Here is a 56,076-nt window from a genome sequence, read left to right as displayed (position 1 = left end):
GTTGATCTCGGGGATCACCAGCGGCACGTTCGGATCCATGCGGAAGGCGGAGGAGTTGTCGACGACGACGGCACCGGCCTTGACGGCGATCGGCGCGTACTTCTTGGAGATGCTGCCGCCGGCGGAGAACAGGGCGATGTCGACGCCTTCGAAGGCGCATTCGGTCAGTTCCTCGATGACGACGTCTTGCCCACGGAACGACACCGTCTTGCCGGCCGAGCGGGCGCTGGCCAGCGCCTTGAGCTTACCGACGCGAAAGCCGCGCTTGTCCATGGTGGCGATGAATTCCGCGCCCACCGCACCGGTGACGCCGACAATCGCGACGACGGGATCGTTACTCACTTTGTCCTCCATTGATTTGAGAATTCAGACAACAAAAAAGCCCCGGACCAACGAGGGCGGGGCTTCGGTAGAGTGGATTGCGTTCTAGTCGACGACTACACGCGCACGCCTCTCCGGGCCCCGAAGGCCGCGGTGGTTTTAGTGGTGCGTTTGGTGATCGTGAACATGACGGCGACTTATGCGGTATCGTTGTCGCAAAAAATTGATGCTAAAGAGCCACGGATCAATGGTTTGAAGCATTCGAGAACGGACATTCTCAAGTCGCCTTCAGTACTATCTGAACCCCACCTCCATTTCAGGAACAAGAAGTTCTGTTTCGGTCTATCGTAGCCCAATAGTGCACTGGATCAGCATGTGCAGTTGCGCAACCAGAAGACGGGCAGATCGAACACCACGCCTGCTTGCATTGAAGAAGGGGACCGTTAGTACTGCAAGGCGAACATAACTGCGTGAGTAATGCGCGATGTGAATAACCGATTGAAGTCTCGAGCTACAACATCGAGCATGTAAAACGGCCAGCGGCATCCCTTGAATACAAGCAGTAACGCGACACACCCAGCAAAGACGGGCCGCAGAGCGTCGCATCGCTTGTTGTGGGCTAGGCGTTCCTTGTGACTTGCGTTCGCAATCGCCTAAATGATCCTAGACGTTCTGCTGGTCGCGAGCGCTTCGAATGCGCTTACTTACGCTCGATCGTGCATCTTCGATTAACATCTCTCTTCATGTCTCCTCCTGCGGCTGTACTTTGGGTCCAGGAGACGCTTCCTGCGAAATCGAACAAGACCCGCTGCAAACCTTCTCACCCCTGTAGTTGGCCAAGCTTTGCAACAACTGCGGCATATGATACTTTTTCGCACCTTCCCTCATTTCGTTCGGCATTGCTTTCGGATCGTCTAGCAATGTCATTGCCCGCTCGATCAGCTCGATCGCGCGTTGCTCGTCACCACTCTCGTAATAGTACTGAGCGACCATCCTATAAGAAGAAACGGTGAGGCCGTCGCTGGCGTGCACAGAATTGAGGATATGTTCCGACACATCCCCGCCGAGCGCAAAGCGTTCCGCACGCGGAAGGTGGGCCCTATCGTTCTCCGGATCAAAGATTTGCGTCATCACGGCAATCAGCCAACGCACAGCCTCTGACTGTTTATCAATCGCATCTCGAACCAGTTGGCGTAAGACCTGGAACCCGGTCGCCGTGTCGTGCATTTTGTGAAGCAACAGATCCGCATGGATCTCCCGCAAGTGGAGATTGTCCGGCATCGCGGCAATGCCTTCTTCGACCGCTGAGAGCGCTGTCTGCCAATCCTTTGCTTCCATCGCCGGTCGAACTGTCCGAAGGATTGAGAGTTCGCGAGCTATGCGTTCGTTTTTTGCAATTCGTTTCGCATCAGCGGCTTTAGCTTGATAGCTGCCGCGCCAAGTGCCATTGATAATTTTCGGCAAGACGTCGTCGAGTTGGATCGGATGACCGATAAAGGCAATGTGGCCGTCACGGTCGACGACGAACGATGTCGGAACCCCAAGAGAAGAGCTGGCATCCATCCAAAGCTTGTTCATTTCGCCTGTACTGTCGAACCCGATTCGATAGTTCAGATTTGAGAACTTTTCAGTCAACCATACGTCCAACTTGGTGCGAGCCTCATCCGCCGTTGGTGCTTGTTCCGTAGCTGCGACTCCGACGATCTCAAGACCTTCGTCTTTGTATTTTGCTTGCAGCTCTATGAGATGGGGCATCGCCCCCACACATGGGCCGCACCAACTTGCCCAAAATTCGACGATGTACACTTTCCCTGGCCGGAAGTTCGTGAGGGGCTCGCCACGCAGCCAGTTCTCGACTTTGAGCGAAGGAGCCGGGGACGCCATGCACAGCACCATGATTGTCTCCAAAGTTAGTTGTTGCGCGACCTTGTCGCTGCATTGAGTTAGCAATCATCGTGCCAGGCTCTCCGCGCACTAAGCACATGAAAAATTGTTGAAAACATCATACGCCCAATAGGGTCCCCGGTATGTAACCTGACATGCCTTGCGTCAGCGTCACGGGCGCGCATCGCGTTCTTCGTCCCACCAAAACATTGTCATGCGAATGTGCATCCGTGAGCCGCGCCGTCGGCTCGCTTGCGGCTGCATTGGAGGAATACGCGCCACACAGCAGTATTCGCCTTGATGCTGTCGCCGCACTGCATGGCATCGCTACAGTAGAAGACGCACAAAAGAGCCTGTTCGTAACGGCATTGGGTATGCACCGCTTGCGAAGCGGTTTGCGGCCGGTATCATTCGCAATGAAATTTGGCGACATCCCGGGACGTGGCTCAATGGTGCGAGGCCGCGTCGGCCGCCATCCCCTGCGGAGAAATTGCGTCTGGTATCAGGGGCTCGCGTCAATCGTGTAATCGCTGCGGCGCGGCAATCAGGATGGAACTGCGTATTGCCTCTTGGAGGAATGTTCCCGAATTCGCGGATGGCGCCGGCTTTCTGCGGCACGGAGATCGGCCAGCCGCGGAGCGTCCGGATCGCCGGGCGGTCGTTCCTTGAACATCAGCATAGTGATCGCTCCTCGCGCGACATCTGAGCGCCGCCAGGCCGGCAAAGGCCTGGAGCGCAACGCCAAAGACGATCCACCACCGTGGATCAGCCCTCTGAAATGACCGCTAGAGCGTTAGCCGATCAGGTTGCAAGTACCCTGCGGCCACGAAGTAGTTTGTGGATTCTGCGGGCCTGTAGGTGTCGACGATGCGACCAATAGCTTCCCAGAGACCATTGACCGTACGTTCGGCGGCCTTTCGCAAATTTGCTTTGAGCTTGGCGAATGCGTTCTCGATCGGATTGAGGTCGGGGCTGTAGGGCGGAAGATAGAGGAGCGTTGCGCCGGCGGCTTCGGTCCTGGCGTATGCGCGGCCCTTTATGGCTGGAGAGGTTGTCCATGATGACAATCGCGTCTTGCGGAAGTTCGGGGATGAGCACCTTTTCTACACGTAAGTCTCGAAGGCATCACGGTTGATAGGCCATCGAGCACCCAGGGCGCGATGATACCGCGCGTCGTTAAAGCGGCCACGCAGGTTGTTGTTTTCCAGTGGCCGTGCGGAACGGCAGCTCGCAGACGTTCGCCGCGCTGGCAGCGGCCATGTGTTCGCGCCATGTTGGTCGACGCCCAGGTCTCATCAATGAAGACGAGCCGCTCCCGATCGAGCTTGCCTTGGCTCGCACGCCAGGATTCCCGCCGCGTCAAGACATCCGGGCGATCCTGCTCTGTGGCATGGGCGGTCGTTTTTTGCGCGTGATGTTGTGGCGCTCGAAGAAGCGCCGGATCGTCCCATAGCCAAAGGAAAGACCTTCCTTGCTCAGGCTGTCACGCAATTCCTCGATGGTGATGTCAGGGGTTGCCTTGAGCAAGGCCATAATCCTCGTCTGATGGGCATCGATCCGATGGGACTTGCGATCGCCGCCCTGAGCCGTTGGCTGGGCATCCCCTTGCTCCCGCTGGCGTATCCGCCACCGGCTGACGCTCGCCGCGCTTACTCCAAACCGCTCGGCAGCATGCCGGCCGGAGACGCCGCCCGCAAGGGTGCCAAGCACTCGTTCGCGAAGGTCCATCGACAGCGGCTTCGCCATGCCCGCCGGCGTCCCGTCCCGGCGGGTAGCTTGAATCACCAAAACGCTGATTTGTGAATCCCCAACGATTCAGTCAGGTGGGCTAACGCTCTAGCAGAGCGGCCGCGTGATCCCCAAAACGTAGACCGAGAAGTGCATCACGAGGGTTTGTCAAAGCCAGTCCCACGGGATGCGGCTGCAGTGACTCTCTTTGCGGCAGACTCGTCGAGCTGGCGAGAGAGGGTCTTGAGGCGCTTTCTCAGACGGGGCGGTTTTCGCTTCTGTTCTTTACCGGTTCCATTTTAGTCAGCCCGTCCTCGTATGAGATCTCCTTGTATGATCCGCCGATGTCCTTGGCCGCGTCGAGCAAGTAATCGAGCCTACCGGCCGTACCGAGCTTCTTGATGTCATTCTTATCGACGCCGGCGAGGTCCATCATTTCTTTCCACACAGTGGATTCGTCGCAAGGCAGAATGCGGAAGGTGATGTCACCTATCTTGGTGCGGTACTTCGCGAGCAGATCAATGTTGTTGCAGAACATGAAATAGCTGCCGTTGGGGCTCAGCCCGCCATCCAGCACCTTCGCGGCCTCGGGTAGATACGCGAAGGAATGCAGATATCCGGCAAGCACTGGGATGGTCGGTTCACCTTCCTGCGCGATTGCAAGAACTTGTTCGATGGAATAGTCCGGCGGTCGCTTTTCGTCGGCAAGCTGGGCTTGGAACTTCAGCGCGATGTCGCCTCGAAATCCAAATCGCCCCGACTTCGTTGTTTCGCTCTTAAGCACCGCATTCAGCAACCGCCCCTCCTTGTCCAGCGGGCCAAGAGCGGTGTTGTCGATCGAGGTCATGGAAGGCTCCTCATCAAGTGTGGTGTGCACGCGTCGCCCAATGCGACGTGTCCGCGACCTTCATGCAAGTTGTTTGCCGTCCCCCTGTGTCTGCCGCGACGTAGAGCGTAAGCGGCGTTTTGGCGCGATGTGCATGGTTACGTGCTGGCAGCATCACGAGGTCTCGGCTGGATCACGTCGCGATGCTGGAAACCCGCCTGTCGCGAATCCGACAAGTCGCAAATCGAATGCTGGGTCCCGCAGAACAAGCTGATCCCAGCTGCATTTCGACTGGCATGGGATTTGCGATTTGTGCCTTGCGACAGAAGCGAGAGCGAGCCAGAGATGATCCACCTGACAGATAGCGCCATCAAGGCACTGAAGGCCGCAATCTCCTCGACTGCGCAGCCGACTAGCGGTTTGCGGATCATGATCGAAGGCGGTGGCTGCCAGGGATTCACATATAAAATGGGTCTTGCTCATGAGCCGAGCTCCGATGAGACAGTGTTCGAGCAAGGCGGGATAAAAGTGTTCGTCGACAACGCAAGCCGGGAGCATCTCAACGGCACCACAATCGATTTCGTGGTGTCCCTCGAAGGATCAGGGTTCCGCTTCGATAACCCAAATGCCAAATCGAGCTGTTCCTGCGGCAAATCATTCAGCTGAGTCGCCTTGGGGCCATTGGCAATGGAAGGAGCATCGAACATGGGCCTGAAGGCTGAACGGACGAAGCAGTGTTCGACTATCGAGCCTGCCGATCGCGAGCGGATTGTCCGCGCCGTGCTCGATGAGAGTCGGCCAAGCCTCAGGGTGATGGGGGAGATTGTGAGCTCGTCGCAATAGACGGCAATAAGATCATGGTCAGGCTCGCTGGCGCTTGCATGGTATGCAAGCTTGCGGGCACGACGCTCGCGACCATTCAGGCGCGCCTGATCGAGCGGCTCGGCGAGTTTGTCCGCCTGATCCCGCTCGCCGGAGCTGCGAAAGTGAGGCATTAAGTGCAGAGCGAACTCTCCGTGCGGCCGATTTACCTCGACAATAACGCCACGACCCCTGCACATCCCTTGGTGGTTGCCGCGATGCTGCCGTTCTTCTCTGGGCAATTCGGCAATGCGTCCTCCGGGCATGCATTTGGCATTGAGGTTGCGCCCGCATTGACGCAGGCGCGCCGAAATGTGCAGGCTCTCATTGGCGCGGCATTCGATCACGAGATCGTTTTCACCTCCGGCGCGACGGAATCTGACAACACTGCGATCCTGTCCGCGCTCGCCGTGCAGGAAGGACGCGACGAGATCGTCACAACGGCCGTTGAGCATTCGGCCGTGCTGTCTGTTGCCCAGGAGCTGGGCCGACGAGGAATCAAGATCCACGTCATTCCGGTCGATGCAAGCGGTCGATTGGACATCGAGAGTTATGGCAACGCCTTGTCGGAGCGTACGTCAATCGCCTCGATCATGTGGGCCAATAATGAGACCGGTACGATCTTTCCGGTGAAGTCCCTCGCCAAGATGGCGCGCTCAGTCGGCGCGCTCTTTCACACCGATGCAGTCCAGGCCGTCGGGCGCATTCCAATTGACCTGAAGACGACGGATATCGATATGCTGTCGCTCTCCGGCCACAAGCTGCATGGTCCGAAGGGCATTGGCGCGCTGTACGTGCGCAATGACATTAAGTTCCGGCCGCTGATCTTCGGCGGCGCGCAGGAGCGGCGTCGCCGCGCTGGCACCGAAAACGTCCCAGGCATTGTTGGGCTCGGCAAGGCGGCGGAACTCGCGGCGGCACACGTCATACAAGATCAGATCCAGATTTGCGCGCTTCGCGACCGGCTGGAGCGTGGCATTCTCGCGCTCGGCGGTTGCATCGTGCTTGGTGATATCAAAAACCGCCTGCCAAATACCTCTAACATGGCCTTCGAGCGTCTCGAAGCGGAGGCTATCGTCCACCACCTGAATCGTGACGGAATTGCCACCTCACTCGGTTCAGCCTGCGCGTGCGGCTCGATGGAGCCGTCTCATGTCCTGCGCGCGATGAGAGTACCACCGACCTTTTTGCGCGGTGCGGTGCGCTTCTCGCTCTCGCGAGAGACGGCGCCGGATGAGATCGGTCGTGTGCTGCAAGTCCTGGCGCACATTATTTCCAAACAGAGAGCCTTGTGGCGCGCGTGTCAGGAGCGTGCGGGCGAGAGTTCGCAACCTGCAGAGCCCCTATGAAGGTTATGATTCGTCGTTCGCCCGAGACAGGCCTTTCGATTTATGTACCCAAGAAAGATCTTGAGGAACCGATCGTCGATTGGGAGCACGAGACGCTGTGGGGTGGTTGGATTAAAATCGCAAACGGCTGGGTGCTCGACCTACCGGAGATGGCGAGCGACACCACCCTACCAATCACCATAAACGCCAAGAAGCGCGGCGGCGAAGCAACCGAAAAATGAACGCTCCGTGTCTACGGACGTCGTCAAACTGGGATGTCCAGGGAAGTCTTGGCGGGCGCGGTGCGCGCGTACCGGTCAACGCGACAGCCCATGCAGCCTTGTTCGGAACCAAGATCGTGCTGCCGCGCGGGCCAAAGGCAGTATCTTGGCCGGGGCGCAGCATCGAGGCATCCGGCCAGCGCAATGGCGTTAATGGGGAGGCCTTCGCGACCTCCCCCTTTTCGGCGACCGCCAGGCCGCTCGTTGCATTCCGCGCGTCTTAACAGCGTCGGGCCAATGGCTGGACTCGATAAGGTTCAGCTTTGAATGCTTGAGTCGCGCGCCGGCCCAGATCGCAGGCTCAGAAGTATCAACCTTCGTGATGATCGCTGACCCTGGCAAGCGGGCGTTTCTCTTCACCTGGTTGACAATGCCCTTCCGGAACATCACGCCGGGGGTCCGCGTGATCTTCCATGGCATAGGTCAGTCACAGGACTGCTTTCTCTGCTTCTAGGCTCGCCTTATCAACCTGTCCTTCAAAGCGCCCGGAACGTCTTTTGCGGATTGTGCTTTGCCTAGGCGTCACATTCTGACGGAAGATCAACTTTCAAACGACGCCACCCGCTTGCCGCTTGCCGAAGCCATAGCTGAGCAGCCTGCCGGGCCTCAAAACAATGGTGTCAGCGCTGTTGTGATCGCAATCGCTGTCAGCTTTCCAACATGAATTGGTAAAGCTAACAATCGACCAGCGCTTAGCTAAGTGCTTGAAAGCGAACTGTTAAATTCATTCTGCAGGAATGGCACGCCACTTGCTCTTGGCTTTCCAGAAACACTCTGGGGATGCTTGCCGAAAGGGTTCGGCTTGCGAAGAAAATTGGAACGATGAGTACTTCAGCGCAACACCAGGTATCCTGCGGCGGCGAGATCAGCGAGACCTTGCAAGTCATGGCGACGCACAAGGGCTGCGGTACGATCGGTGGCAGCGGTAAGGCAAACTGCGGATCTCAGGCTGGCATCGCCAATCTGCCAATTGAGATCTGGGAAAAGGTGAAGAACCATCCGTGTTACAGCGAGGAGGCGCACCACCATTATGCCCGCATGCATGTCGCCGTCGCACCCGCCTGCAATATCCAATGCAATTACTGCAATCGTAAGTACGATTGCGCCAACGAATCGCGTCCTGGCATTGTCAGTGAAAAGTTGACGCCGATGCAGGCCGCCAAGAAGGTGCTGGCGGTCGCTTCCGCGATCCCTCAGATGAGCGTGGTCGGCGTTGCCGGTCCTGGCGATCCGCTCGCGAACCCGGACAAGACATTCAGGACATTCGAGCTCGTCAATAGACTCGCGCCAGATCTCAAGCTGTGCCTCTCGACGAACGGCCTTGCGCTACCCGATCATGTCGACACAATCGCGAGACTCAATGTCGACCACGTGACGATCACGATCAACATGATCGATCCCGAAATTGGTGCAAAGATCCATCCGTGGATCTTTTACGGCCACAAGCGCTGCACCGGCATTGAAGCTGCAAGAATACTCAGCAATCGACAGCTCCAAGGGCTGGAGATGCTCACCGCGCGCGGCGTCCTGTGCAAGGTCAACTCGGTGATGATCCCCGGGATTAACGATCAGCATCTGGTCGAGGTTAACAAAGCCGTGAAGTCGCGCGGCGCCTTCCTGCATAACGTGATGCCGCTGATATCGTCGCCGGAGCATGGGACCGTCTTCGGCCTCAGGGGGCAACGCGGCCCGACTGCACAGGAAGTGACAGCATTGCAGGATAGCTGCGAAAGCGAGATGAACATGATGCGTCACTGTCGCCAGTGCCGGGCCGACGCCGTCGGACTGCTCGGGGAGGACCGCGGCGCGGAGTTCACCATGGAAAAAATCATGGCGATGGACATCAAATACGACGAGCAGGCCCGGAAGGAGTATCAGGCTAAGGTTGAGAAGGCGCGCACCGCGAACCTTGTGGCCAAGCAGGAGGCGCTTGCGCGGCTCGCCAGCGCGTCCAGCAAAATCAAGGTGCTGGTGGCGGTTGCAACCAAGGGCTCGGGCTTGATCAACCAGCACTTCGGTCATGCCAAGGAGTTCCAGGTCTACGAGCTCTCGACTTCAGGCGCGAAATACGTTGGCCATCGAGCAATCCATTCCTATTGCCAAGGTGGTCATGGCGAGGACAGCAAGCTCGAGATCGCCATCGGCGCCATCAAGGATTGCCACGCCATATTCGTGTCAAAGATCGGCGGCTGCCCGAAGGCCGAATTGATCAAGGCCGGCATAGAACCGGTCGGTCGGTACGCCTACGAGTTCATCGATGGCTCGCTCACCGCCTGGTTCAAACTCTATCTCGATAAAGTCAATGAGGGGAAGATCAATCACGTTGAAAGGGTCGATGCGGCGGCCTGCTCCAACGCGCTGACTTCCGTCGCCTGAGGATGGGTTCAAATAATGCCGTTCAAGATCATCGCGTCGCAATGCACGGGCTGTTCGGCGTGCGAAACGCAATGCCCGAACCTCGCTATTTCCGAGCGAGCCGGCGTTTTCCTGATTGATCCTGAGAAATGCACCGAGTGCGCCGGCTACTTTGACGAGCCACAATGCGTGGCGGTTTGCCCCGTTGACAATACATGCGTGCTCGACGCGGCGCTGCCGCGTCACCAGGAGCCTGCTTAAGGGCCACGATGGATGTCATGACGACACTAGGGGTTCAGAAACTCGGGCGGTTGATGCTCCGCATTGACGGCCGGCGGCCGCGGCCGTTGCCTTCTCGAACCGGATGGAAGGCTCGCCCTGGTCGCCAAGCTATTCGCCAGCTACCAAGTCATACGCGGGCGTCGGCGGGACAGCGTCCTGTCCGCCCGGAGCCCGCTCTCCTGAGCGTCGCGGTTCGAATTCGCTGGAGGCGTCTTCCGCGACACCGATCCAGTCCCCTGCAGCCATCGTTGAACCGGCGACATTCATGCTCAAGTCGTTCTTCAGTCCGCCATTCGAGAGAAACGAGGGCGTCCTCACCGACTCCTGCGTTGGTCGTGCGGTGTCGAGCTGGCCTAGCATCATCTCAGGGGCGGCAGGGTGATCCTATCGACGTGCCGAAAATCTACCTGCGCCAAGCCAACGCGTTCGCACCCGATCACGTGATGCGGAGAAGCTTTTTCCTGCCGAGTGGCGCTCTCGGCGCCAGCAAGCCCGAGTTTGGCCGCTATGGCCCTGGCGTGCGCCGTCCTGTTCTCGTTCAACGCTCTTGCGGCTGCTTGCGTCTCGCGCAACTCGAGAACCGATGCAGCTGTCCAGAGACTGGTGGGGCTCGCCTCGCACAAGATCGGCGCCGAGGTGTTTTTATGGGATGCTTGTGCCCAGGACGGGACCGTGAATGGTGACGTCCACAATGCCCTCACTTGCGGGGTAATCAGGCCGACTCCGCCGGCTGTGCGCATGGCGCTGAAACACGCGGCTCGCGGCCGGCTCAACCATGCCTCCGTCGATGACGGACCCGCGTGCCGCATCGAGCGCTTGTTCAACATCAACCATGGGCTCACGGATAATTATCTCGAGCATCTTGATTTCAAGTTGCGTGCGTCGATGCTGCTGCAGCGGAGTCTCGAAAGGTTCATGCAATCCGTGATCGCAAGTCGCGCCGCCGTGCGGGGATCGACGCGGTTGATCGGGGATAATGATAAGGGGGTCCGTGAGGCAGGGCGTTGGCGAGACGTTGTATCGAACTGTGGAACGGGGACGACAGCATGAGCAACATCGCCCGCGATAGTGAGATCGTCGAGCTGACGGACACCCCCTTTTTTGATTATGGCGACAAGGTGCGGGCCAACCGCACCATCCGCAACGACGGCACCTACGTGGGCAAGGAGATCGGTGAGGTTCTGGTCAAGAAAGGTGAGCTTGGCTATGTCGTCTCGATCGGCACGTTCCTACAACAATTTTATATCTATGGGGTCGAATTCCTCGGCTCCGGCTATCGCGTCGGCATGAAAGGCAAGGAGCTCGATCTAGTCAGGCGAAGCCACGAAGGCGAGGGGCCTTCCTTGCCAGGAGCGGCATCCCGATGATCGAACCAAGACTGCCAAGATACCACTCAGGCCAACGTGTCAAGGCGGCGATAGATCTGCTCAACGACGGTTCCTTTCCGGACGCGTCGCCGGAAGAGTGTCTGGTCAGCGTCGGGCACGTTGGTGAGATCGTCCAGATCGGTCGCCATACGGAAGCGAACCTATTCATTTATATGGTCGACTTCGGCAAGCAGCTGGTGGTTGGCTGCATCGAGGCAGAAATCTCTGCATTCTAGGAGGTTGCGGAATGAACGCGGCAATCATCAGAAGACATCATTCCGGCTTGCCTGCGCATCCCAACGAGCTCGATCGATGGCGAATCGTGCGCGCACTCACGAAGCGCGAGCGCTACCGATATGTCTCGCCAGAGGTGACTGCGGTTCCTGGCGGCTATCTGGTCGAGAGCCCGTGTTGCTCAGGCAATATCAATGCGGAGGGCGGCCTCGTCGAGGTCGCCCTGCTGCGCCACGACAGGACTGGGGCGGCATGGCAGCTGTTCCGCAAAGATCACCGTAAGGGCGTCTGGGAGTGGCATTCGACCCATCAACGGCTTGGCTTGGCGACAACGGTTCTGAATACCGATCCTGAACGTTTATTCTGGCGATGAGGATTTGTGGATGGTGCGCCAAGGCGAATTGACGATGATCGAGCAGACGCTCGCCGCTATTGACATAGGCTCTGAGCCCTGCCTGACGCTCCGGCAGAAATTTCCACATCTTGCCTGGATTTGTTGCGACGCCTCCGACATGACGCACACCCCGTTCCGCCGGTTTGGCCAATTCGACCTGCATTTACTCGACTGCGGAGATCAATGTGCACAGATCACGGTTGATCCGCGGCGCGCCAGCGGCATTGTGCTGGCCAAGCGCTCTGCCATGTCATGATCAAGCAATCGCCTGCCGGTGCCAGCTCACAGGGCGCTAAGCCCGCGGGTTGTTTGCCATGCCGTCGTGCTAGGCCTGGCGAAATATCACGATCAGATCGCTCGCCCGCTCGCTCGTTCATCGGGTCCATGGCACGGGGCAGGCGATGGTCTCGCATCTTGTTCGCTGAGGATGGAATTGCCTGGCGATCTCTACGTGGCCTCTTCGATCAAGGATACTGCGGCGGTCAAATGAGGAAGAGCAAGCCGTGCTCGATGCTGACGAAGCAAACCTCAGCCGTCGCAGGATTCGCATTTGTGAGTACTCGGCCTAGGTCCGCAGAAGCCCAGAACGTATGAGAGGACGTTTATTCTTCGCGCGGTAACGCCGTACACGCGCGGTGAAGGGCGGTTCATGATGCGCGGGAGCACCACGATTGTCCTGGCCGATCCAGCGCTACTCCATCAATACTGGCGCCTGAATATTGCTCTACGAAACTTCTTGGTGAGTGAAGTTGATGTATTTAAGCAAGAAGCGCTTTCGAGTTGTTTTTTGAAGGACCGAATCGAGCATCCCTGTCTCGATAGCTTGCTTCCATGTTGAAGCGCCTGACGTGCGTCGGGAATCGGGTTTGTCACGCGGATAAAGATACAGAAGGACAGAGAACAAATTCGCGTGTAGTTCATGTTCTTATCTGGAAGATAAAAAGCCCGCTTGAATAGTTGCCGATGGTCATTGATATGGTAATGGGAAGCAGTTGCGTCGTTTTTCAAAAACAAGGCGCTGCAGATAAATGCGCAAAGCGAAATCGGAGAACGTCACGTGGCGAAAAGCACCAAGCGCAAAGAATATAGTAAGGATGAGGTCAAGCTGCTCAAGGCGCACTCAAGGGCGCGCACCCCTGTAGCTAGGGTTTCAAAGCTTATGAAGCGATCCGAAGGCTCCCTAAGGCAGAAAGCGTCTACCTTGGGGATTGGCTTGGGTCACCAGCGCTGAGATGGGATTCAGCTTCGGAAATCGACCGGCGTGATGATCGAAACCGTCAGGCGGCGTGCGATTGCTGGCCAGTTGGTCGTCTCAGGCTCGGCGCCGACGGTTAGGTCGCGCGGCGAACGAGCTGACCGGCTTCTCCGTCGATCCGGTTACTTGACCTAAACCCAACCGATTGTCGTGTTCAATCAGCGACTCAAGCGAATCGCTCGTCGCAACGTGCTGCTTAGGCGCTGAATATAGATTTGCCGGGCCCGGAAAATACGGTGTGCGAGCGCGTCGACCGACGGCAGGCACACGTCGTTCGCGCTAAGCCATCTGCCGCTGCGTCCACCCTTCTCAAGGCGCGGCGACTGAAACCTAGAATGCCCCAAGAGGGAGAGATTGGTACCCTGTTTCTGACCTCGTGGGCGCTGGATCGCGCCCTTGAAGTTGCATGCCGGTAAGCCGCAGACAAAAGAGAACCGCGGTCCCGGCCTACGACGAAGTATAAGGAACTCCGGCGGGAGATGTGCGTCCGGCAGGCGCAGAAGCGTACAAGCGTTTGTATGTTCATGGGCAGCCGCGCCGGCATCCGCTTGTGTTCGGGATGATGTGAGGTCAGCAAAGCGGCCGTGAACGCTGTTTATCGTCGTGATCGAGACCGTGGATATCGCCGCCGCGACTGCCGCGCGGATATTCGCGGCGGCGGCGTCAGAGTTCATGACCGGTAAAGAGAACTGAATTGCGGGTCGCACTCGCTAGCAGTGTTTGCGGCAGCATCGTCTCACCTGAAATCATCAAGAACGATGGCGCGTGACCTCCCGCGGCCGCAAACGCTCGTCCAACTGCACGATCGATATGTTGCCTCAGGCAATTTTAAGCGTGTCGCCGCCGATTTCGCGGTTGCAAGGGCAGAGCTCATCAGTCTGTATCGCATCCAGAACGCGTAACGTGTCGGTGGGGCTGCGGCCGACATTGAGGCTAGTCGCATAGACATGCTGGATCGTGTTCTCAGGATCGACGATGAAGGTATAGCGATGTGCGATGCCATCACGCGAGCGCACTCCAAGGCCATCGACCAGTGTGCCCTTGGTGTCGGCAAACTGCCAGATGGATAGACGGTGCAGGTCCTTATGGTCACGCCGCCAAGCGAGCTTGCAAAACTCGTTATCGGTCGACCCACCAAGCACGATTGCGTCGCGATCGGCGAAATCCTTCGTCAGGCGGGCAAACTCGGCGATTTCGGTCGGGCAGACGAATGTGAAATCCTTCGGGTAAAAGAAGATGACTTTCCATTTGCCGGGGAAACTTCTCTCAGTCAGCGTCTCGAAAGCGCTTTGCCCGTCCTCCTCCTGCAGGTGAAAGCCGGGCTTCACGCCTATGATGTCGAACGGCGGCAACTTACTTCCAATTCCAAGCATATTGTCCTCACAACATCGGGTTACACGGAACAGCGTTCCGCGACTGACTGAGCAAGCAATATGCCACCCGATCTGGCGGCAAGTGCCCGCCATGCCCATCGTGGAACATTCGCCTTTGATGGTGGCGATGTCCTCGAGCCCGATCTGCAACATGTCGTCTCCTCAATCGTCTCGGGCGGAAGGCGCGGGATTTCCCGTTTGTGCTCCTTGGCCGGCGCTCGTAGTGGAATCGGAGCGCAGAGGCTTTGTCGGGTTTCTGTCATAGCCCTTGCGGCTGTCCGGTCCGCCACAGCACGCCGGCGTCCGAGGCCACGCTGTTAGTTGAGGGTAATCAAAGGCTTAACGCAGGTGCGAATGAAATGGCACGCCAGTTGCTAACTGGATGGAGCAACAACGAGCGAGGGCTGAGGGCACGCCGACGCTGATGGCGAGCGATGGCCTCCTTCCCGAAACTCGTGTGCCCATGGTTTCTACGAGAGAAACAGGCTCGCGCATTCGGCGCGAAAAATTGGTAATCGGTTGATGGAGAGCAACATGTCTTCGCTGAGACAAATCGCGTTTTATGGCAAGGGTGGCATCGGCAAATCGACGACGTCGCAAAATACGTTGGCGGCCCTTGCTGAGCTGGGCCAAAGGATTCTGATCGTCGGCTGCGATCCCAAAGCGGACTCGACTCGCCTCATCCTGCACGCCAAAGCGCAAGACACCATTCTGAGCCTGGCGGCGAATGCCGGCAGCGTCGAGGACCTCGAAATCGAGGACGTCATCAAGCTCGGCTACAGGGACATTCGATGCGTCGAGTCCGGTGGTCCGGAGCCGGGGGTCGGCTGCGCTGGACGCGGCGTGATCACGTCCATCAACTTTCTGGAAGAGAATGGCGCTTATGAGGACATCGACTACGTCTCTTACGACGTGCTCGGCGACGTCGTCTGCGGCGGCTTCGCGATGCCTATCCGTGAGAATAAGGCACAGGAAATCTACATCGTCATGTCCGGCGAGATGATGGCGATGTATGCCGCCAACAATATCTCCAAGGGTATTCTGAAGTATGCGAATTCCGGCGGCGTGCGTCTCGGCGGCCTCATCTGCAACGAGCGGCAGACCGACAAGGAGCTGGAGCTTGCCGATGCTCTTGCCAAGAAGCTCGGCAGCCGGCTGATCTATTTCGTGCCGCGCGACAATGTCGTGCAGCACGCGGAGCTGCGCCGAATGACGGTGCTGGAATACGCGCCGGACTCCAAGCAGGCGGATCACTATCGCAATCTCGCGACCAAGATCCACAATAATGCCGGACAAGGCGCTATCCCCACCCCAATCAGCATGGACGAGCTCGAAGATATGCTCATGGAACACGGCATCATCAAGCCCGTCGACGAGAGCCAGGTCGGCAAGACCGCTGCCGAGCTTGCCGCTATTTCGGCATAGTTCATGTTGTCGGCCTTCGCGATCCGGGAAGGCCGACATCGTCCACTCAGAAGCTGTGCGAAAGTTATGATCGGCACACAAGGAAAAACGGCCGGCACGATCTCATCTCGCGTATCGGTAGCTCACGTCGCCGAGCAGCGCGATGCGAGTGAGCTCTACAAGCTTCTGACCGGGCGCCATCCGGCAGAAGTCGACATCAGCGACAATGATGATTTCGATCGCCATGTGCTCGCTTGCATTCTGGCCACATCAGCTATGGATCGCGGCCAACTTCCCGGACGTGCTGGCTTGACCAACCAGGAGCTCAATGCGCTCTTGGTGCAATACTTCCCATCCGCCCCGGTCAGGAGCTGTACCTGGCGCGAACAGTCCGCCTTACCGGCTCTTGACGAGACAGTCATGGTACGCGACCTCCTGCTTGCGCAACGTTCCACTCATGGCGAGGTTGGCGGCTGGCTCGCGACGATGATCGCGCGGCGCGCCATGGAGCCTAATCACTTGTGGGAAGATCTCGGCCTGCGGAAGCGGGATGAATTGTCCCGTGTCCTCATGCGCCATTTCGGGCCGCTGGCGGCTCGCAACACGAAGAATATGCGCTGGAAGCGCTTCTTCTATCGCATGCTATGCGAAGATGACGGCCTGGTGATGTGTACCACGCCGGTCTGCACGGAATGCAATGATTTTGATCTTTGCTTCGGCGAAGAGAGCGGGGAGAGCCGGATGGCCGGACGTCGGCGGGATCATCTGCGCCGCCTTGATGACACCGTCCAAGCCGTCCCAAGCTTGAAAGGCTGAGTTCATTTTTGATACCCTCTTTGGCGCCATTGCGGGAGTGTTCTACGAGCTTTCGGCCACCTGTCGCATGGGGGGTGAAAACAGGCCGGGGCAAACGATTGCGCGCACCCGACCTAAGGCCGAGGCGGCGTCTGATGATCGCGGGTTGATATCTGGCGGAGCCGACAATGCGCCGCTGAAGGAAGTTGCCGTCGCAGCCAGACAGCTCTGTTGCGGTGATACCGGCATACTGCTATCCGAACTGGAAAAAGCCGCGGTCGTCGTTGCAGCCGCTGCGCCCCGTACCATCCCGCTCAACAAGGCGATTGTCGACGAGCATGTCTTTAGCAATGCACCCGGCATCCACGACCACGGGCTGTTAAAGGACCTGGCGCAGCTACGAAGGGCTAGACCCGGGGCTGCTCGCCGCTCCTCCCGGATTGTGATCGGAAAGCATTCAGGGTTTGCCGCGATCACCTTGCTGCTGTCGTGCAGCTTTCTTTCGGCGCCGAGCAAAGCGGAACCATCCCGGCGCCCGTCCGCAAGCATGCCATCGAGCACCAAGGTCTGGTTGCGCAGGAAACGGTGTTGGCGATCTGGCGCGACATTCACGAGAGCTCGCTCGTCAACAGCGAATCAGCCACGCGGGTCGCGCGATCGGGTTGAAACATTCCAGCCTGGTCGTTTCTGGGCGCGGATCGAGACGGAGGTTGAGAATGACGACGGATGGGATCCTTGCGCGATTGAACAAGGCCTCGGCCGCAGAGGATTTTTTTTCACTCCTCGGCGTCGAGTACGATGCGAAAATCGTCGATGTGGCGCGGCTTCACATCCTGCGTCGCATGGGCCAATATCTCGCAGGCGAGGAGTTGACCGGTGCATCTGATCCTGAGATCGCCGCGCGTTGCAAGGCCACGCTTGAGCGCGCCTATGCCGACTTCGTCACGTCCTCCCCGATCGAACAGCGCGTATTCAAGGTGCTGAAGGATGCGGCCGCACCACAAGCGAACAAGCATCCAGCATTGGTCCAGCTCGATTTGTTGGACTGAATTGAGCTCATATGTCGTGCTCTGGACCGTGAAGGTCCCGAGAGCCTGACAGCAAGCCATGGTTTCGAATTCAAGCGGAAAGTTACAGTCGCGGCCTCGCGGATCCGCAGCTTGAGCACCTCGGCTCGTTAGAGGCCAATCACGACTCACCGCTGATATTTCCATCCTTTTAAGCTGGTACGCATGCTGTACCTATCTCCTGCAATCATGCGCCGGCAGCGGGACCGCACACGTCGCCAGGAAAGCTCAGCAAGGTTCAGATGAGTGTCTTCTGTCGCATTCCGGACACGGGTCAGTACGGCCTCGAATGTTTCGACCTCGTGAGAGGCCGCCAATCCGACTCGTTCTTCAGTAAGATTGTGAAATAACGGTCAATTTTCATCGCCTGCGCAATTGGTACGACAATTGCTGACATATGCTCAGCTAGTCTGGAGTAGCGCATGCTCGTTTTGGTCCGCATCGATTTTATTTTTGACGCCGCGCAGGTTCGCGCGCGCTGCCTGCCGGCACCATAATGCGTCGCGACGCCAAAGCGATCGTCGCATACCTGGCTGAGCTGAAAGGTGCCTTTGATTCGTGCGCCCCCGTTGGCCGATCCCTGGCCGAGGTTTCGCGGGGGGAGCCGTTGCTCAACAGCGCCGGCCGTGCGGCGCTGTTGACCGGGCGCCTTGAGCGCCGCCCCTCCTGTCCTCGCCAGGAGTTGCGGGCCTGTCGCTATGATCGGCAAGAAACAAGCGCACTCGGAGCAATGGGATCGCGCTTCCACCGGCAACGACGCGGCCGACAATCGTACCAGCCGAGCCCCTCGCAGGTCTTCGATCTGTTGCACCTCGGTTGCATCTCTAAGATGAGGAGGACCAATCGATCGGCACGCCTGACCGGCCCGGTCGGTGCCTTAGCAGTGCCCGGAACCAAACCGTCTTCCCAGAATGCCGCATCCGGAACGAACCCGAGGCGCACGCTTCCGGGCTCGTCGTCAAGGTCCAGCAACGGCTGTATCGGTCCGGCGCTGCTGCCAGCCGGTGCTGACGGGATGCCGGCCGGCTTGCGGCCCGACGCTTAACTGAAGAAATCTTCAAGCGCAAATTCCAACCTGGAGGCGGAGCATGCTGCCCTGGCGAGCCGCTACTGAATGCGAATGGGAGTACAGATGATGAGCACCGCACCGAAAAGTGCAGCTCCGGCCGCGGGTGGTGGTCGCGCGGCGACCAAGAGGGAGCTGCCCGCGCGATTTAAGCCGTATAAGCACGTCTGGGTTTTCATCGAGCAGGAACGCGGGGTTGTGCACCCCGTCTCATGGGAGCTGATGGGGGCCGGCCGCCGGCTCGCCGACAAGCTCAATGTTGACCTCGCCGCGGTTGTCATCGGCCCGGTCGGGGAGACAACGCAGCAGGCGGTCGCCGAATCCTTCTGCTACGGCGCCGACCTCGCCTATATCGTCGCAGACAATCTCTTGGCCGATTATCGCAACCAGTCCTATACCAAGGCCCTATCAGAGCTGGTCAACACTTATAAGCCGGAAATCCTACTCCTAGGGGCAACAACACTCGGCCGCGACCTCGCCGGCTCAGTGGCCACCACACTGCTCACCGGCCTAACTGCGGACTGCACCGAGCTCGATGTCGATGCCGACGGCTCGCTTGCAGCGACCCGGCCGACGTTTGGCGGCTCGCTGTTGTGCACGATCTACACACTCAACTATCGTCCACAGATGGCAACCGTCCGTCCGCGCGTGATGCCGATGCCCGAGCGCGTGACAGGCGCCGTCTCGCGCGTCATCTCGCATCCGCTCGGGCTTGTAGAAGAAGATATCGTCACAAAGGTCCTGTCCTTCCTGCCAGACCGCGAGTCTACAAAGTCCAACCTTGCCTATGCCGACGTGGTCGTCGCAGGAGGGCTCGGTCTGGGATCGCCTGAAAATTTCCAACTTGTACACCAGCTCGCGGACGTGCTTGGCGGCGAATATGGCTGCTCGCGGCCGCTGGTCCAGAAGGGCTGGGCCACCTCCGACCGACAAATCGGCCAGACCGGGAAAACCATCCGGCCAAAGCTCTATATCGCGGCCGGCATTTCCGGCGCTATCCAGCATCGCGTCGGCGTGGAGGGCGGCGACCTCATCGTTGCCATCAACACTGACAAGAACGCTCCGATCTTCGACTTTGCCCATATCGGCATCGTCACCGACGCCATTCGACTGTTGCCGGCGTTGACCTCTGCATTCCGCGCGCAGCTATCGCCGCACTCGCACGACCGCATCGCTGGCTAGGGGAGCTTGTTATGATTCAGGAAAGATTCGACGCCATCGTCGTCGGTGCTGGCATGGGCGGGAACGCGGCGGCGCTTACAATGGCCGAGCGGGGTCTGAAAGTGCTGCAGCTGGAACGCGGCGAGTATTCCGGGTCGAAGAACGTGCAAGGGGCCATCCTTTATGCCGACATGCTGGAGAAGCTGATTCCGAATTTCCGAGAAGATGCGCCGCTTGAGCGGCATCTAGTCGAGCAACGCTTCTGGATCCTGGACGAGCGTTCGCACACAGGGATTCACTATCGATCCGATGATTTCAACGAGGAGAAGCCGAACCGCTACACCATCATCCGCGCCCAGTTCGATAAATGGTTGTCGCAGAAGGTCCGCGACGCCGGCGCTACCGTGCTGTGCGAGACCACGGTGACCGAGCTCCTCCAGGATTCCCATGGCAGGGTCGTCGGGGTGCGCACAGACCGCGATGGGGGTGAAATCCATGCAGATGTTGTCGTGCTGGCCGAGGGGGTGAACGGAGTGCTCGGGACGGGCGCGGGCTTAAGAGGGCGGCCGAAACCGGACAAGGTCGCACTCGCGGTTAAGGAGATGCATTTTTTGTCACGCGAGACAATCGACGCTCGCTTCAATCTCAAAGGCGACGAGGGGCTCGTCATCGAAGCAGTCGGAACCATCTCCCGCGGCATGACCGGTATGGGCTTCATCTATTCCAATAAGGAATGCATCTCGCTCGGTATTGGCTGTCTTGTTGCCGACTTCCAGCGTACCGGCGAGACGCCTTACGGCCTGCTCGAGGGTTTCAAGCGTCACCCATCCGTCGCGCCGCTCATCGAAGGTTCGGAGGTCAAGGAATATTCCGCGCACTTGATCCCCGAAGGTGGGTACAGGGCAATCCCGCAGCTTTGCGGGGAGGGCTGGGTGGTCGTCGGAGACGCCGCCCAACTTAACAACGCCATCCATCGCGAGGGGTCCAATTTGGCGATGACGTCGGGCCGTATCGCGGCGGAAGCGATCTGCCTTATCAGATCGCGAAAAGATCCGATGACGGCCAAAAATCTTTCGCTTTACAAGAAAATGCTAACTGATTCTTTCGTGATCAAGGACCTGAAGAAGTACAAAGATATGCCGGCACTCATGCATACCCACTCGCAGAACTTCTTTCTCACATATCCGCAGCTCTTCTCCAAGGCGATGCAGGATTACGTGCGCGTCGACGGCACACCAAAGCTCGAGAAAGAGAAGCTGATGCTGAGCTCGTTCATCAAGGCCCGGTCTTGGAGTGGGCTGTTTAGCGATGCCCTGCGCATTGCCCGGGCCTGGCGATGATCCAAACCTAAGACAATGACGAACGACGGAGCCAGAAACAATGCCGAGCGAGCCATCCCAACGTGTCGAGGATAAACTATTCTACAACCGTTATCTCGTTGATTCCGGCCGCGCCCACATCAAGGTACGTCCGCACACCACGCCATCCTCGCGGCTCTTGTCGATGCTGAAGGCCTGCCCTGCACGGTGCTACGAGCTCAACGATAAAGGTCATGTTGAGGTGACAGTCGATGGGTGTATCGAGTGCGGCACCTGCAGGGTGATCTGCGAAGAAAGTGGTGATATCGAGTGGAGCTACCCACGCGGCGGTTACGGTGTCCTATTCAAGTTCGGTTAAATCTTCAGGTGAGAGCCCTGCCACGGCGGCTACGTCGTTCTCGCGATGCAACGAGATCACGCGCGAAATCGGCGTTAACCCGGTCACGTTCAACCGGTGTCCCAATCTTCCATCTACCCGGCGGGCCCTTGCATGGTGGACAAACGCAGTTTCCGGTTTCCGCTATAATATTCCCGAAGATAGCCAAAGCGAGCGGATCCGAAGCAAGGGTGCAAACGCAACGTCGTCCGTCTCGGATCTGGTCCACGGTCTGGTTGTCTTCCGGAATATCTGGCCGGTTTCGTCCTCCCTGGAAGGTTGGCGGTGATCCGCCCGCCGCCACCGCCTCGCTACCTATCACCTACTGACGGAATGTTGGAAGCAGGCCTTCGCTCGGCCGTAGCCACGACCCGACAACATGCCATCCCGCGCCTTGTAGACGAGAAAAGCACGAGCGCATCACGAAAATAGCGCATTCTGAGTCCTTCGCGCGACCGCCGGTTCCGCGTTCGTCAGGCGGACTGCGCGCATGCACCACACAACTTTGCACTTTCATTCCGCTATCGCCGGGATATATCGTCCGCCGGAGAGCATGATGATGGTTCGGGTACAAAAGAGCAGGGCAGGAGCTAACGCGTGGCGAGCAGATGCAGGGCGTGAGAGTTCGATTGCCGACATCCAGGCTCGCATAGTCGAACTGAGAAGCTTGCCGCGCGAGAAGCTCGCGGATGCGGCGTTCATGCTCTCGATGAATGCACGAAGCCAGCGCGAGTTGATACGAGAGGCAATCGAGAAGCGCGCCGCGGTCGAGTTGGACTTTGATCCGCCGGCGAAAGGGGATTTGGCGACCTATCTCGCCAATGATGTGGTCTCGACCTTACGCGACCACGTTTCTGAACTTCCCACCCTGATGGACCTCTTGGTTCAGCGAGCGCCTGACGTCGGCTTCACCGTCCATCGGGAGGAGGCCGTTTCGCTGCTCGCCGCAATCGTTCGCGAACAGCGGCTCGAAGGTGTCCTTGAAGGCCTCAGGCTCGCCGGCCTTCTGAACGAGCCAGCTAAGCATCGCCATGGCGGGTTCTGTTCAGAAGTGGATTTGGGGGAAGTTGCCGCCCGCACGTGAGTGGCGAGGGCGCTTTGAGGACAATCCCTGCAGATGGAATGTCTACAGGCAACCGGGACGTCGGATATCTCGGCGCCTGCTTGCGAGGTCAAAACCGCTTGAAATTCGCGGCGCAGTTCCTTGTCGTCCGTTTATCGCTGACGCGGAGCTGCCATGCACGCTCCATGGCAGTACCGAGCGCGTATAGCTCGGCGACCGTCCCCTTAGTCAACCCGAGGACCGCGGTTCGGAGCTTTCATGTTCAGTTGTAGCACGCGCGGTGCGCTGCGCTCCTCGATCACGGAGCCTTTCGCTAGCAGCCAAGCAAGGGAAATCACCGAAGGCGACGTCGACCGAGCCGCGGCGATGTGTCAACGCGGCGAAAGGCGTTCGCTCTTAGCGAGGCGCTCTGGTGAAATCGACCGTCCTTGTTCCGGTCGTCACTGGCCGCGCGCTGGCGAACGACGGGGGAAGCGCAAGTATTCCGCGAGCTACTCGGCAACAGCGGACAAGCTCAGTTGCGGTCCGCCGCAAACTGACAAAGGGTCTTCTCGGATCACGCTGGATCGTCGGGGTGAACGCTCTGCCGCGCGTCTGCCATACACGCATGATCGTTGATCGATTTTCCGGAGAATTGCGCCGGAAGTCGCCTCGCCTATTTGCTCGGTCGCGAGCCGCACCGGGATTTCGTCGAACCTCGCGTGCACGAGCACGGCGAAGGCTTTGCCAAAACACGCCGCCGCGTGCGCCGAACAGCGTGTTCCTCGCAACTAGCCGGCCTGATACGTTAGTGAGTCCGCTCAAAGGCCAGGAAAGCGCCTCGCCTGCTGTGACCAGCCGCACTTCACTGAGCTGCTGCAATAATCTGACCGCATCCGATCGCAACTTTCGTCGCGATCAGCACGACTATAACCTTCCAGACGCAGCGAGCGCCGTGTCTCGATGATGTCCGCCGGGGCGTTGGCCGTCCGGAATGGCCCGCAGTTTGCGCTGGAGCATCTCAAGACGCTCCTTCAATTCGTATTCGTCAGTCAGCCGCGAATAGAGCCGCTCCAGCGCCGGCTTGCCCCAGAGTGCGTCGGGCTTCTCGGCAATGGCTGCGCGGCCCGCCACACGCTGCTGGACCAGGAGCGCATCGCCGATCAGCTGGAGAATGCCCTTGGGTCCTCGCGCGGTCGGCCGCGCTCGGCTAGTTCGCGTGCAAAGGGTGTCTTCGCGCCGGCGGCCGCAGGATTTCCAATTCAAGAAGGGAGGTAGAACGATTGTTCGAAACGGCACAGGTTGAGCAAAGACGGGGCACCCATGTGTGTTCAATTTCATCCAGAGTATGTCAGCTAGCTCACACGGCGAGCCTTGTGGGGACGGAAACGTTTCAACGCGCAATCAGAGGCTTAAGCGCGGTGGCGGGGGTGGCATAGCTGTTGCTATCAAAGTCCCGCAGACCGAGCGGAGGCTGTGTGCACACCCGGTCCGATATGGCGGAAGCAGGACGTTAGCGGTCGACCGAGGTGCGGAAACTGAAATGCCGTTTCGAGCGGTCTACCACACAAGGCCCGAGTACAAAGGCAAGAGGGACCTGGACCATGCATATCGAACCGGGAATAGTAACAGGCGCCAAGCTTGTGCTAAGCTGCGTGCTAGGCCTTGCGACGTGCTGCGTCGCCGCCAAGCTTCTGGTCGAGACTATGCGCGAGCGGGGCGCTCTGTCATTTGCCCTGCAAGCCATCGCCGCGACGCTTGTGTTCATGTTCTTCGAGAGTCTGCCGCACTTTGCGGTTGGGGTCTCCGAGGTGCGTTTCGTCCCCGGCTCGATGCTGTTTCTGTTGTTCGGCGCGGCGGCGGCTGCTTTTGGTCTTGCGCTCGGCCTGCTGCTGGAAAACATACTCTTTGTTCCGGCCGACCTGCCGCAATTTGGTATGAATGCCACGACGCTTCTGGTGCCGCTGTTTGCGATCCAGGCGCTCGCCAATCGGCTCATCCCGTCCAACACCGCGCATCGCGATCTGCAGTACAGCAAGGCGCTTGCCCTCTCGACGGCGTATCAGTCTGGTATCGTTGTCTGCGTCACGTTTTGGGCCCTCTACGGCGCGGGCTTCGGCGCCGCCAATCTTTATAACATCGCATGGTTCGCGGTTTCCTACGCACTTGTGGCCCTGGTCCAGCTAGGGGTTGAGATGGCTGTGCTGGCGCTCGCGAAACAAGTTGGGCGGCGTGACTACGGGCGGAGTCGTCGCCAACCGCCTGTAGAAGGCATGTTGCCGTTGATAACAACGATGGCCCTCGGAGCGCCCGTTTTGCTCCAGCGATGCATACACTTTCCCTTAGTTGCCGTGAGCAGCGACCGCGGACGGCGCGTGCTCGCTGCTATCGGTGCCAGAAAGGCGGCGAGCTTATGCTCATTTCGGACAAGGCCATCAGGAATTCGTATGACGCGGACTTGCGGGCAGCGGTCTGCGCTTGCTTGATGGCTAATCAGCGTACGCGCACGACGGATTTCGCCCTGCCGGTGCGCGATGCAGTCGAGGCGGACTGCCGCAATGACGTGGAGCAATGGCCCCATTCGGTCAGCGCAGCAGGCGCGTCACAAACCATCGTGGGCGAGGTTGGACGCGAGGGAGGTGTTGCGCTGCTCATTCAGGGAGATTCATCTGTCGAGCGAGCTTACTTATTCAACATTAGCACCCTTCTGGGCACTGCGATCGAGCGCCTTTCGCCACTTGCCTATGCTCTGCTGCGCTCGGCCGGAATGTTCGCAGTTCGGAAAAGAAGATCGCTATGCCCGGATTGATCGTGGTGTTGACCATGTTCGCACTGTGCAGCATCGTGTTGGCCGGCCAGTTGACCGGGCGGGCAAAGGTCATCAACACCGACACCGTTGAAATCAACAGGACTCGCGTTCGGCTCTGGGGCATCGACGCGCCGGACAAGTCCCAAATGTGCAGAGATATCAACGGCAATCCATATCGATGTGGCCTCAGGGCCGTGCGCGACCTTGAAGGCTTCATTGCAGAGCGCGAAGTCAGTTGCCTGTCAGTGCTGCAGGATGAGTCTGGACGGACGATTGCGACCTGTTCAGCTGATGGCATGGATGTCGGAGAATGGTTGGTGCGCAATGGTCTCGCGTTCGATCAGACGCAATCTTCCACAGGGCCATACCGGGCCGCGCAACGCGCCGCCGATCGTGCCGGACTGGGCTTATGGTCGGGCAGCTTTGCCGTACCTTCGTTATATCGAGCGTGCATTCGGTTGGGTGGTCGACCAGCCAGCTGTTCGGACGACGCGAATGCACATCCTTGATGGCTGGCCCCTACACCAGAATACGCCGCAATCGGCTCCCGCGTGAGGTGACAGTCACGAGCGAGCTGGCTCGATCGGGAGTAAGTCCTCAACACTGCCGCCCAATCATGCGACGAGTAGGATGGTCTCGTACTCTTAGGCGGGATGGTCGGAACCAGTTCGGAGCAAACGAAGACGCTCTGCCGGTCATATCGTTCTGTGATGCACCTTTTCCCCTGCAGCTCCGTAGAGCAGGCATCGCACGACTTGAGCAAGCGACCTTTCTTGGCCGCCGCCATGAGCATCAGCGGCATAGCTGGGTCCATTACTGTTCTGGTCGCATTGGCGAGCTTGGCACCCAGTTGTTCGTGCCGCTCCAGGTGGTGCCTCGGGCCAGAAGCAATGGCCGTCGGCACGCCGATTGGCGACGGGCGTATCGTCCGCACCACGTGCTTTCGTGTTGCGAGACTGAGGCTCGCGGTCAACAGGTCTCGGCCAAGAGGGCCTGCATCGGCATCTCGTTCACGGCGACTTTCTTCGGCCACAGTATCACCGTGGCCGCTGTCGGCGCCGCGCCCTCGGCGGTGCGCTGGAACGCGCCCAGCTCAATTGTGCCGGACAATCACGGCGGCAAGTCTCCGATCCTTGCGGCGCTGACCTGGTGGGGGTCAATGCTTTCGACGTTTTCGTCAGGACACGAGCTTCAGCCCGACAATGCCGGCCACGATCAGTCCGATGCTGGCAAAGCGAAACGGGGTAGCCGGCTCCCCGAACAGGATGATGCCGAGCGCCGCGGTGCCGACCGCGCCGATGCCGGTCCAAACCGCATAGGCAGTTCCAATGGGCAGCGTCTTCAGAGCGAGGCCGAGCAGGATCACGCTGCCAGCCATGGCCACGAGCGTGAGCACGGACGGAACGAGCTTGGTAAAGCCCTCGGTGTATTTGAGCCCGATTGCCCAAGCGACTTCCAGGAGGCCGGCGACCAACAAAATGCTCCAGGCCATGGCGACCTTCGTTCATGGCGGGGTCGTCACCGCGGCTGATGTGATGATGAGCGGCAAGGCCGTCCTCGCCTGGGCTCCCGATTCGTTTCGATCAGTCAGGGTCAACTGCTCTCAAGGATGAGCATTCCGACCAAAGTGGCTCGGCGAATTCACACGATCGACAAAGTAGAAAACCGTCCGCGCCGTTCATGCGACTGGCAATCTTGCCAAATGTCGCCCCTTCGAAGAGATCCTTGTGTCTGTCGCGGAGAAGGTTGCCCAGAACGTGCCGTCGCTCAAAATCCATGCAGCAGAAAGTAACGTCGCCGTTTGGGAGAAGAACATTCCGATATTGCCGTTCGTCAGGACATGTCAGCGCTCCAACGATTGGCTGTCGTGCTTCAACCATCCTAAGCTCGCCGCTCGCAGGCCTGCTGCGCGGGGGACGCGAGCGAACGAGCGCTTCGTCAGGTATTATGTCGACTAGTTCGGGATGCACCTCGCCCATGACTATGAAGAGCAGTGACGAAATGCCGGCATCAACAAGTTGGCGCATCAAATCGACATAGTTGCGCCTGACGAGAGCACTGTCCATATGCGTGCCGTTATCAAAAACGTGCACCAGGAAAACGCGGAACTGCAACGCACGCAAGCGTCTTAGATCCCGCCCATTCATTCCTACCAGAGTTGAAAAAATCCGGATTCCATGGCCACACGCGTAGGCATGCTCAACCATTTCGGTGCAAGCCGGATTGAGCCAAGGCTCCGAATACCCGGAAAAGCTGATGTCCACAGTTGCTGGTACGCGCGCCAGGCACCGCTTGAAATCTTGCAAAGAAAGATGCTTCACGTCGGATATAGCTCTTTGCCGTTCGGCGAACTTGTCCTGCTGGCAATAAGAACATCCGACGACACAGCCGGTTGTCGTGGTTACCTCCAAGACCCTGCCGCCACTAATTGCAGAGCGCAGCTCCTGTGCAGTCATCGATTGTATATTATCCAATTCCGCGCTCCGCTATTAGGAACAAAGAGGTCTTGAGGGGCACCCTCGCGTTGCATCCCTCATCTCGGTTCGCTCATGCATCATTCCCGGTTCGTCGCCCATCCCTGCGACACGGCACGGTCGCAAGCCGCGGCCGCGATAGATGAGACAGCGCCGACGGCTCACTCACCTTAGCGCCCCAGTCCAGCAGGACCTGGCGGCTGCCGAGTGCACGTCCGTCGACCGCGGCGATCTAACCTCTCGCTTATTCGAACAAGCATCACTCATGCCATCGGCGGTATTGTCCATAAGCCGACACATCCGCGATAACTGTCTTCGCAATGGCACAACGGAGGCGCAACTGCGATCGAAAGCTTACAATAGGACGCTATGTACGATTCAAGCTCTTTCGAAATGAGTTGAATGGCAGCCTTCCTACGAAATGTGAGGCCGTTGCCGCCGCCCCGAGGGCCATGTCATCATCATCGACGTGCATCGGGATCGGCCGCGCGAAGTGCCGACTGGGAGTGCACTTTGCCGCAGTCAAGAGTGCACGACTTCATGCAGCAAGTCGTGAATTTCAATAGTTGGAAATGCTATGCAAGGGAGCGGCGTCGTCATGCTCTCCCATGCTCGGGAGGCGGCTGGATAAATATCCGGGCGCCAGCGCTACGGTCGGACTTGCGAGGCGTCTTCTCGATGATGGTCCAGAACAGGAGTGGGACCGCGCTGGCCTTGTGTACGAATGTTCCGCCCTACTGGCTTCCGACTTTTCTAAACCGCTGGAGCAAGTCGGCTAGTAGGGCACGGGCGACCTCACCTATCTCTACGGCATCGCGATGAGCAGTTTCACCGTTGACTCGGGCGCGGTTCGCTCATCGTCTTTCATGGGGGATCAGTTCACCGACAACCCCATTGCAATGTTCATCGGACAAAACTCGATTGGCACGCGCAATTTCGCTTCGACTCCGAGCGTCCTGCCGACCTTGATGCGCTTCTCGCTGGGTGTCGCGTACAACGACGTCCTCAACCGACTTCGATAGCCGCACGCTTGCCGCTTGCTCATGTCCTCGATGCGCCGGCAGCTTAGTGTTTCGTTTACCAATCTCAGGTAGGAAATTGTGCGTTATGTAGGGTATGTGGGCCATGTGCCCTAATTGTGGAGGTCGCTATGACTGCGGACGAGCCATCTTGAAAGATGTTGATCGCCTTCTTGACGGTAATCACGTTCTCCACGGTTTTGCTGCACGTTGGGCACAAGCCGGAGATCGCGATCATGCCGTGCTTTCTGTTGTCGATGCTGATGCAGGGGCGGCTGACCGAGTGATGGCTTCGACCAAAAAGCCTACCGATCTCGCAGGCAGGAGTCCTTCCGGTCCGGCCGATGTGATGCGCGCCCCCCGCATCCTAATCGTCGATGACGATAAGGCTGATGCAGATCGCATTGGAACGGCGTTAAAAAATCCCCTGACGAAAATTGGGCAGCTTGATTGCAAGATAGAGTGGGTCAACGACGTAGCAAGCGCTCGCCAATATCTCGAGAAAGATGATATCGACTTGTATTTCCTTGACCTTGATATCTCGGAATACTGGGAAAAGCCGACCGACAAGGAAACGGGCAAAGCTTTCGTGAAAGCTGTAATCAACAATACGAATGCTGGCATCATCGTATGTTCCAATCTGCCGATTGACGGGGAGGCGCCACCTCTCATCGAGTATGGAGCAGATGATTACGTCGAAAAATCCTACGGCTTCATGGCAATCGCACCCCGGGCAATGTCGGTCTGGCGAAGAACGCATACCGAGAGGCGTTCCAAGCAATCGCATTCCGGCCGGAGGTTTCGGATCGGGAATTGGATGTTCACGATTGGTGATCGTCAGATTACCGATCGTTTGGGGATCTCCAAGCGGCTTTCGATAACCGAACACATTTTCCTGCGCCATCTCTGTGCGGTGGAGGGTCATGCTATCGATAGCGAAGTCTTCAACATCGAGGTGCTGCGTAGAGAGAAAGGTGATAAGCACGTTCGACTGGACGTCTTCGTGCCAAGGCTTCGCGCCAAGTTGAACAACATGATCGACTTAGTTCCCCAAGGGCGAACGGGGATTTACAGGCTCTTGGACGTTGAAGAAGTGTTCTCCTTCTAGTTTGCTATGGCGCCTTGAGTGTAGTTTTCAATTTTTGAAAATCCCAATACGGATCGATGAACGAGCACTTGTAGTTGGGTCCGATATATTCCCTCTCGGCGTCATCAAAGAAGATCCGAGCCGCACCATGAGACTCCTCAGGTATGATCAGGAAAGCGGCGTCCTCTTGTATAAAGTTTAGGTCGCCGACGTGCCACCACTCTCGTTGCCATTCGAAGAAGTAGGTGGTTTTGCCTGGTGCCTAGCTGGCAGCCGACCACCTCGAACCCTCGCTTTCGCGAGCGTGAGCCGATTCTTTCCAAATCGGCCAGACACTTTTCGAGGTTATCCTTGGCTTCGCTTAAAGGCCTCTTCGTCTCGCCCAGTCGCTTGAAGTCAGGTTTCACCGGGCCGGCACCCACCGCGCTTAAGTGATGGCAAACAGTCGTGAGATCGCTCGACATACGCCTCGAGAACGAAAGCTATATTTTCGAGCGGCACTAGCCCCGAAAAAAAGGTGTTGGATACAGTGTCGTCCTGGCCGGTCGGCGCCTCGACCTTCACCTCGACGAGCGGGACTAGGACATCGCGATTGTCACGCGTAGCTCTGCCCATTCTTATGTAAGTCCTGTCGCACGTTGGGTTGTATGCAGGACCGCGGCGAGGCGCGGTGTATTCGGTCGCGCGCGTGAGCTGGTGCGCTTGGTATGAGGCGCATCACTCCCACAGGAACGACGCCGGTCAGTTCCCGTTCGCGCGATCACGGCGCGAGCGCGCCATCTAGATTGCGCCTGCGCCTGTTTTTGGGCTGGCAACTTTGCCGATTTCAAGCAAGGGTGCAGGCACCATCCGCGAAATCGCTCGTCTGTCGGCGACCTGACTGTCTAGAGGAACAAGAGACTACGAGAGGTCTGGCGCGGTGAAGTCCGCCGTTTCTTTCGTTCGGTACGCCAGACTGCGACACAGGATGTCCCCGCGGTTGACGCGGCATGCGGTTTTTCGGCCCTTTTGTCATGCGGCATCGCAGGGCGATCCATCCGTTTCGACCGGACCCCAGACCACGCGAGCAAGTGCGGGCGGTGTGCAGTCGCAGAGATAAGCAAGCTGGAGTATGCAGAGTGGCGGCGAGCGCCGGAAAAAACCGAGCTCAAGTCGGAATGAAGCTGAGGTGGACGCGCAGCTGAGCCCAAGCGAAGCTCAGCGGACCAGAAAGATAACGATTCAAGGTTCAGACAGCATTTTCCAGCGACTTGAAGCCGCGACTGACCGCCCGGGGATGCGCGAGAGCCTCGTCGCCCAGGCGGCTCTTGAGCGCTTTCTGGATCGGGCCGCTTATGGACGTTTTGTTTACGCGGCCATCGATCGGAATGAGCCGGTGCTCAACTTCTGCATTTCGGGTGGGCTTTTCTCGTCCAGTACGGGACGGGGTGAATTCTCGAGCAATCGCCGGCAAAGGAAGGACACTATCCCACAATCCCCTTGGCTCAAAAAGTTAAATTGGAAATCTCAGATCGCACTCAAGCGCAAGTCGAGGCCAAAGCAGGTCAGTTCACGTCGTGATCGCGAGCGCCGAAATGGTCGTCCTGGAAGCCGATCAGGACGTGGATGGGTGAACTCGACCTTGCGCTGCCTGACTTTCCTCCTCGTCGCTCAACAGGCGCGTCAAGAACCTCCGACCGACTGATTGCCTGAGAAGCTCCAAGCAGCTGGTCGGATATGCGACATGCGTCGCAAGCTCGACAGAAATGATACAAAAAATGCGTAATTTCAATGAGCGCTGGCTGGCATGCGACTTGCTATTTTCTCCGCAGAGCCAGGTAAAGCGAATTTGAGCAATGACCAGTCTGACTGAGAGCGCAAGTCAAGTCGGTGCGGCGAACCTGCTGAGCGTGGGTTCGCGGGCCCCCTCGATCAAAGTGGAGAACTGGCTACGCGGCCAGCCGGTTAGAAAGTTCAAACGTGGGAAAGTATATATCCTCGAATTTTGGGCGACGTGGTGCGGGCCATGTATCGCCTCGATGCCAAATTTGGTGGTCCTGCAAGACAAACACAGGAGCAATGGAGTTGAGGTGGTGGGCATCGCGGCTCGCGAACAAGCTTCGACGGCGGATGAAGCGCGAGCCAGCCTGGACGCCTGGTTGACGAAGAGCCTCCCAAATCTGAACTTCGCGATCGCATTGGACTGCGCCGGAGAAATGAACAAGCTTTGGATGGATCCCAGCTTTTCTGTCGGGATTCCCACGTCATTCGTCGTTGACCGTGACGGCCGCATCGCCTTTATTGGCCATCCGACGCAGCTCGATCATGCCTTGCCCAAAGTTCTGAACGGATCCTGGGCAATGAGCGACGAAGCCAAAGCGCTGGATGCGGAAAGGATAAACATGGGCCGACGCAGAAAGCGTGAACTATCGCAGAAGAGAGCTCTGGTGGAGCCGATCTTTGCCAGACTTGAGCCCGCCATGAAGAGAAAGGATTGGCGGACAGCCCTTTCAGCTATCCAGGAGGCCCTCGCGGCGATGCCGGACGAGGTCACCTTCCGTGGGCTTCACGCGGAATTGTTGCTTCACAAGATACGCGACCTGGGGGCTGGCCTGCCGGTGTTGCGCCAATTAGTTCGCGACGCGATCGAGAAGAAGTCCGTGGTTTGGATGAGCGTCGCGATTCGCCAACTGTTCGACCCCGCGAAAGACTACTCCGATTTTCCACATGCGGAGCGCTTTGCCATGGGCAAGGAGCTCTCCGAACACATCCTGGCGGCGAATCCGCCCCGAGGCAGCGACGGCGCGAAGTTCCTGTCGTATGGGGCGGTCGCTCAGTACTATTACGAGACCGGTAAGCGGGACCGCGCGATTGAATTGGTCGAGGTGGCGCTTAAGTGGCTGGATGCAGCGCCTGCCTCTGATCTAGCGAAACGGGACGTCATGCAGTGCTCTCTCCAGGCTTTGGCGAGCTACAGGAGTGAGAAGCTCTCTGCCGAGGAGTGCTGTTCAGCCCCGCAAAACACGGCTCTCGAAAAACCGGAACCGAGATCGCCAAGGGAGGCAGCGTGAGCAATGCTGCTTGGCATGTCTTTTCGGCCTCGTGGTTTTGCGATCGAAATCGGAGCCTCTTGGGAATGTCGGGCATTCACATGAAGTGAGGACAGGAGGCACGAGCCGGTGAACGCAGGCGAGGCCGCACCACCATAAGTTCTAGGGCGAATGTTTCCTCAAGGTTGGTCGCGCTCCGACGCGATAGCGGCGAGAGTGCCTGCTGAAGTGAAGAGTGGCCGGCGGCTGCTAAGATTGGCGTCCTAGAAGATGCTGGATGGCATCTTCGAACAACTAAAAAGATAGAAATGGGTGGTGACGCTGATGCTTTCCAGCTCTCAAAGAAGCTTTCTCAAGTTTCTATCGCTGCTGTCGGAAGCGGTTCAGAACTTCGTTCCGCTTGGCCAGCAAGCCGATTCGGGAGAGCCGCCAGTCCGTGGCTCTGGACTGTGCTGTTCGGAGCCGTCAGATTCCCCTGCGCCCGCCAGTGAAGGAACACTGAGCGAAGCTGTACCTTCATTGAGCGCCCTCTTTGCGAGCACGGCGCCGGGTCGAGCATGATGTACAATCAGCGCCAGCGCCGCTCTGTCAAAGCCGCCGCCCTGTTCCGGAAATCTGGGCCCTGGTACAAAGTGCTTTACGTCCAGGTACTCATAGCGATCCTGATTGGCATTCTCGTTGGCTGGCTATGGCCCGCTGTGGGGACGAGTAGCTGGATCAAAGCGCTTGGTGATGGGTTCATCAAGCTGATCAAGATGGTGATCGCGCCGATCATCTTCTGCACTGTTGTCTCCGGAATTTCGCATGTTCAGGATGCTCGAAAGGTCGGCCGAGTCGGCGTCAAGGCGCTACTTTACTTCGAGATCGTATCAACCTTCGCGCTCATCCTGGGTCTTTTGATGGGCAATCTCGCTCAGGTCGGTCATGGGCTCGCTCCCAAGGGGGATGCCGCGGCCGTAGCCAACTACGTCAAGACGGCGGAATCGCAGAAGACGGTCGATTTCCTCCTCAATATCATTCCGGATAGTGTAGTTGGCGCCTTGGCCCGAGGTGACGTGCTCCAGGTGCTACTGTTTGCCATCCTATTCGGGTTCTCGCTGATGGCGCTTGGGGAGGGAGGTGAGCGGATGCGCGGTCTGGTTGACGATGCTGCACAAGCGGTGTTTGGAGTCATTAGGATCGTAATGAAGGCAGCGCCAATCGGGGCGTTCGGCGCCATGGCCTACACTATCGGCGAATTCGGACCGTCCGCGCTCGGTAAGCTCCTCGGATTGGTTGCCCTGTTTTATGTGACAGCCGGGCTCTTCGTGATCATTGTGCTTGGCCTGATCGCGCGCTTGGTAGGCTTTTCTATTCTAAAGTTCATCAGGTACATCAAGGATGAGCTGCTGATCGTGCTCGGAACATCGTCATCCGAAAGCGCGCTGCCGCAGTTAATGGAAAAACTGGAACGGCTCGGCTGTTCGAAGGCGGTCGTTGGCCTGGTGGTGCCGACAGGATACTCTTTCAATTTGGATGGGACGAACATTTACATGACGTTGGCGACCTTGTTCATCGCGCAAGCGCTCGGGGTCGATCTCAATTTCGGCCAGCAGCTCACGATACTCATTGTGGCGATGCTCACCTCGAAAGGCGCAAGCGGTGTCACCGGTGCCGGCTTTGTCACCCTGGCCGCGACCTTGACTGTGGTCAGTCCTGAACTTGTCCCTGGCATTGCGATCGTATTCTCGATAGATAAGTTCATGAGCGAGGTGCGTGCGCTTACCAACATCATCGGGAACGGTATTGCCGCGGTGTTTGTGTCCTGGTGGGAAGGTGAACTCGATAATGTTTCGCTACACGCGCAGCTCAAGTAGGTGTGCGAGCGCAGCCCGGCCCTGCGACGGCCAATGCGGTCGCCAACAGAATGCTGCGGGCCAGCAAAGTCGCAGTTCAATGTTGTCCGGGAGCGCCCAGCGAAAGATGTTGAGATACCTTGTTGCACTTGCGGACGAGAAATCACGCCTTGAACTCCTGCATTTTGCGTTCGCAATTATCGTGCAGTAGTCGGCCCGCCTGTTTGGGAAGAAATGGTCCTGCAGGGAGGTCGAGTCGTTTTCAAAACGAAATCGAGTCGTTCTTAAAGCGGAAATCGAGTCGTTTTCAAAGTGTCCGCACATCCTTGAAGATATTAGTGGGCCCGGCAGGACTCGAACCTGCAACCAGACCGTTATGAGCGGGAAGGGGTCCTCGAAACAGGCTGAAAATGCCGGGGAATTCGAGGACGAGTGATGGCGTTTGTTCGTGTTTGGTTGCGCCGTAGTATTGGTTATTGATTTGGTTGGAAACGCCGCCAGTAGCGGCTCATCAAGTTCGCATTGGCTCGGGTACCGTACTCGGTTTAGCTAATTCGCCCGTTCGATTCCACGATTGATATTGCCAAGGCTGAATCATCTCCAGCGTGGTAATTCGGGGAGAGAACTTAAGTGGCTTGCCGAGGCTAATTTCATCTAAGCGTGGCAAAAGCAGCGGCACGAATTGCTCCGGAATGAAAAGCCAAGGCCGAACAGGCCAGTCCTTATTGAGATGAGAGTCGCGCGTTATCGCGCTGCAGACCTTATCCCAATCGTCGTGCCATCCCCTTAGCCGCTTCGTCAAGCTCGGGAGCCCTTTGCTGTAAGATATCTCACAAAGGAATATTGTCTTGTCTCTAAAATCTACGCCGACTGCGTCACAGTACCAATGCAGACCGCTGGTATCGGGATTGGCGCCCTCGTTTAGCTGAATGCAACATTCCGTATTGAGAAACATCGCTCGATCAGATCGCAAGTAATGCGTCATAACAGTTTCGTAGTAGTCCATGCTTTTGCCTGCCTAATTCAACGCCATTAGCGACTACTTCTATCATCAATCCGGCAGCGCACGCCGGTTTTTCGCGTGTCAATCGGCTTGCAAATTTGGCTCTGACTCATATGTGGAACGGCCCGGGCTGCAAGATCTTTCTCTGGTTGAACAAGGGATGACGGTGCGGTCATATGTTCGGCCTGTGAACGCGGCGCCTGGCCGCTGGCCACGATGATATCCGCGGAAGCAATCGCCCAATCAATTTCTCGCGCTCGAAGCGCAGTGAGTCAGGCGGTCTGATTGCTACCGGGAATGACGTCATTCGGGGTTCATCCAGATTTGCACCTTGCCTCCTCGGCAGCGTTCTTCTTCCGCCGGAGAGCTCTTGAGATTAGGATTTCAGCATTGCGGCCGGCGCCTGATAGTTGCCGCCTCTGACCAGCAAGGCCCAGATCGTGCGCGCAATCTTATTAGCGAGCGCGACCGATACGACCTTGACCGGCCGTCTTTGCAGCATGGTCCGAATCCAGAGTGGGACTTTCAAGCCTCGTTTAGCAAGCTTGATGATAGAGGTCGCACCAACGATCAGGAGCGTCCGTAGTTGCCGATTTCCGCGCTTTGATATCGCGCCGAGCCTTTCTTTCCCGCCGCTCGACTGTGCCCTCGGTGTGAGCCCCGTCCAAGCCGCAAAATCTCGTGCAGTCGCAAAATCGCGAGCATCCACGACGGATGTCCGAACGGTAGCGGCGATGAGAGGACCGACACCCGGAATGCTCATCAGACGCCTTGCATCAGGGTCCTTTCTGACGGCAACCAAAATCTCTCTGTCGAGCTTCTCTATGCGGGTTGTAAGCAGCTCAATCTGTTCAGCGAATAGGATCAGGGCAAAGCGGGCGGCGCCGGGAATCCTATTGTCTTTTTCGTCCCGGAGAAGCACCAGGAGTTTTGCGATGCTTGCCATGCCTGTGCCAGCGATAATGCCCAATTCGGCCATATGGGCACGCAGGGCATTTGCAGTCTGGCTGCGCTGCTTCATCAGCATCTCTCGCGTTCGCAAAATCATGCTGGCTGCTTGTTGTTCGGCAGTCTTCACGGGCACGAACCGCATTGTCGGGCGGTTGACCGCCTCACAAATGGCTTCAGCATCCGCCGCGTCGGTCTTGTTTCGTTTGACGTAAGGCTTCACGTAGGCTGGCGGCATCATGCGGACAGAGTGGCCCAACGCCGCTATCTCGCGTGCCCAGTGATGGGCACTCGCACAGGCCTCCAAAGAAGGGCAGAACCTGCGATCGCCGCAATGTGCGACGAACCAAGACTTTCCCGTTTTCGGCGATGCCGTGAACTTGAAAGATCGACTTGGCCAAATCCAAACCCACTGTGATAATCTTCTCCATGGAACGGTCCTTCGTTTGTGGCGCCTCTCTACGCGACCACGTTAGGCACTTTTGATGCCGGTTCGAAGGGCCGTTCCACACCATCACTTTTGATGAAGTTCAAGCGTCGGCTCGCGTTGGTTTCACAAAGGAATCAATATGATGCAGCGAGCCCTACGTCCGTCGGCCTTGGTCCCTCGCGGATTTGACGTGGAAAGCGCTTTTTGTGATGGCGCTACGACCGTGATCACCATACGCGCCACGAGGGGGACGAGTCTCTGTCCCAGCTGCGGGACCAGTTCTGGGCGGATCCATAGCCGATATCAGAGGCGCCTAAATGACCTGCCGCTGGCGGGGCGGCAGGTTCGCCTGGTGGTCGTGGCGCGCCGCTTCCGCTGCGTTACTGTTCTGTGCGGTCGGCGTATTTTCACTGAGCGCTTCGACGACGGCGCTCTGGCACCGTGGGCGCGGCGAACGACTCGGCTCGATCTGATCGTCCATCACCTTGGCCTTGCCTTGGGTGGCCGCCCGGCGGCGAGTTTTGCCCGTCGACTTATGCTGCCCGTGAGCAACGACACATTGCTTCGGGTGGTTAGAAAGCGCGGGTGTCCGCCCTTTGCTGCGCCGAGCGTTATCGGCATCGACGATTGGGCCTGGCGGCGCAATCAGCGGTACGGAACGATTATCTGTGACCTCGAGCGGCGACGACCGATCACTCTCTTACCCGACAGAGAGCCAGCCACTGCGCAGGCCTGGCTCGCGGGGCAGCCACAAATCGCTGTGGTCGCGCGCGACCGCGGCGGTGGCTATGCCCTTGCTGTGGCCAAGGCACTCCCGCACGCCACCCAGGTGGCCGACCGTTGGCACCTCATGGAGAACGCCAGCCACGCCTTCCTGGATGCGGTTCGCAAATCCATGTGCCAGGTCCGGATCGCGGTCGGCTCCGCCACCATAAATCCCAACTTGTTGACCGCCGCCGAGCGCATTCAATATGAGGGCTATCTTCGGCGAGAAGACACCAACGCGGCAATTCTCAAACAGGCTGAGACGGGCGTCTCCATAAAGGAGATCGTACGGCTCACCGCGGGGCCTCATCCGCAGGGTATTGCGAGGTCAGCGATCCGACGTGTTCAGGGTGCGCGAGAGCTCGCTCGAGCACTACCTGCCATGGCTCGAAGTTCAGTGGGCCGCTGGCCATTGTAATGGCGCCGACCTTTGGCGTCGCCTCAAGGCGCAGGGATTTAGAGGCTCGGTGCGAGTCGTTGCCGAATGGGCGACACGCCGTCGGCGTGCCGAAACGCCCGATGCTCAGAGCCTGCAGCGGGTACCATCCGCGAGAACGATCGCCCGCCTGATGACCAATGGCCGCGATACGCTATCAAAGTCAGAGACCGTCACCATTGCGGCGATTGAGCAAGGCGTTCCTCTCCTGGTGGAAGCTCGAGAGATCATAGCCACTTTCCATGCGATGATCCGCAAGAAGGCCCACGGAGAGCTTGAACCATGGTTGAAACGAGCATGCGCAAGCCTCGTCATGTCTTTCGCCAATGGCGTCATCAAGGACAAGGCCGCCGTCAGCGCAGCGATCACGACGTCCTGGTCCAACGGCCAGACCGAAGGCCAGATCACCAAGCTCAAACTGGTCAAGCGCCAAATGTACGGACGCGCCAAGCTCGACTTGCTGCAGGCTCGACTAATCGGCGCCACATGACCAGTGCTGCACCAAAATTGCGTCAGAGCCAATATTGCAAGCCGAATGACATATAACGACGTTCAATGAAACGCTGCCCGCCACGGCTCAGCCGAAAGCGTCCCTGATCTATTGGCTGAAGAACCGCCATTGAATTCCGCAACGGAGCGCCGCAATGTTCAACAAACCTTTGGTGATCGTTGTAGGGGCCGGCGCCAGTCACGATGTTTACGGCCTGCCACTAGGTGGCACGTTGGCAGAAAAGATCGCCGGCGATACCGACTTCATGTTTGCTCACTACGTGAACCGACCAACGCGCGGCGATGCCGATCTTTTCGAGCATGTGATCTATCGAAAGTTCCACGGCGATCGTTCAAAGCTTGATCTCTATACGTCGGCCGGACATAAACTTGCAGCAGCAATTGGCTCTGCTGTCTCCGTGGATGATGCACTCTATCAGCTGAGTGATTTTCCTGAGGCCGTTGAGCTTGGCAAAGCTTGCATCATGCGCCGTATCCTGGCGGCAGAGGCGGCCAGCGATCTGAAGATAAAACCGGATCGTGGTGAACCGTCACCAACGGCCGGGAGAGACGGTTGGATTGAGCAGCTATTTTCCCTGGCGATCGCGAACCATCGGCTTGCTGACATCCCGAACGCGTTCAAGCGGCTCACGATCATCAACTTCAATTACGATCGATGCATCGAGCACTATCTTTTTTGGTCCCTTAGGAGGATCGGAGTTCCAACTGATGAGGCGGCAAGCACAGTCGCCGGCCTCAATATATTGCGGCCTTATGGCACGCTCGGTTCGGTCCTGCCGAACTCGAAGTCGTTCCTGCAATTCGGCGCCGATGCAAACTCTTCCGTTTCCCTCGATCTCACGAGCCGAATAAGGACCTTCACCGAAAGCCAGTCGCTTCACGATACCGACCAGCTCGCGGCTTCACTGGAAGCAGCGGCAATGATCATTTTTCTGGGTTTTGGCTTCCACCCGCAAAATCTGAAGCTCCTCGCAATGCCACAGCAACAGACATGGGGCAGCGCCCGCACGATAGCGACGGCCTTCAAAGTGCACGAGGCCAACTTGCCTGAATGGAGAACGGCAATCGCAGAGACAATGTGGATCGAACCTAACCGGATCGAATTTCATTCGATGACGGCTTCGACCGTCCTCAAGGAACTGCGGATGAAGATCAGCATGGCAATCGGCTAACCGGTCGATTTCGCCCTCAGCCTCACGCCTGGCTGGCCGTGGTTCAAGAACTCGATTCCAGCCGCTTCCAACGCCGTCATGATTGCCCTGATCGTATCGAGGCCGCTGGTCAGCATTTCGGCGCCGCGCTTTTCCATCGCACTTACCGTGTTGGGGCTGATGTTCGCTGCAGCGGCAAGCGACGCTTGATCCATCCCCGCAAGGGCCCTTGCGGCCCTCAGCTGGTTTCCCGTCGTCAACATTCAATTGCCCTTCGCATGTGCGCCTAACCTCTACAGTGGATAATTTTGTGGTTAGACTGTGAATATTTCACAGTCAACCGTTGACCGCAATAGGTTGTTGTGGTTACCGTTATACAGTGAATTAAACAGGGTCTATCGGGAGCCAACCCAAATGACTGCCGCCGCCATCCTCCCCACCCTTTCCGATGAGACGACCGGCCGCGCGAGCCTGCCAGTACTCAAGGTGCCGGTTCGCATCGTCACCGCGCGCGCCCAGCAGGCGAACGCACTTCGAGCCAAGATCATGACCGAGGCGCACGCCCGCGCGAAGGCGGACTATGCCGACGAACTGTCGTGCCGGGGACGCGCTCACCACGTCAACCGCCCCTACAGCTATCCGCGACCTCGCGCTCGAGATGCGCAGCGGCTTCGCTGAGGCCCGTGTCGGGCGCACTGGCATGGCGCCGGCTTTCGAGCTCCCCGCGCAGCGTTGGGCATAAGGGGAGGCCTCAATGACGATCATCGAAACCAGCGCCAACCAGTTCTACCGGGTCACCGAGACCGGCGACGCAAACCTCGCTCATGTTTGGAATGGCGTGCAGGTGAAGCGCGTCAAGGGCGGCTGGGCCGACAAGGCCAAGGCCCGCACCGAACTCGTCCGCAAGGTCGGCTGCCGCGTGGTGGAGGGTTGATCGATGCACGCACCGCTGCAATCCATGAAGACCTCATCGCTGATCAAGGTCCCGGCTCGCCTACTTCTCAAGGGCGATGTCACCGGCTCCAACGAAACCGTGCTCAGCGTGAGCGCCGGCGCGCGCACGCCGCGGGGCAAGGTCGAGGTATCGCTCACCAAGGGCGCGCGGCGGCGCACGGCGGTCTGGAACGCCCACACGAACATCGGCGTGCGCCGAGAGGGTGCCGGAGATAATCCGCCAGCCTGCGGAATTAGCTGGGACGAGATCCCGCTTTCCGACCGCCTCCCGAGTTTCCACGAGCTCGCCAACTTCGATGCCGGCGCCGCTTGGGACCGCCTGTCGCTCGAGCAGCAGCGGCAGATCGGGATCCTCTCCCTTCGGTTTGGTACCGTCGGCCAGTGCGAGGGCTATTTCCACGAGACGCTCGATGGCGCGCGCAACGGCTTTTCATCGAGCCACTGGACGCCGCAGGTGCAGGCCACAGCGGTGTGGCCGCGCCTGCATGTCGAGCTGGTCGAGAGCGCAGCACGCGCCGCTTTTGAAGCGCTGTGCGAGCACTTCGACCCGCTCTGGCCCCAGCTGTTCGGCTGGTCGGCCCGAAAGGAGGTGGAGCAACCGTAGGCTTTCCTTCGATCGCGACCAGTTGGGCGAGGGCGGAACCATACCGCTCGGCTGCAAGCGAGAGTTCTTCATCACCCCCTCACATTGAGAGAGCGACATGCGCAACGCGGTAAACACCGCGCGCCAACGGGAACGTGCGTCTGCAAAAAACGAGCAGGCCGTCACCGCCACCGCGCAACTTTCATCCAACGAAGACCTTTCTGGCCACATGCGGATCGACACCATCAACGTGGGGGATTTGCCATGATCACACGCCGCCTCGCCATCTTCCGAATCGCAGCCAGCTCGGCTGTCGCTGCTGCCGCTCCGGCTGTCCTGGCCGCGGGTAAGCTGAAAGCCGCTGAAGATCCGACGCTGATCCTCCTTGGTCGCAGAATGGAGAACCTGGATAGAATCTGCCAGCACCGCAAAGCGGCCAAAACGGCCGCGCGCGCCGCTTACGATCGACTGCGGCCTGATTTGCCGGAGGCGTTGCTAGTCACCCGCTACAGCCGCAACCTGGCCGACAGCGAGCAGGAAACTGATCAGGACGGCAAGCTTGTGTGGCCGTCCGATCCTAACCGTGGCCAGCGATCGCATCACACCGCCAACTACCTGCGCCTCGGGCTGCAGGAGTGGGCTGATCTCGATGAAGATGAGCTCGACGAAGAGGAGCGGGCCGGCCGGGATTACCTCAGGCAACGGCTCCCCCTCGCAGAGCGATACGACGCCGAGCTTCACGCCGCCGACGAGCAAAGCGGCTACACCATGGCTTCCGGCGCGCACGATTTAGCCTGCTACGCGATGGAGAAGCTGGCAAGGCGCATTGCCACCGTACCAGCCCTGACCCCGGAAGGGATCACGATCAAAGCCCAGGCTTATGACGCTTGGATGCGATCGGGAGACGAGAGAGCACAAGATTTTGCCTCGATCATCATGGGGCCTGGCATCATCGGCGACATCTGCCGCGTCCTTTCAGAAGGGGGCGAGGCATGAGCACCCAGCCCCTTCACATTCCAGAATATCGAGCGCTGATGGTGTTCGATCAGGTCCCTGCCAGCTGCATTTTGCAGTTGGTCGGCAACAGCGAAAGCGCGCCGCACCTGCGCCCAGGTGAGTTTGCCGTCGTCGATACTAGCGATACCGACCCGCAACACGGCGAGCTTTACCTGATCCGGTGGATGAGCGGCGGCACCGACATCGTGCAAGCCTTCTGCCGGCCGGGGTTCAATTCCGAAATTGGCCACTACATCGGCTGGTGGACCCGCAGCTTGCGACGGCGCGACTACGATCAGGAAGTCGCAAAGGCCGCCCGCGCGGCCGCACCGGGGGCTATCTTGTCCATCCCCCGCGGCTGCATGGTCGACGGCCCGCGGCGCGAGGAGCAGTTCCGGCAGGCTCTCGTCGGACGCGTCGTTGGGATATATCAGGCGTCGGTCGAACTGCCATTGATCGAGGGACTCCGCCGTGGCTGAGCAAGCAACAGCGGAGGCTGCCAACGCATTCGCGCATGTCTTCCGCGCCAACCTGCCGGTTGAGGTAGCGATTGACGTGCACCGCGCCACCGGCCGACAATGTGCGGCACCGGATGACGAACAGAGCCGAGCCGCAATGCATTTTGCGCTGCAGAGTGTCCTGTTCGCCGCGACGCCAACCGCCGAAGATCTCCGCCGGCAATTGGACTACGTTTCTGCGTTACCCGTTGAAGCGTGGGCCTGGTCGGGAAAGGCTCCGGAGATCGCGCGCGAGGAATGGCTGAGGGGCATCAGCCGATGCCTCACATGGATCACGAGCGACTGGGAAGAGCGATGCTGAATCTTGAGTTGTTGACCGCTGCAGTAGTGGCAGTGGGTGACGGTCGAGGCTTTGTTGTTGAGACACAGGAGCGGTTGGCGCGCCGACTCGTTGTCACCCCGCGCATTGCTTGCCCAAGTTTCCACCTAGTGCAGCGATCAGCTTTACCGGGGAGCGGACCTATCCAGAATTGATGGGAGCTCTCGGGGAGGGCCGCACGATCTGGGCTGAATGCCTGTTCGTCGATCCAATTGGCGACATTGCCGTTCTAGGCTCGGTCGACAATCAGGCTCTTGCGGAAGAAGCATTTGCGTACGATGAGCTTGTCGAAGGTGTCGAGCCTATCCGTGCCAGCAAGGCGCGAGAGGATGAAAAAGCGGCCTACCTGCTTTCCCTCGACTGCGGCTGGGCAGGCGTGCGAGGTCCTCAGCTCGGGTGGTCCCCTATGGTTGCGCGGAGCATGGTTCGGCATCAGAGGAGGGATGTCTGGCTCTCCGATTATCGGCGCCGACGGCAAAGCGCTGGGGGTTGTCACTGCGTCGGGAGGGGCGCCGGGGGCCGTACATACCGAAGGTGGACCTCAGCCGTCCTTGGCGGCAAATCTGCCGAAGTGGTGCGATCTCGTCTGACGAGGCCGTAACGAAATGTAATCATTTTCTTGAGATTCTTGATCGAGTAGAGCAAACAACCGTAATGGCAATATATCTTCAAACGTTCGGCTATGAAGGCCTTACTATTCAGGCGTTCATTGAACGGCTTAAAGCTTCGGGCACTCGAACGGTGGTTGATGTGCGCGCGAACCCATTGTCGCGAAAGCACGGCTTCTCGAAAAAGTCGTTTTCCGCCTACCTCGAGAAGGCCGGCATACTTTACGTTCATGCAGCCGGGGTCGGATGTCCAAAACCTGTTCGGGATCGCTATAAGGTTGATGGCGATTGGTCTGCTTATAGCGTGGGCTTCTTGGCGCATCTGAAGGGGCGTCGCGAGGACGTCGCCGACATTGTGAGCATTGCGAAGCAGGGCCGCGCCTGCTTGGTGTGCTTCGAGGCTGACTTCGAACGTTGCCATCGCAAATTCGTTGCCGAGGCCGCCGCCGCCGTCGGCGGATTCACCGTAGTGCACCTCACAGGTCAAAAAGCGATGGCTGGTCCGTCTGTTCGATCGGCCGCCTAGGCGGATAGATCAGACTGACGATGAGCCACTGTTCTGGGAACCGGTGGATCGTCCCCATTAGGAACATCAAATCGGCAGCAGGCAGCTTGACCGCAAGTTGGTCTCTGAAGGGCTTTTCCCAAGCACTGCCATGCCGGAAAAAACAATTCCAATACAAGGCGCCTGCCTCCCAATCGACGATCTTGTGCCTATATTCGCGATCGACGCCACCCACTGTGCAGACGTAATGATAGTGGAAGTCGAAAGGCAACTTCCTGAGGGTAGTCAGAGTTTTTGCATCTGTTTCGTCAAATAGCCCACCCTGGTGCTGGCTCTGTAGCAATTTAGCTCTTTCCTCATTGGTCCACTCCGGATGTGCGACCGGTGTGATTTCAATGGACCCGACTGTCCGGGGTCGCACGATCCCCAAGGTCGTTCCGGCGGATGCGCGATGAGCATCTAGATTTGCGAAATCATCGAAGACCTTGAATTTGTCAGTCCATTCCCGCCTGGCTTTCCACTTTGCCGCGGTTGGCAACGGTTCACCCAGAAAGCGGACAGTGTCGACAAACAGTTTGTGACTTTCCGGTCTGCGATCGGCGCGAGCTCGATCGATGCGCGCGCGAACCCATTGCCATTTTTTGAATTGCTGAGATCCGTCGATCAGTCGAAACGGCACGGGGAACAGCCGTATCAGAGACCCATCGGGTAGCATGCCGGCCACGCAAGACGTCTCGACGTGCTTCCCACTCGGGGAGGGGTAGGTCTTGCAGAGGATTAATATGTCGGACTCGAATGAAGCCATCGCGATTCCTTCGCGCGGAGGCTATCGTAAAACATAACTACCCCAAAGGGGTACCGGTCGCTCATCCTCAGGCCAATCTCAACAGCAGCGGCGCAACCGACCGTCTGGCGCTTTCCAACCATCAGGGCTAGTTATGCCCGCATCATGCCGATTTGCGCGGACTCCATCCGCCAGGACATGGGCATCGAGATTGTGCCGACGACCGTCGGTCCAGGCAATAATCGAACGTGCGCCGGCGCCACGATCTCAGCTATTTTCGATGCGCACGGGCCCGGCCACCTGACTTTGGTCCTGCGGACGATCACCGAATCGTCGGGCAATGAACGGGCTCTCAAAGCACCGATCATCTGGGCCGTGTCGGACCTCATCGCGGCGCAGCCTGCATGGGCAGACCTGGGGCTTCGTTGGATCGAGGCTTTCGACGATGTCGACTTGCTGGCCCTCATGCGCCAAGCGCAGCCCAACCGGCAGGCCGTCCAGTTGCGGGCGGCGATCTGCACGCTGCTGTTCGAACGGCTATCAGCGGCGTTCGGACGGCCGGAGAAGGGCCCCCGGTCCAGCGCTGAGGCCGGGATAGCGATTGCGTGACTCGGAGCCGTCGACGATGGGGCCCCCTGTAATTTACTCGCTAGTTACCATCCCAAGAATCATTCCGGATGGTTAGGGGAACCTTGTGGGGTTGTGCTGGAAGCTTCGCTCCCGTGTGAGGGCGGGGGTTCAACGTGGCAAGAGTACCGGCGAATAAGCTCTATTTTGGCGACAATCTCACGATGCTTCGAGAGCACGTGAAAGACGAATCGGTTGATCTGATTTACCTAGACCCGCCGTTCAATTCGAACGCCAACTATAACGTACTGTTCGGGGATCAGGGGGGCCGCTCGTCGGAGGCGCAGGCAGAAGCCTTCCGCGATACGTGGGGATGGGGAGAAGCCGCGTCCCTTGCCTATCATGAGGTTGAGAAGGGCGGCGGAGAGACCGCTGTTCTATTAAGCGCCTTGCGCACATGGCTAGGCGAAAGTGGGATGATGGCCTATCTCGCCATGATGACCATCAGGCTCCAGGAGATGCACCGAACGCTTTCGCATAAGGGCTCCTTGTTCCTCCACTGCGACCCCACGGCCAGCCATTATCTGAAATTAATCCTCGATTCCATTTTTGGCCACGACTGCTTCCGGAATGAGGTCATCTGGAAGCGCAAGGCAGGGCGTGGCGAAACAAACAACGCCGCAATACGGTTTGGCGTGAGCCATGACGTCATTCTGTTTTACGCCCGATCGTCGGAGAGCGTTTTTGAACGTCAATACCGGCCCAATAACCCCGACTATATAGCCTCAAAGTTCACGCATGTTGATGCGTCCGGCCGTCGCTTTAGGTTGGACAATCTGACTAGCCCTTCCATGCGCCCAAACTTGAAGTACGCGTATAAAGGGTTTGAGCCACCGGAAAAAGGTTGGGCGGTCTCGCCGGAGACGATGAAGAAGATGGACGCCGAGGGACGAGTTCACTTCCCGGACTCCAAAACAAAACGACTGCAGCGCAAGAGATTTTTAGACGAGCTCCCGGGCGAGACGGTAGATACTCTTTGGGATGATATATCTCCAATTAATTCGCAGGCCCAAGAGCGGTTGGGATACCCGACCCAAAAGCCATTGAGCCTCCTGGAGCGCATAATCAATTCAACAACAGAGCCCGGCGCTACCATTCTGGATCCGTTCTGCGGTTGCGGAACGAGTGTCGAAGCGGCAGAGAAGCTTGGCCGCCGGTGGCTTGGCATCGACGTGACGCATTATGCAATTACGCTTATTGAAAAGCGGCTCGCCCGCTACGTGGGGTGCAACTATGGCGTCTATGGCCGCCCTACCGATGTAGCAGGCGCGCACGATCTCGCCCGTCGTGACAAGTACCAATTCCAGTGGTGGGCGGCATGGCTTCTTGGTGCGCAAACCTATGAATCGAAGAAGGGGGCCGATCGAGGCATTGATGCAAATATCTATTTTGCAAATGGCCCGTATGGGATGGGCCGCATCATTCTTTCGGTAAAAGGCGGGGACCATGTCTCGCCTGTGATGGTCAGAGAATTGTCGGGCGTCGTTCAGCGTGAAGGGGCCAACATGGGCATTCTAGTGACGCTTGCGGAGCCGACGAGATCTATGCAGGCCGATGCGTCGGGCGCAGGCTTTGTGCCTAAGTCAGCCCACGGAAAGTTGCCGAGGATTCAGATCGCGACGGTAGAGCAACTGCTTGATCGTCGATTTCCGAAGCTTCCGCCGCTTCCGCAGCCTGTGGAAATGGTGCCTCGAAGCCGCGCCGCGCGCAATCGCGACCAACTGGAATTTCTCTTGCCCCTTGCCGGCCATGGCGTGTTGACCGATGCTGGTGCCTTCCGAGACCCCCGCTTTATGAAGGTCGGTTAGCTTCGCTATCCGTGAGTGCCGCCGTCTCCGTGGGCTGCGCGTGGGCTACAAAGAGCACTGCGCGTCCCGCGACGCGCTCAGGACCGGTCAATCTGCCCGTCATCCGGTCTAGTGCTTCGTCGAAGGCGTTGACGGATCTGCCCCGGCAGCAACCAGGCTGGTCCCAAGCCCGGAAGCGACCTCCGGCTCCAGCGTTAAGACCTGCTGTGTCGGGTGGCCGTAGTCGACGATCACGGCGACCTTGCCGTCGCCCGTGCGCGTGATGTCGATACTCTGCGGAACGATCGAGTCCAGCCGCTTGATCCGCTCAGTCGGAGCGCCGATCTGGCCTTCGTTGTTGTGCAACTGGCAGATGATTTTCCAGTCAAACCATTGGAGCTTACTTACCGGCAAATAGACGTGCTCCGTCGTGCCCTGAACAACAATGCAGGGTTCCGCCGGCTGCCCAGGGTCGTGCACCAGCATCTCAAATTGTACGTCCTGGATGTAGCACCGATTGATTTCTCTTCCGCTCATTTGGTTCTCCTATCGATCCACGGTCTTCTTGATGCACCAGCCGTCCAGGTAGGAGATGCATTTCAGGGGCTTGGCGTTGTAGATGGCAAGGCCGAGCCAAATGGCGCCGGCGCCGACGGCGAGGGCCGCAGCGATCTTCAGAGTCCGCCTCATCGTTCTCACCTCGCGGCGGCGCGGTTGAACAGATGGGGCACATATCTGTGGCGGTAGCTGAGGCGGTCGATTGCCAATGACCGCGGATCTCGAGCTAAGTGGTTGAAAGCTCTGGTGGGCCCGGCAGGACTCGAACCTGCAACCAGACCGTTATGAGCGGGAAGGGGCGCCCGAAGGATACTGAAAACGTAGATGAATCCAGTGACGACTGACCGTGTTTGTTCGCGTTTGGTTGCGCCGTAGTATTGGTTATTGATTGGTTGGAGCATCGATCGGTACAGATTAATGGCATAGCTTGCTTGCAACGATAAGTCCGCCGAGAGCGCTACTAACGAAGATAAGTAAACCTACCGCAGAGCCATCCGTTTGCGCCGCGCGCTGCCGGAGATTGGACCACCAATATGCGTACGCAAATGTCAGGACGAATGGGAGCAGCGCCCCAGCCCAAGGCACCCACCGCCCGCACATAACGCCCCCTAATTCCTATCCGACAGGTCTAAGGCCGCCACCGAGGCGGCCTCTGCTCACGAGGTAGAAGCCGTTTTGGCAGCCTGGACGCCTCGCTCAACACGCTTGGAAAGAACGAAGAGGAAGAAGCCTAGAGCCTCCGCAAACTCGACCGACTGTCTTGCCTCTTCAGGAGAGACATGCGGCTTCTCCGCATCTGCGTGGCGCGGACGATTAGACCCAAGCCTAACCTCGTGCGCCCAGTCGCCCATTTCCGTAGTCAAAGCGTGCCCCCCAACAGCGGCATCAATGCGTGCGTACAGCGAGCCGTCTACATAGCCTTTGGCCTTCAGCATTCCGTCAACCGCGCTGCCGGCCATGACTGCCGCGGCATCTGGTGCATGCAGTGTTCCGAAGGCTTGCTGTAGAAATGTGCGTGCTGGCTCCGGAATATCCGCGTGAGCGGTTTTTGGCGCAGGGATTACTTCGACGATCTCTGGATTAGATTCTTGCTGATTCGGAGCGCCCTTCGCCAACACGGCACTTCCACAGCTTGTGCAGGCAAAAACGGCCCACACGCTTGCCGGGCCGGGAGTAGCTCGGGGCAGAGGGGTTTGACTTTGCCAGAACTTGTTCAGAACAGGATTGGCTACTCCACAGTGCGGGCATTGCCCCACGACCAATTGATTACCTAACCGAGCCATTTTGCTCTCCGCAACGCACGCGGCGGCTTTTCGCGTGCTCCAACACCGGAATTGCCCGGTCATTCAAGGATACTATGTCTAACAAGCTCGACTTTATCAAATACCTTACCTCAACCCTTACTGCCGCCTCGACCAAGCTGCTTACCGCAGACCCAAGAAACACCGAGACAGCCGGCCGGCTCAATCAGATCGTACGCACGGCAGAAGACAATGTGTCTGACGGCCATTGGGCGCGCATCGCACCGCTCTACGAACCGTTCGCACCTAAACTGCAGTTGGCCGTCATGCACTTGAATGCCGACATCATTGCTGGGCAGAGGTCCGCGCCTGACTTTGACACATACTTCGGCATGCTCGCAGCCGACGTGCAGAATTGATTTTAGGGCGCCCGTCGCGTTATCGGCGGGCTTCCATTTATGACGAGGCTTCCGCAATTGCGCGGCTCACTACCACAAGCAGAAAGTACAATGTTTTTTCACAACAAATCTAATTTTGAGTCCACTCTCTCAAATCAGTTTCGAATCTCCTCAGGCTGGCGCGGTAAAAACGCCAAGCGCTACGGTCATGACGACCGAAACGCAAAGGCGTCACGACGACTTTTGGAGTTGGAGGCCGCAATCCATATCTCCGATGACGCTTGGAATCGACTCGCGCCGCTCGTTACCAGTCCGGCTTGCCTTGCCGCTATCAGCGAGACGAACCGTGATGTCTGCTTTCGTACGGATCCCCCGGATTTCTCCGCATGGCTCGACAGCCTGCAAGCCAATCTGACCCGCGGTGTTGAAACGGGTGCAGCATAATGGCCGCAGAGAAGAGCGCCAGTGAACGCATTCGAGAGCATGGCGAACTAGCTGCCCGAACAATTATTTCGTTGTGGAAAGGCCCCGGCTTAGCAGACGCTTGCCATGCAGCTTTACAGCTCGGGCATCTGAACTCGGCGAATATGCTGCCTTATCACCGATGCAGAGAATTACTTGATCGCGAAGTAGAACTGCACAAGGTGAATGAGGATAACCGGACGGATGTAAGCAGCATCTTCCACCAAGGGCGCGACACCATCATTCCCAGAAGCGAAGTGTGGTCGCGATATTTTCCAGCCGTTGTGGCGGATAACGACAATGAAGAACCGGATCAGGCTCCCACGAGCGGTGACGACCTTAGCGAGCTTACCAACCCCGGTGGTGTGGTTAGCGAACTCATTGACTGGATAGTATCCTCGTCTAGCCGCCCTTCTCGCGAGCTTGCGCTGTCTGCGGTGCTTCCATTCGTCGGCGCGCTGCTTGGGAGACGCTTCGCCAGTCAGACCGATCTCCGGACTAATTTTTATACGGTAGCTCTGGCGGACTCTGGCTACGGTAAGGATCATGCCAGGACCCAGTTGAAGCGGCTCATTACCGCGGCGGGTTTGGACAGGTTCTCAGGCCCGAACCGTTTCATGTCAGCGAGCGCGCTGCGGAGTTCAGTGCTAGCTAAGCCATCGTGCCTGTGCATGGTAGATGAATTCGGCGGCATGATGCGGCAGATAAACGATCCTCGGGCCGGGATTCACAGCGTGCTCATTCGAAGCGATCTGCTTGAAATGTTCACAAGTGCATCCACGTTTTTTGAGGGAGCGGCGTACGCGAAAGAGGCGCCACAGAAGATTCACAATCCGAATCTCTGCATCTACGGCACGTCGACCCCAGACGATTTCTGGGCGTCGGTGAGTTCGCTGAACACTGCAGACGGCTTGCTGCCACGGTTCATGCTGTTCAATGTGACCGGGCCGAAGCCAAACCGCGTAGAGCCAAGCCGCAGCGTAGATGATGTTCCCAAGACACTTATCGAGGCCGTACAGGCGTTGGCTATGGCTGGCCGTAGTGCAGGTAATCTGTCGCACAACGATCACGGCAGTTCAGCCGGCAAGCCGGTTACGGTTCGCTATTCGGTTGATGCAGCGGCCGAACTGGAAGGGTTTCAGGCGGTCATTGAAGCGACCCGGCCGACTAAAGGAACTGCACCGATCCTGAATCGCGCCGCCGAACACGCAATCAAGCTAGCGCTAACCGTCTCGGTGGCTGGCCGGCACGAGGACATCACCGGCCCTGCAATGAAATGGGCGGTGCAACTGGCTTGGTTATCGACCTGCACGATGATTGAAGAGACGGCTGATCGTATTTCCGACAACCAACGCGAGGCGGATCGCAATCGAATCTTCGGCCACATCAAACGGGCCGGGTCAGAAGGCATCACCACGGGTAGGATAGCCGACCGTTGCGCCAGCATCGATCGCAAGCGACGCGAAGAGCTGCTGTCTGACATGGTTTTGGCTGGCCGGATCGAAACGAAGATCACAGCGACGAAGGGTAGACCGCAGGCGCGGTACTACCCGGCCTAACCTTTCGTCCGATCTTTCATCCGATCGGGGGCTTTCGTCGGTAGCCAAAAGGTTCTTGCAAAAACCCTTTCGTCCGTTTCGTCCGGCTTTTGTAGTAAGCCAAAACGGACGAAAGTTTTCGAGGAAAAAGCAATAATATCAATAATATATCATAAGATATAATCTTTCATCCGATCATCCTGCCTACTCTTCGGCGGGCGCTTTTCCTGCTACTTAGATACCTATAGGGTGGGTGTTTTCTAGGCCACCCGGAAAGAACGGACGAAAGGGATTGCCAAGGACTGTAGTTTTTCAACTCTGTCCAGTCCGCTGGCTTGGGTTGGCTTCAGTGCCCTTTTTGCCGCCGTCGTCACTTCTCTGCATGCTCTCGCCACGCATGCGCAGCTTCTAAGGCGCCGTCCCAATAACAGGAGGGAGGCATCCGGTGCTCGCGTAAAATTACCGCCAAATGCTGTATCGAAGCTAGTGCATTCGCACGATGCGGACCATCTCGCTGCGTCGGCCTAAGGTCTTGCAGCAGAGCCTTGACACCGCGGCTGCGTCACAGGCCAAAATCGCTTCCGGAACGCGCACCCTCAACGATGCTCTGGCGCAGGGGCTCATTGATTGCGGCGCCAGCGCCAAGGCAGCGGGATCACAACGTTGTCTCGCTGGACGGTAAGCGAACGAGCCCCCGCGTCAACTTTCGCTCTAACAAGCCGCTGCCTGTCGAGACCATAGCAAATGTCTGCGACAACGGCCGACTCCCGCCTGTCGCAAACGAAAACAAACCACTGCCCTATCCGCTGAAGGATATGGCAGACCGCCAAGAATTGGGCGGCAATGAATTTGAAAACGGGAGAAATTGGACTAACGCGGAGCTATTCCGAATACATCTGGCGATTGCGCAAGGCGAGCCGCTGTACGATCCATTCGCGGATGACCCGACAGTAAAGCGTCCCACCGAGCGATATATCCACGCCCGTCAGGTGATAGCTCGCGCTGAAGATTTTCTGGGTGATGGGTTCAGAGTCCTAAAGCGCGTCATGGTCGATTGCTGGAACGCCCAAATGCTTGGTTTCGACCAAGGACGCAAGGACCGCGGGCAGGCAAGCGCGGCCGGTCAAGCGATGATCTTGGCAGCCCTACGCCAGCTCACCCGATTCTACGATAAGTTGGATCGCATTGAGCGGAACGGCGAGTCTCCCCGAGACGTATGGCCGATGATTGGGACGTTCACAGTGTCGCGTCCGGCCGTCCCTCGCCCGCAACGCGGGAAGTCTTACCTGAATCAGGCCTGCGGGCCGGTGAGACTGGCTGAACCGTGGGTGTCTACACCCCCCACCGACTAGCGTGTTATATTGAAAGTATGGATTGGCGTTTCGACGCTTCCCTACTTCAATTCTCAAATTGACTTACAGCCCGTGTCACCGCGCGGGCTGTGTATTTTTTGAAGTATTGATAACCCCAAACACAGGAGGCCGTTGATGGCCAACAGACCGGCCAACCGGACCTTCAAAAAGAAAGAAGTCCTGAAGGCTATTACGATTCCCGAGTCGACGTTTGAGCATTGGGCCGATAGGAAACTGTTCGGCCTTGCGCCCGATGACTTCCCCGGCGACGGACGAGGCAAGCCACGTCGGTTCGGCATGCGCACTCTCGTGAAGCTGGCTATCGCCTACAGGGCGTCGCTGACAGGTATTCCAGCCAACTTAGCCGTTTCGCTAGCCGAGAAGTTCACCGACACACCTCAGCACGGCCGGCCACTCGGTCAGCCATTCCCGATCGGAACAACGTGGATCGTGCTTTCACCTTCGCGCAAGGCATCCGTAGTGAACGTGAAGCCGGAGGAGGATGCATCTGCCCTCTTGGAAGAGGCCACGATAGTAATCAACGTCAACAGAATCATTTCAGCAATCAATTTCGATATCGGAATCATCAAGTGAAACTCCCCGATCTAAACAGCCTTCATCCGCCGCAGGCGGTCGCGCAGGCCGACCACGCCCGCAACTATGCAGAAATCGCGGCAATGAGGTCCGAGGCGATCGTCATTAGCCAGCGCATTCGCGATGGCGTTGCACAGTCTGGCAATGTCGAACAAAACCGTTTTAGGGTGATGCGCGGAGAGGCTCCGGAAACCGAAGTGTTGGCTGACCCGGAACGGCTCGCCAACTTGCGCGCTCAAATTGAGGCCCGGGTTAAAGCCTCGGCAGCATTCGACGGTGCTCTGCAGCGAGAGAAGGCAATTGCTTCGAAGAAGCTGTGTGAGGCGTTGGCGCCGGAGCACAGCGAGTTGGTAGTGGATATCGCAACTAAGCTCACTGCGCTTCACAAGGCGCATACGGCCTATGTCGACTTCCTTGATGCGGTGGAGGCAACTGGCGCAAGTACGAGCTACCTTCGGCCCATCTGGCCTACCGCGCTGGGACACCCAAAAGACGCAAGCGCCACATACCATTGGGCCTTTAAGGAAATGCGCGAACACGGTCACATTACAATGAATCAGATTCCGGAAGCCGTTCGTTGAACCATCTAATTGGCATAGACACATCCGTTCATGATCGGATGGTTCGTAAGTACGCGCGATATTTTAGAGAGGCGCCGTCCTCCGCATGTGACGTGGACGAGCCGCGGCTCTGCGTCGAGGGTCTGGCAGTCCTAACCGAAGAACCTATTGCAACGAAGACCGGGGAGATTCTTGTATTTGAGAAGGGCGCTTTCGATGGACACTTCGCCAGCGGCGCCCGTACTGAGGTTTGGTTAGCCCATGATCCCACGCAAGTTGTCTGCTCAACAGTCAGCGGATTGGAGTTTGCCGAAACGGACGAGGGATTGGCATTCCGGTTTCCGCTCGACAACAAGCGGTATGCTGACGACATCAAACGCAAAGTTGAGAGTGGCAGACAAGCTTGCGTGTCGGTTGGCATCACTCGAACGAAAGAGCGAACGGAGACCGTTGGAAGTCACAAGGTAATCTTCATTGAAAGTGCAGAGTTGCGAGAATGCTCACTCGTGGCGGCTGGCGCATGCGATCAAGCCTTCGCTCGCTTAATCGACGCGAACCATAGCCCTTCTCTCAAGGAAAGCGTCAAAACTACTCCGTTCAAGATCGATAGCGGGCTGCACAACATCAAGACGCAACGCGAGAAGAACACGTCACGCATTGAGTCACTACGTGGACGATTGGATGCGTTGGATGGAAGGGCGGAAACGTTCTCGGCAGGCACAGGGCCAGACATAGGGAGGCCCGCCACAAAGTGTCCTACTCTAGAGGAGTCCAATCGAGCCCAGACGGAAGAAACCGAACGGTTGCAACGGCAAGCAAGAGCGAGCCTGTTTCACTAGCTCGGCTTGCGCGGCTGCGTTCCCTGTCTGGTTTAACGGGCTCCCGACAGGGGCGCGCCGCAGGTTATGCCTAGGAGTAGGGGGACCCAAAAGAGGTGGGGGCTCGTAGGGGCTTTCCCCGACCAGGTCGTCCGTACGCACTCCCGCAATTCAAACTTTTTCAAAATCAGGGATACAATCGATGCCACGAGCACGAACACCGCTCATGAAGGCCGCCGCCACCGGCCGAACCGCTCATGACCCGAAGCGGTTCAAGCTGAGACGCGAACCGGTGGTCACGCAACCTCTTGGCTCGCCACCGAAATGGATGAAGGGGAAGGGCCAGATTGAAGCATGGAATACGTTCGCGAGGGACCTTCCATGGCTCAACCGGAGCCACCGCGCATTCGTTTCGATCGCCGCAGAAATGCAGGGCCGCATTATCGTTGGGGAAGAACTTCCAGTTTCTGGCTACAATCTTTTGCGAATTTGCCTAGGGCAACTCGGGGCTACGCCGACCGATTCAAGTAAGGTGTCCATGCCGGACGACGAGTCGACTGGCGAAGACCCCTCCAAAAAGTATTTCTGATCGAGATTGGAAGCCCGGTTCAACCGGACCTCCTCTTTTCGTCGGCAACTCACTTCGCGTTGTGGTCCGC

The 56,076-nt window shown here is 58.2% G+C and carries 55 protein-coding genes and 5 pseudogenes (1 of these 60 cut by a window edge); 45 read left to right on the top strand and 15 right to left on the bottom strand.

The features are described 5' to 3' along the window. From ACFQX9_RS30365 to ACFQX9_RS30350, 4 genes and pseudogenes are all read right to left on the bottom strand, one after another. Positions 1 to 354, bottom strand: the 5' end (the start) of a protein-coding gene (locus ACFQX9_RS30365; RefSeq protein ID WP_377791394.1) for an aspartate-semialdehyde dehydrogenase. It extends 675 nt beyond the left edge of the window; 354 of the gene's 1,029 nt are visible here — the first part of the coding sequence; it begins with the start codon at positions 352 to 354; its stop codon lies beyond the left edge, outside the window. Positions 355 to 1,062: 708 nt separating this feature from the next. After that, positions 1,063 to 2,217 carry a redoxin family protein gene (locus tag ACFQX9_RS30360; RefSeq protein WP_377791393.1) on the bottom strand — a complete coding sequence of 385 codons (1,155 nt, stop codon included), beginning with the start codon at positions 2,215 to 2,217 and terminating at the stop codon, positions 1,063 to 1,065. A gap of 773 nt (positions 2,218 to 2,990) precedes the next feature. Then, positions 2,991 to 3,951, bottom strand: a pseudogene (locus tag ACFQX9_RS30355) (IS630 family transposase). Positions 3,952 to 4,189: 238 nt separating this feature from the next. Continuing rightward, complete coding sequence (locus tag ACFQX9_RS30350) at positions 4,190 to 4,780, bottom strand: hypothetical protein (RefSeq protein ID WP_377791392.1); 591 nt, start codon at positions 4,778 to 4,780, stop codon at positions 4,190 to 4,192. 324 nt (positions 4,781 to 5,104) lie between these two features. On the opposite strand from ACFQX9_RS30350, the gene ACFQX9_RS30345 reads away from it, so the two are divergent. The 11 genes and pseudogenes from ACFQX9_RS30345 to ACFQX9_RS30295 all read left to right on the top strand — a co-directional run bounded on the left by ACFQX9_RS30345 (position 5,105) and on the right by ACFQX9_RS30295 (position 12,117). Continuing rightward, entirely contained in the window at positions 5,105 to 5,425 is a 321-nt protein-coding gene (locus ACFQX9_RS30345) for an iron-sulfur cluster assembly accessory protein (RefSeq protein ID WP_377791390.1), read from the top strand. Positions 5,426 to 5,464: 39 nt separating this feature from the next. Beyond that, positions 5,465 to 5,757, top strand: a pseudogene (locus ACFQX9_RS30340) (NifU family protein). A gap of 18 nt (positions 5,758 to 5,775) precedes the next feature. Continuing rightward, on the top strand, positions 5,776 to 6,969 hold the full coding sequence (gene nifS, locus ACFQX9_RS30335; RefSeq protein WP_377791596.1) for a cysteine desulfurase NifS: 1,194 nt from the start codon (positions 5,776 to 5,778) through the stop codon (positions 6,967 to 6,969). Continuing rightward, a complete protein-coding gene (gene nifT, locus ACFQX9_RS30330; RefSeq protein WP_377791389.1) occupies positions 6,966 to 7,190 on the top strand; it encodes a putative nitrogen fixation protein NifT in 225 nt (74 codons plus the stop codon). The genes nifS and nifT overlap by 4 nt, the downstream gene beginning before the upstream one ends. Positions 7,191 to 8,051: 861 nt before the next feature. Continuing rightward, positions 8,052 to 9,605 (top strand): nitrogenase cofactor biosynthesis protein NifB, encoded by a 1,554-nt coding sequence (nifB, locus tag ACFQX9_RS30325; protein WP_377791388.1) that lies wholly within the window; start codon positions 8,052 to 8,054, stop codon positions 9,603 to 9,605. A 15-nt stretch (positions 9,606 to 9,620) separates the two neighbouring features. Further along, positions 9,621 to 9,845 carry a 4Fe-4S binding protein gene (locus ACFQX9_RS30320; RefSeq protein ID WP_007600032.1) on the top strand — a complete coding sequence of 75 codons (225 nt, stop codon included), beginning with the start codon at positions 9,621 to 9,623 and terminating at the stop codon, positions 9,843 to 9,845. Between the two features lie 759 nt (positions 9,846 to 10,604). Next, a complete protein-coding gene (locus tag ACFQX9_RS30315; protein ID WP_377791387.1) occupies positions 10,605 to 10,916 on the top strand; it encodes a hypothetical protein in 312 nt (103 codons plus the stop codon). Beyond that, the gene (locus ACFQX9_RS30310; protein ID WP_377791386.1) at positions 10,913 to 11,233 is read left to right on the top strand and encodes a nitrogen fixation protein NifZ; all 321 of its coding nucleotides are present in this window, start codon (positions 10,913 to 10,915) and stop codon (positions 11,231 to 11,233) included. The genes ACFQX9_RS30315 and ACFQX9_RS30310 overlap by 4 nt, the downstream gene beginning before the upstream one ends. Next, positions 11,230 to 11,469: a nitrogen fixation protein NifZ gene (locus tag ACFQX9_RS30305; RefSeq protein ID WP_377791385.1), complete on the top strand. Its 240-nt coding sequence runs from the start codon at positions 11,230 to 11,232 to the stop codon at positions 11,467 to 11,469. Before ACFQX9_RS30310 ends, ACFQX9_RS30305 begins: the two co-directional genes overlap by 4 nt. A gap of 11 nt (positions 11,470 to 11,480) precedes the next feature. Next, a complete protein-coding gene (locus tag ACFQX9_RS30300; protein WP_085383481.1) occupies positions 11,481 to 11,840 on the top strand; it encodes a hypothetical protein in 360 nt (119 codons plus the stop codon). 10 nt (positions 11,841 to 11,850) lie between these two features. Continuing rightward, complete coding sequence (locus ACFQX9_RS30295) at positions 11,851 to 12,117, top strand: hypothetical protein (protein WP_377791384.1); 267 nt, start codon at positions 11,851 to 11,853, stop codon at positions 12,115 to 12,117. Between the two features lie 1,817 nt (positions 12,118 to 13,934). Here ACFQX9_RS30295 and ACFQX9_RS30290 read toward each other — a convergent pair. Then, positions 13,935 to 14,489 carry a peroxiredoxin gene (locus tag ACFQX9_RS30290; RefSeq protein ID WP_377791595.1) on the bottom strand — a complete coding sequence of 185 codons (555 nt, stop codon included), beginning with the start codon at positions 14,487 to 14,489 and terminating at the stop codon, positions 13,935 to 13,937. Between the two features lie 534 nt (positions 14,490 to 15,023). On the opposite strand from ACFQX9_RS30290, the gene nifH reads away from it, so the two are divergent. From nifH to ACFQX9_RS30255, 7 genes are all read left to right on the top strand, one after another. After that, on the top strand, positions 15,024 to 15,914 hold the full coding sequence (nifH, locus tag ACFQX9_RS30285; RefSeq protein WP_007600043.1) for a nitrogenase iron protein: 891 nt from the start codon (positions 15,024 to 15,026) through the stop codon (positions 15,912 to 15,914). Between the two features lie 66 nt (positions 15,915 to 15,980). After that, positions 15,981 to 16,709, top strand: coding sequence for a nitrogen fixation protein NifQ (locus ACFQX9_RS30280; RefSeq protein ID WP_377791594.1), 729 nt, complete (start codon positions 15,981 to 15,983; stop codon positions 16,707 to 16,709). 695 nt (positions 16,710 to 17,404) lie between these two features. Continuing rightward, positions 17,405 to 17,737 carry a nitrogenase stabilizing/protective protein NifW gene (gene nifW / locus ACFQX9_RS30275; RefSeq protein WP_377791593.1) on the top strand — a complete coding sequence of 111 codons (333 nt, stop codon included), beginning with the start codon at positions 17,405 to 17,407 and terminating at the stop codon, positions 17,735 to 17,737. A gap of 1,150 nt (positions 17,738 to 18,887) precedes the next feature. Beyond that, positions 18,888 to 20,003 carry an electron transfer flavoprotein subunit alpha/FixB family protein gene (locus ACFQX9_RS30270; protein ID WP_374762368.1) on the top strand — a complete coding sequence of 372 codons (1,116 nt, stop codon included), beginning with the start codon at positions 18,888 to 18,890 and terminating at the stop codon, positions 20,001 to 20,003. Between the two features lie 11 nt (positions 20,004 to 20,014). After that, complete coding sequence (locus ACFQX9_RS30265; RefSeq protein WP_204513351.1) at positions 20,015 to 21,322, top strand: FAD-binding protein; 1,308 nt, start codon at positions 20,015 to 20,017, stop codon at positions 21,320 to 21,322. 40 nt (positions 21,323 to 21,362) lie between these two features. Continuing rightward, entirely contained in the window at positions 21,363 to 21,659 is a 297-nt protein-coding gene (locus ACFQX9_RS30260; protein WP_085383486.1) for a ferredoxin family protein, read from the top strand. A 571-nt stretch (positions 21,660 to 22,230) separates the two neighbouring features. Next, positions 22,231 to 22,761, top strand: coding sequence for a hypothetical protein (locus tag ACFQX9_RS30255; RefSeq protein WP_377791383.1), 531 nt, complete (start codon positions 22,231 to 22,233; stop codon positions 22,759 to 22,761). Between the two features lie 823 nt (positions 22,762 to 23,584). On the opposite strand, the pseudogene ACFQX9_RS30250 reads toward ACFQX9_RS30255, so the two are convergent. Then, positions 23,585 to 23,948 (bottom strand): annotated as a pseudogene (locus ACFQX9_RS30250) (RMD1 family protein); the annotation flags it as partial. A gap of 375 nt (positions 23,949 to 24,323) precedes the next feature. On the opposite strand from ACFQX9_RS30250, the gene ACFQX9_RS30245 reads away from it, so the two are divergent. The 3 genes from ACFQX9_RS30245 to ACFQX9_RS30235 are packed head-to-tail and all read left to right on the top strand — an operon-like array spanning position 24,324 to position 26,037. Beyond that, positions 24,324 to 25,205, top strand: coding sequence for an energy-coupling factor ABC transporter permease (locus ACFQX9_RS30245; protein WP_377791382.1), 882 nt, complete (start codon positions 24,324 to 24,326; stop codon positions 25,203 to 25,205). Then, a complete protein-coding gene (locus tag ACFQX9_RS30240; protein WP_377791381.1) occupies positions 25,205 to 25,528 on the top strand; it encodes a hypothetical protein in 324 nt (107 codons plus the stop codon). The genes ACFQX9_RS30245 and ACFQX9_RS30240 overlap by 1 nt, the downstream gene beginning before the upstream one ends. After that, the gene (locus ACFQX9_RS30235) at positions 25,516 to 26,037 is read left to right on the top strand and encodes a thermonuclease family protein (RefSeq protein WP_259217541.1); all 522 of its coding nucleotides are present in this window, start codon (positions 25,516 to 25,518) and stop codon (positions 26,035 to 26,037) included. The genes ACFQX9_RS30240 and ACFQX9_RS30235 overlap by 13 nt, the downstream gene beginning before the upstream one ends. 460 nt (positions 26,038 to 26,497) lie before the next feature. On the opposite strand, the gene ACFQX9_RS30230 is transcribed toward ACFQX9_RS30235, so the two are convergent. From ACFQX9_RS30230 to ACFQX9_RS30220, 3 genes are all read right to left on the bottom strand, one after another. Further along, complete coding sequence (locus tag ACFQX9_RS30230) at positions 26,498 to 26,638, bottom strand: hypothetical protein (RefSeq protein WP_377791380.1); 141 nt, start codon at positions 26,636 to 26,638, stop codon at positions 26,498 to 26,500. A 67-nt stretch (positions 26,639 to 26,705) separates the two neighbouring features. Further along, positions 26,706 to 27,020, bottom strand: coding sequence for a quaternary ammonium compound efflux SMR transporter SugE (gene sugE, locus ACFQX9_RS30225; RefSeq protein WP_377791379.1), 315 nt, complete (start codon positions 27,018 to 27,020; stop codon positions 26,706 to 26,708). A 91-nt stretch (positions 27,021 to 27,111) separates the two neighbouring features. Continuing rightward, positions 27,112 to 28,002, bottom strand: a complete 891-nt coding sequence (locus ACFQX9_RS30220; RefSeq protein WP_377791378.1) for an SPASM domain-containing protein — start codon at positions 28,000 to 28,002, stop codon at positions 27,112 to 27,114. An 818-nt stretch (positions 28,003 to 28,820) separates the two neighbouring features. On the opposite strand from ACFQX9_RS30220, the gene ACFQX9_RS30215 reads away from it, so the two are divergent. The 5 genes from ACFQX9_RS30215 to dctA all read left to right on the top strand — a co-directional run bounded on the left by ACFQX9_RS30215 (position 28,821) and on the right by dctA (position 34,993). Beyond that, positions 28,821 to 29,024, top strand: a complete 204-nt coding sequence (locus ACFQX9_RS30215; protein ID WP_377791377.1) for a hypothetical protein — start codon at positions 28,821 to 28,823, stop codon at positions 29,022 to 29,024. Between the two features lie 148 nt (positions 29,025 to 29,172). Continuing rightward, on the top strand, positions 29,173 to 30,129 hold the full coding sequence (locus tag ACFQX9_RS30210; RefSeq protein ID WP_377791376.1) for a hypothetical protein: 957 nt from the start codon (positions 29,173 to 29,175) through the stop codon (positions 30,127 to 30,129). Positions 30,130 to 31,276: 1,147 nt separating this feature from the next. Continuing rightward, the gene (locus tag ACFQX9_RS30205) at positions 31,277 to 31,792 is read left to right on the top strand and encodes a hypothetical protein (RefSeq protein WP_377791375.1); all 516 of its coding nucleotides are present in this window, start codon (positions 31,277 to 31,279) and stop codon (positions 31,790 to 31,792) included. 151 nt (positions 31,793 to 31,943) lie between these two features. Then, a complete protein-coding gene (locus ACFQX9_RS30200; protein ID WP_377791374.1) occupies positions 31,944 to 33,158 on the top strand; it encodes a TlpA disulfide reductase family protein in 1,215 nt (404 codons plus the stop codon). Between the two features lie 539 nt (positions 33,159 to 33,697). Beyond that, a complete protein-coding gene (dctA, locus tag ACFQX9_RS30195) occupies positions 33,698 to 34,993 on the top strand; it encodes a C4-dicarboxylate transporter DctA (RefSeq protein WP_377791592.1) in 1,296 nt (431 codons plus the stop codon). A gap of 1,358 nt (positions 34,994 to 36,351) precedes the next feature. On the opposite strand, the pseudogene ACFQX9_RS30190 reads toward dctA, so the two are convergent. Further along, a pseudogene (locus ACFQX9_RS30190) lies at positions 36,352 to 37,354 on the bottom strand (IS110 family transposase). Between the two features lie 141 nt (positions 37,355 to 37,495). Here ACFQX9_RS30190 and ACFQX9_RS30185 point away from each other — a divergent pair. Continuing rightward, positions 37,496 to 39,044 (top strand): annotated as a pseudogene (locus ACFQX9_RS30185) (ISL3 family transposase). Positions 39,045 to 39,198: 154 nt separating this feature from the next. Continuing rightward, positions 39,199 to 40,236 carry a hypothetical protein gene (locus tag ACFQX9_RS30180; RefSeq protein WP_377791373.1) on the top strand — a complete coding sequence of 346 codons (1,038 nt, stop codon included), beginning with the start codon at positions 39,199 to 39,201 and terminating at the stop codon, positions 40,234 to 40,236. Here the strand turns inward: ACFQX9_RS30180 and ACFQX9_RS30175 are convergent. Further along, the gene (locus ACFQX9_RS30175) at positions 40,233 to 40,478 is read right to left on the bottom strand and encodes a helix-turn-helix transcriptional regulator (RefSeq protein ID WP_085359719.1); all 246 of its coding nucleotides are present in this window, start codon (positions 40,476 to 40,478) and stop codon (positions 40,233 to 40,235) included. The genes ACFQX9_RS30180 and ACFQX9_RS30175 overlap by 4 nt on opposite strands. 151 nt (positions 40,479 to 40,629) lie before the next feature. Between ACFQX9_RS30175 and ACFQX9_RS30170 the strand changes: the two genes are divergently transcribed. The 8 genes from ACFQX9_RS30170 to ACFQX9_RS30135 all read left to right on the top strand — a co-directional run bounded on the left by ACFQX9_RS30170 (position 40,630) and on the right by ACFQX9_RS30135 (position 44,719). Continuing rightward, a complete protein-coding gene (locus ACFQX9_RS30170; RefSeq protein WP_377791372.1) occupies positions 40,630 to 40,893 on the top strand; it encodes a hypothetical protein in 264 nt (87 codons plus the stop codon). A gap of 76 nt (positions 40,894 to 40,969) precedes the next feature. Then, positions 40,970 to 41,149: a hypothetical protein gene (locus tag ACFQX9_RS30165; protein WP_377791371.1), complete on the top strand. Its 180-nt coding sequence runs from the start codon at positions 40,970 to 40,972 to the stop codon at positions 41,147 to 41,149. Positions 41,150 to 41,152: 3 nt separating this feature from the next. Next, a complete protein-coding gene (locus ACFQX9_RS30160; protein ID WP_377791370.1) occupies positions 41,153 to 41,773 on the top strand; it encodes a hypothetical protein in 621 nt (206 codons plus the stop codon). Positions 41,774 to 41,870: 97 nt separating this feature from the next. Beyond that, positions 41,871 to 42,020, top strand: coding sequence for a hypothetical protein (locus tag ACFQX9_RS30155; protein ID WP_377791369.1), 150 nt, complete (start codon positions 41,871 to 41,873; stop codon positions 42,018 to 42,020). Beyond that, positions 42,017 to 42,748 carry a hypothetical protein gene (locus tag ACFQX9_RS30150; protein ID WP_377791368.1) on the top strand — a complete coding sequence of 244 codons (732 nt, stop codon included), beginning with the start codon at positions 42,017 to 42,019 and terminating at the stop codon, positions 42,746 to 42,748. Before ACFQX9_RS30155 ends, ACFQX9_RS30150 begins: the two co-directional genes overlap by 4 nt. Then, complete coding sequence (locus ACFQX9_RS30145) at positions 42,745 to 43,227, top strand: hypothetical protein (RefSeq protein ID WP_377791367.1); 483 nt, start codon at positions 42,745 to 42,747, stop codon at positions 43,225 to 43,227. Before ACFQX9_RS30150 ends, ACFQX9_RS30145 begins: the two co-directional genes overlap by 4 nt. Continuing rightward, on the top strand, positions 43,220 to 43,567 hold the full coding sequence (locus ACFQX9_RS30140) for a hypothetical protein (RefSeq protein ID WP_377791366.1): 348 nt from the start codon (positions 43,220 to 43,222) through the stop codon (positions 43,565 to 43,567). The genes ACFQX9_RS30145 and ACFQX9_RS30140 overlap by 8 nt, the downstream gene beginning before the upstream one ends. A gap of 672 nt (positions 43,568 to 44,239) precedes the next feature. Continuing rightward, positions 44,240 to 44,719, top strand: a complete 480-nt coding sequence (locus tag ACFQX9_RS30135) for a DUF488 family protein (protein ID WP_377791365.1) — start codon at positions 44,240 to 44,242, stop codon at positions 44,717 to 44,719. Here the strand turns inward: ACFQX9_RS30135 and ACFQX9_RS30130 are convergent. Further along, positions 44,670 to 45,413 (bottom strand): hypothetical protein, encoded by a 744-nt coding sequence (locus tag ACFQX9_RS30130; RefSeq protein WP_377791591.1) that lies wholly within the window; start codon positions 45,411 to 45,413, stop codon positions 44,670 to 44,672. The two genes, ACFQX9_RS30135 and ACFQX9_RS30130, sit on opposite strands and share 50 nt — an antisense overlap. Before the next feature lie 267 nt (positions 45,414 to 45,680). Here ACFQX9_RS30130 and ACFQX9_RS30125 point away from each other — a divergent pair, with 267 nt between their 5' ends. Further along, complete coding sequence (locus tag ACFQX9_RS30125) at positions 45,681 to 46,091, top strand: hypothetical protein (protein ID WP_377791364.1); 411 nt, start codon at positions 45,681 to 45,683, stop codon at positions 46,089 to 46,091. 197 nt (positions 46,092 to 46,288) lie between these two features. Continuing rightward, positions 46,289 to 47,917: a DNA methyltransferase gene (locus tag ACFQX9_RS30120; protein WP_377791363.1), complete on the top strand. Its 1,629-nt coding sequence runs from the start codon at positions 46,289 to 46,291 to the stop codon at positions 47,915 to 47,917. A 108-nt stretch (positions 47,918 to 48,025) separates the two neighbouring features. On the opposite strand, the gene ACFQX9_RS30115 is transcribed toward ACFQX9_RS30120, so the two are convergent. From ACFQX9_RS30115 to ACFQX9_RS30105, 3 genes are all read right to left on the bottom strand, one after another. Then, positions 48,026 to 48,433, bottom strand: coding sequence for a hypothetical protein (locus tag ACFQX9_RS30115; protein WP_377791362.1), 408 nt, complete (start codon positions 48,431 to 48,433; stop codon positions 48,026 to 48,028). 9 nt (positions 48,434 to 48,442) lie between these two features. After that, positions 48,443 to 48,586, bottom strand: coding sequence for a hypothetical protein (locus ACFQX9_RS30110; RefSeq protein WP_377791361.1), 144 nt, complete (start codon positions 48,584 to 48,586; stop codon positions 48,443 to 48,445). A 524-nt stretch (positions 48,587 to 49,110) separates the two neighbouring features. After that, positions 49,111 to 49,572: a DUF4145 domain-containing protein gene (locus ACFQX9_RS30105; RefSeq protein ID WP_377791360.1), complete on the bottom strand. Its 462-nt coding sequence runs from the start codon at positions 49,570 to 49,572 to the stop codon at positions 49,111 to 49,113. 239 nt (positions 49,573 to 49,811) lie between these two features. On the opposite strand from ACFQX9_RS30105, the gene ACFQX9_RS30100 reads away from it, so the two are divergent. From ACFQX9_RS30100 to ACFQX9_RS30070, 7 genes are all read left to right on the top strand, one after another. Further along, complete coding sequence (locus ACFQX9_RS30100) at positions 49,812 to 50,114, top strand: hypothetical protein (RefSeq protein ID WP_377791358.1); 303 nt, start codon at positions 49,812 to 49,814, stop codon at positions 50,112 to 50,114. 90 nt (positions 50,115 to 50,204) lie between these two features. After that, on the top strand, positions 50,205 to 50,537 hold the full coding sequence (locus ACFQX9_RS30095) for a hypothetical protein (RefSeq protein ID WP_377791357.1): 333 nt from the start codon (positions 50,205 to 50,207) through the stop codon (positions 50,535 to 50,537). After that, positions 50,537 to 52,114, top strand: coding sequence for a hypothetical protein (locus ACFQX9_RS30090; protein ID WP_377791356.1), 1,578 nt, complete (start codon positions 50,537 to 50,539; stop codon positions 52,112 to 52,114). The genes ACFQX9_RS30095 and ACFQX9_RS30090 overlap by 1 nt, the downstream gene beginning before the upstream one ends. 1,466 nt (positions 52,115 to 53,580) lie before the next feature. Continuing rightward, positions 53,581 to 54,039, top strand: coding sequence for a hypothetical protein (locus tag ACFQX9_RS30085; protein ID WP_377791355.1), 459 nt, complete (start codon positions 53,581 to 53,583; stop codon positions 54,037 to 54,039). Then, entirely contained in the window at positions 54,036 to 54,620 is a 585-nt protein-coding gene (locus ACFQX9_RS30080) for a hypothetical protein (RefSeq protein WP_377791354.1), read from the top strand. The genes ACFQX9_RS30085 and ACFQX9_RS30080 overlap by 4 nt, the downstream gene beginning before the upstream one ends. Continuing rightward, entirely contained in the window at positions 54,617 to 55,438 is an 822-nt protein-coding gene (locus ACFQX9_RS30075) for an HK97 family phage prohead protease (RefSeq protein WP_377791353.1), read from the top strand. Before ACFQX9_RS30080 ends, ACFQX9_RS30075 begins: the two co-directional genes overlap by 4 nt. A gap of 205 nt (positions 55,439 to 55,643) precedes the next feature. Continuing rightward, positions 55,644 to 56,006 carry a hypothetical protein gene (locus tag ACFQX9_RS30070; protein WP_377791352.1) on the top strand — a complete coding sequence of 121 codons (363 nt, stop codon included), beginning with the start codon at positions 55,644 to 55,646 and terminating at the stop codon, positions 56,004 to 56,006. Positions 56,007 to 56,076: the final 70 nt, after the last annotated feature.

This window comes from Bradyrhizobium sp. GCM10028915 (genome assembly GCF_042666195.1).
Taxonomy (GTDB): domain Bacteria; phylum Pseudomonadota; class Alphaproteobacteria; order Rhizobiales; family Xanthobacteraceae; genus Bradyrhizobium; species Bradyrhizobium canariense_D.
This window is presented reverse-complemented; position numbering and strand designations above follow the sequence as displayed.

Excerpts from the sequence above, each read along its gene's own strand:
- ACFQX9_RS30180 (WP_377791373.1), top strand. The coding sequence starts at position 39,199 with ATGTTCAACAAACCTTTGGTGATCGTTGTAGGGGCCGGCGCCAGTCAC.
- ACFQX9_RS30170 (WP_377791372.1), top strand. The coding sequence starts at position 40,630 with ATGACTGCCGCCGCCATCCTCCCCACCCTTTCCGATGAGACGACCGGC.
- ACFQX9_RS30295 (WP_377791384.1), top strand. The coding sequence starts at position 11,851 with ATGGTGCGCCAAGGCGAATTGACGATGATCGAGCAGACGCTCGCCGCT.
- ACFQX9_RS30125 (WP_377791364.1), top strand. The coding sequence starts at position 45,681 with ATGGGCATCGAGATTGTGCCGACGACCGTCGGTCCAGGCAATAATCGA.
- ACFQX9_RS30240 (WP_377791381.1), top strand. The coding sequence starts at position 25,205 with ATGGCTAATCAGCGTACGCGCACGACGGATTTCGCCCTGCCGGTGCGC.
- ACFQX9_RS30310 (WP_377791386.1), top strand. The coding sequence starts at position 10,913 with ATGAGCAACATCGCCCGCGATAGTGAGATCGTCGAGCTGACGGACACC.
- ACFQX9_RS30110 (WP_377791361.1), bottom strand. The coding sequence starts at position 48,586 with ATGAGGCGGACTCTGAAGATCGCTGCGGCCCTCGCCGTCGGCGCCGGC.
- ACFQX9_RS30150 (WP_377791368.1), top strand. The coding sequence starts at position 42,017 with ATGATCACACGCCGCCTCGCCATCTTCCGAATCGCAGCCAGCTCGGCT.
- ACFQX9_RS30350 (WP_377791392.1), bottom strand. The coding sequence starts at position 4,780 with ATGACCTCGATCGACAACACCGCTCTTGGCCCGCTGGACAAGGAGGGG.
- ACFQX9_RS30200 (WP_377791374.1), top strand. The coding sequence starts at position 31,944 with ATGACCAGTCTGACTGAGAGCGCAAGTCAAGTCGGTGCGGCGAACCTG.
- ACFQX9_RS30270 (WP_374762368.1), top strand. The coding sequence starts at position 18,888 with ATGATGAGCACCGCACCGAAAAGTGCAGCTCCGGCCGCGGGTGGTGGT.
- ACFQX9_RS30215 (WP_377791377.1), top strand. The coding sequence starts at position 28,821 with ATGAGCAGTTTCACCGTTGACTCGGGCGCGGTTCGCTCATCGTCTTTC.
- ACFQX9_RS30245 (WP_377791382.1), top strand. The coding sequence starts at position 24,324 with ATGCATATCGAACCGGGAATAGTAACAGGCGCCAAGCTTGTGCTAAGC.
- ACFQX9_RS30315 (WP_377791387.1), top strand. The coding sequence starts at position 10,605 with ATGGCGCTGAAACACGCGGCTCGCGGCCGGCTCAACCATGCCTCCGTC.
- ACFQX9_RS30085 (WP_377791355.1), top strand. The coding sequence starts at position 53,581 with ATGGCCAACAGACCGGCCAACCGGACCTTCAAAAAGAAAGAAGTCCTG.
- ACFQX9_RS30255 (WP_377791383.1), top strand. The coding sequence starts at position 22,231 with ATGATGATGGTTCGGGTACAAAAGAGCAGGGCAGGAGCTAACGCGTGG.
- ACFQX9_RS30345 (WP_377791390.1), top strand. The coding sequence starts at position 5,105 with ATGATCCACCTGACAGATAGCGCCATCAAGGCACTGAAGGCCGCAATC.
- ACFQX9_RS30360 (WP_377791393.1), bottom strand. The coding sequence starts at position 2,217 with ATGGTGCTGTGCATGGCGTCCCCGGCTCCTTCGCTCAAAGTCGAGAAC.
- ACFQX9_RS30135 (WP_377791365.1), top strand. The coding sequence starts at position 44,240 with ATGGCAATATATCTTCAAACGTTCGGCTATGAAGGCCTTACTATTCAG.
- sugE (WP_377791379.1), bottom strand. The coding sequence starts at position 27,020 with ATGGCCTGGAGCATTTTGTTGGTCGCCGGCCTCCTGGAAGTCGCTTGG.
- ACFQX9_RS30100 (WP_377791358.1), top strand. The coding sequence starts at position 49,812 with ATGTCTAACAAGCTCGACTTTATCAAATACCTTACCTCAACCCTTACT.
- ACFQX9_RS30290 (WP_377791595.1), bottom strand. The coding sequence starts at position 14,489 with ATGCTTGGAATTGGAAGTAAGTTGCCGCCGTTCGACATCATAGGCGTG.
- ACFQX9_RS30175 (WP_085359719.1), bottom strand. The coding sequence starts at position 40,478 with ATGTTGACGACGGGAAACCAGCTGAGGGCCGCAAGGGCCCTTGCGGGG.
- ACFQX9_RS30095 (WP_377791357.1), top strand. The coding sequence starts at position 50,205 with ATGTTTTTTCACAACAAATCTAATTTTGAGTCCACTCTCTCAAATCAG.
- ACFQX9_RS30265 (WP_204513351.1), top strand. The coding sequence starts at position 20,015 with ATGATTCAGGAAAGATTCGACGCCATCGTCGTCGGTGCTGGCATGGGC.
- ACFQX9_RS30260 (WP_085383486.1), top strand. The coding sequence starts at position 21,363 with ATGCCGAGCGAGCCATCCCAACGTGTCGAGGATAAACTATTCTACAAC.
- dctA (WP_377791592.1), top strand. The coding sequence starts at position 33,698 with ATGTACAATCAGCGCCAGCGCCGCTCTGTCAAAGCCGCCGCCCTGTTC.
- ACFQX9_RS30130 (WP_377791591.1), bottom strand. The coding sequence starts at position 45,413 with ATGCTACCCGATGGGTCTCTGATACGGCTGTTCCCCGTGCCGTTTCGA.
- ACFQX9_RS30090 (WP_377791356.1), top strand. The coding sequence starts at position 50,537 with ATGGCCGCAGAGAAGAGCGCCAGTGAACGCATTCGAGAGCATGGCGAA.
- ACFQX9_RS30320 (WP_007600032.1), top strand. The coding sequence starts at position 9,621 with ATGCCGTTCAAGATCATCGCGTCGCAATGCACGGGCTGTTCGGCGTGC.
- ACFQX9_RS30070 (WP_377791352.1), top strand. The coding sequence starts at position 55,644 with ATGAAGGCCGCCGCCACCGGCCGAACCGCTCATGACCCGAAGCGGTTC.
- ACFQX9_RS30165 (WP_377791371.1), top strand. The coding sequence starts at position 40,970 with ATGACGATCATCGAAACCAGCGCCAACCAGTTCTACCGGGTCACCGAG.
- ACFQX9_RS30235 (WP_259217541.1), top strand. The coding sequence starts at position 25,516 with ATGCCCGGATTGATCGTGGTGTTGACCATGTTCGCACTGTGCAGCATC.
- nifW (WP_377791593.1), top strand. The coding sequence starts at position 17,405 with ATGACGACGGATGGGATCCTTGCGCGATTGAACAAGGCCTCGGCCGCA.
- ACFQX9_RS30115 (WP_377791362.1), bottom strand. The coding sequence starts at position 48,433 with ATGAGCGGAAGAGAAATCAATCGGTGCTACATCCAGGACGTACAATTT.
- nifB (WP_377791388.1), top strand. The coding sequence starts at position 8,052 with ATGAGTACTTCAGCGCAACACCAGGTATCCTGCGGCGGCGAGATCAGC.
- nifH (WP_007600043.1), top strand. The coding sequence starts at position 15,024 with ATGTCTTCGCTGAGACAAATCGCGTTTTATGGCAAGGGTGGCATCGGC.
- ACFQX9_RS30155 (WP_377791369.1), top strand. The coding sequence starts at position 41,871 with ATGCGCAACGCGGTAAACACCGCGCGCCAACGGGAACGTGCGTCTGCA.
- ACFQX9_RS30305 (WP_377791385.1), top strand. The coding sequence starts at position 11,230 with ATGATCGAACCAAGACTGCCAAGATACCACTCAGGCCAACGTGTCAAG.
- ACFQX9_RS30280 (WP_377791594.1), top strand. The coding sequence starts at position 15,981 with ATGATCGGCACACAAGGAAAAACGGCCGGCACGATCTCATCTCGCGTA.
- nifT (WP_377791389.1), top strand. The coding sequence starts at position 6,966 with ATGAAGGTTATGATTCGTCGTTCGCCCGAGACAGGCCTTTCGATTTAT.
- ACFQX9_RS30160 (WP_377791370.1), top strand. The coding sequence starts at position 41,153 with ATGCACGCACCGCTGCAATCCATGAAGACCTCATCGCTGATCAAGGTC.
- ACFQX9_RS30145 (WP_377791367.1), top strand. The coding sequence starts at position 42,745 with ATGAGCACCCAGCCCCTTCACATTCCAGAATATCGAGCGCTGATGGTG.
- ACFQX9_RS30300 (WP_085383481.1), top strand. The coding sequence starts at position 11,481 with ATGAACGCGGCAATCATCAGAAGACATCATTCCGGCTTGCCTGCGCAT.